The sequence below is a fragment of the Kitasatospora sp. NPDC002551 genome, from assembly GCF_040296005.1.
Classification (GTDB): domain Bacteria; phylum Actinomycetota; class Actinomycetes; order Streptomycetales; family Streptomycetaceae; genus Kitasatospora.
The window spans coordinates 1-54909 of the sequence record NZ_JBEOWI010000031.1 but is presented as its reverse complement, the minus strand read 5'-3'; the positions used below and the strand labels follow the sequence as shown (position 1 = coordinate 54909).

Annotated in this window: 51 protein-coding genes and 4 pseudogenes (1 of these 55 only partly in view); 32 read left to right on the top strand and 23 right to left on the bottom strand. The window is 75.4% G+C overall.

Annotated elements, in window-relative coordinates; genetic code table 11:
• The 3 genes from ABT093_RS24700 to ABT093_RS24690 form a co-directional block, all read left to right on the top strand.
• A protein-coding gene (locus tag ABT093_RS24700; RefSeq protein WP_350568070.1) for an AbeC-like domain-containing protein crosses the window boundary here: on the top strand, positions 1–1651 show its 3' portion. 251 nt of this gene lie to the left of the window's left edge; 1651 of the gene's 1902 nt are visible here — the last part of the coding sequence; its start codon lies off the left edge, out of view; its stop codon occupies positions 1649–1651.
• The gene (locus ABT093_RS24695) at positions 1648–2073 is read left to right on the top strand and encodes a hypothetical protein (RefSeq protein WP_350568067.1); all 426 of its coding nucleotides are present in this window, start codon (positions 1648–1650) and stop codon (positions 2071–2073) included. Before ABT093_RS24700 ends, ABT093_RS24695 begins: the two co-directional genes overlap by 4 nt.
• Before the next feature lie 200 nt (positions 2074–2273).
• A complete protein-coding gene (locus ABT093_RS24690) occupies positions 2274–3050 on the top strand; it encodes an SAM-dependent methyltransferase (protein WP_350568198.1) in 777 nt (258 codons plus the stop codon).
• Here ABT093_RS24690 and ABT093_RS24685 read toward each other — a convergent pair.
• Both ABT093_RS24685 and ABT093_RS24680 read right to left on the bottom strand, forming a co-directional pair.
• On the bottom strand, positions 3040–3756 hold the full coding sequence (locus ABT093_RS24685; RefSeq protein ID WP_350568064.1) for a hypothetical protein: 717 nt from the start codon (positions 3754–3756) through the stop codon (positions 3040–3042). The genes ABT093_RS24690 and ABT093_RS24685 overlap by 11 nt on opposite strands.
• Positions 3757–3822: 66 nt before the next feature.
• Positions 3823–4722, bottom strand: a complete 900-nt coding sequence (locus ABT093_RS24680; RefSeq protein ID WP_350568061.1) for a PaaX family transcriptional regulator C-terminal domain-containing protein — start codon at positions 4720–4722, stop codon at positions 3823–3825.
• Positions 4723–5028: 306 nt separating this feature from the next.
• Here ABT093_RS24680 and ABT093_RS24675 point away from each other — a divergent pair, with 306 nt between their 5' ends.
• The 3 genes from ABT093_RS24675 (at position 5029) to ABT093_RS24665 (ending at position 8675) form a co-directional block, all read left to right on the top strand.
• Positions 5029–6696: a beta-propeller fold lactonase family protein gene (locus ABT093_RS24675; protein WP_350568058.1), complete on the top strand. Its 1668-nt coding sequence runs from the start codon at positions 5029–5031 to the stop codon at positions 6694–6696.
• 109 nt (positions 6697–6805) lie between these two features.
• Positions 6806–7450 (top strand): helix-turn-helix transcriptional regulator, encoded by a 645-nt coding sequence (locus tag ABT093_RS24670; protein ID WP_350568055.1) that lies wholly within the window; start codon positions 6806–6808, stop codon positions 7448–7450.
• Positions 7451–7538: 88 nt separating this feature from the next.
• On the top strand, positions 7539–8675 hold the full coding sequence (locus ABT093_RS24665; protein ID WP_350568052.1) for an aminotransferase class I/II-fold pyridoxal phosphate-dependent enzyme: 1137 nt from the start codon (positions 7539–7541) through the stop codon (positions 8673–8675).
• 48 nt (positions 8676–8723) lie between these two features.
• Here the strand turns inward: ABT093_RS24665 and ABT093_RS24660 are convergent, their stop codons facing one another.
• The 3 genes from ABT093_RS24660 to ABT093_RS24650 form a co-directional block, all read right to left on the bottom strand.
• On the bottom strand, positions 8724–9935 hold the full coding sequence (locus tag ABT093_RS24660) for a GNAT family N-acetyltransferase (protein WP_350568049.1): 1212 nt from the start codon (positions 9933–9935) through the stop codon (positions 8724–8726).
• A 153-nt stretch (positions 9936–10088) separates the two neighbouring features.
• Positions 10089–11102, bottom strand: a complete 1014-nt coding sequence (locus ABT093_RS24655; protein ID WP_350568046.1) for a polysaccharide deacetylase family protein — start codon at positions 11100–11102, stop codon at positions 10089–10091.
• 461 nt (positions 11103–11563) lie between these two features.
• Positions 11564–11983 carry a hypothetical protein gene (locus ABT093_RS24650; RefSeq protein ID WP_350568043.1) on the bottom strand — a complete coding sequence of 140 codons (420 nt, stop codon included), beginning with the start codon at positions 11981–11983 and terminating at the stop codon, positions 11564–11566.
• A 315-nt stretch (positions 11984–12298) separates the two neighbouring features.
• On the opposite strand from ABT093_RS24650, the gene ABT093_RS24645 reads away from it, so the two are divergent.
• The 3 genes from ABT093_RS24645 to ABT093_RS24635 all read left to right on the top strand — a co-directional run bounded on the left by ABT093_RS24645 (position 12299) and on the right by ABT093_RS24635 (position 15900).
• Positions 12299–13096, top strand: a complete 798-nt coding sequence (locus tag ABT093_RS24645) for a serine/threonine protein kinase (protein WP_350568041.1) — start codon at positions 12299–12301, stop codon at positions 13094–13096.
• A 7-nt stretch (positions 13097–13103) separates the two neighbouring features.
• Positions 13104–14726, top strand: coding sequence for a serine/threonine-protein kinase (locus ABT093_RS24640; protein WP_350568038.1), 1623 nt, complete (start codon positions 13104–13106; stop codon positions 14724–14726).
• Between the two features lie 73 nt (positions 14727–14799).
• On the top strand, positions 14800–15900 hold the full coding sequence (locus ABT093_RS24635) for a calcium:cation antiporter (protein WP_350568035.1): 1101 nt from the start codon (positions 14800–14802) through the stop codon (positions 15898–15900).
• Between the two features lie 85 nt (positions 15901–15985).
• Here ABT093_RS24635 and ABT093_RS24630 read toward each other — a convergent pair whose 3' ends face one another.
• The gene (locus tag ABT093_RS24630; RefSeq protein ID WP_350568032.1) at positions 15986–17170 is read right to left on the bottom strand and encodes an LAETG motif-containing sortase-dependent surface protein; all 1185 of its coding nucleotides are present in this window, start codon (positions 17168–17170) and stop codon (positions 15986–15988) included.
• Between the two features lie 349 nt (positions 17171–17519).
• Between ABT093_RS24630 and ABT093_RS24625 the strand changes: the two genes are divergently transcribed.
• The gene (locus ABT093_RS24625) at positions 17520–18917 is read left to right on the top strand and encodes a geranylgeranyl reductase family protein (RefSeq protein ID WP_350568029.1); all 1398 of its coding nucleotides are present in this window, start codon (positions 17520–17522) and stop codon (positions 18915–18917) included.
• A 30-nt stretch (positions 18918–18947) separates the two neighbouring features.
• On the opposite strand, the gene ABT093_RS24620 is transcribed toward ABT093_RS24625, so the two are convergent.
• A complete protein-coding gene (locus tag ABT093_RS24620; RefSeq protein ID WP_350568026.1) occupies positions 18948–19337 on the bottom strand; it encodes a hypothetical protein in 390 nt (129 codons plus the stop codon).
• A 389-nt stretch (positions 19338–19726) separates the two neighbouring features.
• Here ABT093_RS24620 and ABT093_RS24615 point away from each other — a divergent pair, with 389 nt between their 5' ends.
• Complete coding sequence (locus ABT093_RS24615; RefSeq protein WP_350568023.1) at positions 19727–20404, top strand: TNT domain-containing protein; 678 nt, start codon at positions 19727–19729, stop codon at positions 20402–20404.
• Between the two features lie 45 nt (positions 20405–20449).
• On the opposite strand, the gene ABT093_RS24610 is transcribed toward ABT093_RS24615, so the two are convergent.
• On the bottom strand, positions 20450–20992 hold the full coding sequence (locus tag ABT093_RS24610; RefSeq protein ID WP_350568020.1) for a GNAT family N-acetyltransferase: 543 nt from the start codon (positions 20990–20992) through the stop codon (positions 20450–20452).
• 97 nt (positions 20993–21089) lie between these two features.
• Between ABT093_RS24610 and ABT093_RS24605 the strand changes: the two genes are divergently transcribed.
• From ABT093_RS24605 to ABT093_RS24585, 5 genes and pseudogenes are all read left to right on the top strand, one after another.
• Positions 21090–21743 (top strand): GNAT family N-acetyltransferase, encoded by a 654-nt coding sequence (locus tag ABT093_RS24605; protein ID WP_350568017.1) that lies wholly within the window; start codon positions 21090–21092, stop codon positions 21741–21743.
• 126 nt (positions 21744–21869) lie between these two features.
• Complete coding sequence (locus tag ABT093_RS24600; RefSeq protein WP_350568014.1) at positions 21870–22322, top strand: HAD family hydrolase; 453 nt, start codon at positions 21870–21872, stop codon at positions 22320–22322.
• Between the two features lie 68 nt (positions 22323–22390).
• Positions 22391–22933 carry a hypothetical protein gene (locus ABT093_RS24595; RefSeq protein WP_350568012.1) on the top strand — a complete coding sequence of 181 codons (543 nt, stop codon included), beginning with the start codon at positions 22391–22393 and terminating at the stop codon, positions 22931–22933.
• Positions 22933–23334 carry a hypothetical protein gene (locus tag ABT093_RS24590; protein WP_350568009.1) on the top strand — a complete coding sequence of 134 codons (402 nt, stop codon included), beginning with the start codon at positions 22933–22935 and terminating at the stop codon, positions 23332–23334. Before ABT093_RS24595 ends, ABT093_RS24590 begins: the two co-directional genes overlap by 1 nt.
• Before the next feature lie 36 nt (positions 23335–23370).
• A pseudogene (locus ABT093_RS24585) lies at positions 23371–23934 on the top strand (DJ-1/PfpI family protein); the annotation flags it as partial.
• Between the two features lie 103 nt (positions 23935–24037).
• On the opposite strand, the gene ABT093_RS24580 reads toward ABT093_RS24585, so the two are convergent.
• The 8 genes and pseudogenes from ABT093_RS24580 to ABT093_RS24545 form a co-directional block, all read right to left on the bottom strand.
• Positions 24038–25105 carry a cyanobactin maturation protease PatG family protein gene (locus ABT093_RS24580; protein WP_350568006.1) on the bottom strand — a complete coding sequence of 356 codons (1068 nt, stop codon included), beginning with the start codon at positions 25103–25105 and terminating at the stop codon, positions 24038–24040.
• Between the two features lie 34 nt (positions 25106–25139).
• A complete protein-coding gene (locus ABT093_RS24575; protein ID WP_350568196.1) occupies positions 25140–25994 on the bottom strand; it encodes an ATP-dependent DNA ligase in 855 nt (284 codons plus the stop codon).
• A gap of 111 nt (positions 25995–26105) precedes the next feature.
• Positions 26106–26984 (bottom strand): annotated as a pseudogene (gene ligD, locus ABT093_RS24570) (non-homologous end-joining DNA ligase); the annotation flags it as partial.
• Positions 26985–27099: 115 nt separating this feature from the next.
• The gene (locus ABT093_RS24565) at positions 27100–27780 is read right to left on the bottom strand and encodes a TetR/AcrR family transcriptional regulator (RefSeq protein ID WP_350568003.1); all 681 of its coding nucleotides are present in this window, start codon (positions 27778–27780) and stop codon (positions 27100–27102) included.
• A complete protein-coding gene (locus tag ABT093_RS24560; RefSeq protein ID WP_350568000.1) occupies positions 27777–28901 on the bottom strand; it encodes a saccharopine dehydrogenase family protein in 1125 nt (374 codons plus the stop codon). The genes ABT093_RS24565 and ABT093_RS24560 overlap by 4 nt, the downstream gene beginning before the upstream one ends.
• A 24-nt stretch (positions 28902–28925) precedes the next feature.
• Positions 28926–29333: an MmcQ/YjbR family DNA-binding protein gene (locus ABT093_RS24555; RefSeq protein ID WP_350567997.1), complete on the bottom strand. Its 408-nt coding sequence runs from the start codon at positions 29331–29333 to the stop codon at positions 28926–28928.
• A 12-nt stretch (positions 29334–29345) separates the two neighbouring features.
• Positions 29346–29828 (bottom strand): VOC family protein, encoded by a 483-nt coding sequence (locus tag ABT093_RS24550; RefSeq protein ID WP_350567994.1) that lies wholly within the window; start codon positions 29826–29828, stop codon positions 29346–29348.
• A gap of 63 nt (positions 29829–29891) precedes the next feature.
• Positions 29892–30800, bottom strand: coding sequence for an AraC family transcriptional regulator (locus tag ABT093_RS24545; RefSeq protein WP_350567991.1), 909 nt, complete (start codon positions 30798–30800; stop codon positions 29892–29894).
• Between the two features lie 157 nt (positions 30801–30957).
• Here ABT093_RS24545 and ABT093_RS24540 point away from each other — a divergent pair, with 157 nt between their 5' ends.
• Positions 30958–31392 carry a CBS domain-containing protein gene (locus tag ABT093_RS24540; protein WP_350567988.1) on the top strand — a complete coding sequence of 145 codons (435 nt, stop codon included), beginning with the start codon at positions 30958–30960 and terminating at the stop codon, positions 31390–31392.
• Positions 31393–31503: 111 nt separating this feature from the next.
• On the opposite strand, the pseudogene ABT093_RS41020 reads toward ABT093_RS24540, so the two are convergent.
• From ABT093_RS41020 to ABT093_RS24530, 3 genes and pseudogenes are all read right to left on the bottom strand, one after another.
• A pseudogene (locus ABT093_RS41020) lies at positions 31504–31923 on the bottom strand (NPCBM/NEW2 domain-containing protein); the annotation flags it as partial.
• Between the two features lie 33 nt (positions 31924–31956).
• Positions 31957–33567: pseudogene (locus tag ABT093_RS24535) on the bottom strand (NPCBM/NEW2 domain-containing protein); the annotation flags it as partial.
• A 148-nt stretch (positions 33568–33715) separates the two neighbouring features.
• The gene (locus tag ABT093_RS24530) at positions 33716–35833 is read right to left on the bottom strand and encodes an alpha-galactosidase (RefSeq protein ID WP_350567985.1); all 2118 of its coding nucleotides are present in this window, start codon (positions 35831–35833) and stop codon (positions 33716–33718) included.
• Positions 35834–36070: 237 nt separating this feature from the next.
• Between ABT093_RS24530 and ABT093_RS24525 the strand changes: the two genes are divergently transcribed.
• From ABT093_RS24525 to ABT093_RS24515, 3 genes are read left to right on the top strand one after another with little or no spacing between them, the layout of a single operon-like run.
• Positions 36071–37111: a substrate-binding domain-containing protein gene (locus ABT093_RS24525; RefSeq protein WP_350567982.1), complete on the top strand. Its 1041-nt coding sequence runs from the start codon at positions 36071–36073 to the stop codon at positions 37109–37111.
• The gene (locus ABT093_RS24520) at positions 37104–38702 is read left to right on the top strand and encodes a sugar ABC transporter ATP-binding protein (protein ID WP_502884307.1); all 1599 of its coding nucleotides are present in this window, start codon (positions 37104–37106) and stop codon (positions 38700–38702) included. Before ABT093_RS24525 ends, ABT093_RS24520 begins: the two co-directional genes overlap by 8 nt.
• Positions 38699–39760 carry an ABC transporter permease gene (locus ABT093_RS24515; protein ID WP_350567980.1) on the top strand — a complete coding sequence of 354 codons (1062 nt, stop codon included), beginning with the start codon at positions 38699–38701 and terminating at the stop codon, positions 39758–39760. Before ABT093_RS24520 ends, ABT093_RS24515 begins: the two co-directional genes overlap by 4 nt.
• Positions 39761–39875: 115 nt before the next feature.
• Here the strand turns inward: ABT093_RS24515 and ABT093_RS24510 are convergent, their stop codons facing one another.
• Entirely contained in the window at positions 39876–40682 is an 807-nt protein-coding gene (locus ABT093_RS24510) for a DeoR/GlpR family DNA-binding transcription regulator (RefSeq protein ID WP_350567977.1), read from the bottom strand.
• A 164-nt stretch (positions 40683–40846) separates the two neighbouring features.
• On the opposite strand from ABT093_RS24510, the gene ABT093_RS24505 reads away from it, so the two are divergent.
• The gene (locus tag ABT093_RS24505; protein WP_350567974.1) at positions 40847–41470 is read left to right on the top strand and encodes a pyridoxamine 5'-phosphate oxidase family protein; all 624 of its coding nucleotides are present in this window, start codon (positions 40847–40849) and stop codon (positions 41468–41470) included.
• Between the two features lie 111 nt (positions 41471–41581).
• Here the strand turns inward: ABT093_RS24505 and ABT093_RS24500 are convergent, their stop codons facing one another.
• Entirely contained in the window at positions 41582–41974 is a 393-nt protein-coding gene (locus ABT093_RS24500) for a transglycosylase family protein (protein WP_350567971.1), read from the bottom strand.
• A gap of 589 nt (positions 41975–42563) precedes the next feature.
• Here ABT093_RS24500 and ABT093_RS24495 point away from each other — a divergent pair.
• Complete coding sequence (locus ABT093_RS24495; RefSeq protein ID WP_350568188.1) at positions 42564–42977, top strand: universal stress protein; 414 nt, start codon at positions 42564–42566, stop codon at positions 42975–42977.
• Between the two features lie 132 nt (positions 42978–43109).
• On the opposite strand, the gene ABT093_RS24490 is transcribed toward ABT093_RS24495, so the two are convergent.
• A complete protein-coding gene (locus ABT093_RS24490; protein WP_350567968.1) occupies positions 43110–43406 on the bottom strand; it encodes a chaplin family protein in 297 nt (98 codons plus the stop codon).
• Positions 43407–43702: 296 nt separating this feature from the next.
• Here ABT093_RS24490 and ABT093_RS24485 point away from each other — a divergent pair, with 296 nt between their 5' ends.
• From ABT093_RS24485 to yidD, 10 genes are all read left to right on the top strand, one after another.
• Entirely contained in the window at positions 43703–43990 is a 288-nt protein-coding gene (locus ABT093_RS24485; protein WP_350567965.1) for a hypothetical protein, read from the top strand.
• 93 nt (positions 43991–44083) lie between these two features.
• Positions 44084–45643: a MocR-like pyridoxine biosynthesis transcription factor PdxR gene (gene pdxR, locus ABT093_RS24480; RefSeq protein ID WP_350567962.1), complete on the top strand. Its 1560-nt coding sequence runs from the start codon at positions 44084–44086 to the stop codon at positions 45641–45643.
• 195 nt (positions 45644–45838) lie between these two features.
• The gene (locus ABT093_RS24475) at positions 45839–46348 is read left to right on the top strand and encodes a hypothetical protein (RefSeq protein WP_350567959.1); all 510 of its coding nucleotides are present in this window, start codon (positions 45839–45841) and stop codon (positions 46346–46348) included.
• Between the two features lie 125 nt (positions 46349–46473).
• Positions 46474–47283, top strand: a complete 810-nt coding sequence (locus ABT093_RS24470; protein WP_350567956.1) for a DUF1963 domain-containing protein — start codon at positions 46474–46476, stop codon at positions 47281–47283.
• 106 nt (positions 47284–47389) lie between these two features.
• On the top strand, positions 47390–48499 hold the full coding sequence (locus tag ABT093_RS24465) for a hypothetical protein (protein WP_350567954.1): 1110 nt from the start codon (positions 47390–47392) through the stop codon (positions 48497–48499).
• A 70-nt stretch (positions 48500–48569) separates the two neighbouring features.
• The gene (locus tag ABT093_RS24460) at positions 48570–49913 is read left to right on the top strand and encodes a KamA family radical SAM protein (RefSeq protein WP_350567951.1); all 1344 of its coding nucleotides are present in this window, start codon (positions 48570–48572) and stop codon (positions 49911–49913) included.
• 449 nt (positions 49914–50362) lie between these two features.
• The gene (locus tag ABT093_RS24455) at positions 50363–51775 is read left to right on the top strand and encodes a family 2B encapsulin nanocompartment shell protein (RefSeq protein ID WP_350567948.1); all 1413 of its coding nucleotides are present in this window, start codon (positions 50363–50365) and stop codon (positions 51773–51775) included.
• Between the two features lie 193 nt (positions 51776–51968).
• Positions 51969–52949: a hypothetical protein gene (locus ABT093_RS24450; RefSeq protein ID WP_350567946.1), complete on the top strand. Its 981-nt coding sequence runs from the start codon at positions 51969–51971 to the stop codon at positions 52947–52949.
• A gap of 113 nt (positions 52950–53062) precedes the next feature.
• Positions 53063–53836: a bestrophin-like domain gene (locus tag ABT093_RS24445; RefSeq protein WP_350567944.1), complete on the top strand. Its 774-nt coding sequence runs from the start codon at positions 53063–53065 to the stop codon at positions 53834–53836.
• A 110-nt stretch (positions 53837–53946) separates the two neighbouring features.
• Entirely contained in the window at positions 53947–54546 is a 600-nt protein-coding gene (gene yidD, locus ABT093_RS24440; RefSeq protein WP_350567941.1) for a membrane protein insertion efficiency factor YidD, read from the top strand.
• Positions 54547–54682: 136 nt separating this feature from the next.
• Here yidD and ABT093_RS24435 read toward each other — a convergent pair.
• On the bottom strand, positions 54683–54909 hold a 227-nt coding region (locus ABT093_RS24435), incomplete at its 5' end, for a glycosyl hydrolase family 18 protein (RefSeq protein WP_350567938.1).

Genomic DNA, 54909 nt, shown 5'->3' with positions numbered 1-54909 from the left:
GCAGTCCTTCCGCATCCCCGCCCCCTCGCCCGGCACCGACCTGGTCCGGGTCCTGCACGAGGCGCTCACCGCCCGCCGCTGGGAGGCCTGGAGCGGCGCGCTCTGCCTGCTCGTCCTCGTCCTCGGCTCCCCGGTCTTCGGGGTGCCCAGCGCGGTCCTGGCCGTCACGCTGGTCGTCCTGCTGGGGATCTTCCGCGGCGCCGGCACCGATCGGATGGACCACCGCCTCGGGCTGGAGGTCGAGCGGCTGGACGTCGGCCGGCCGGTCGCGCGCGGCAAGCCGTGGACCCCGGCCGCCGGCCTGTTCCGCCGGACCGTGGCGGCGGCCCTCGCGCTGGTGGCCGCCCGCCTGGTCCTCTACGGCTACTACGAGTTCAGGTTCTGGCGCGACTACGGGGAGAACACCCTCCTGTCGGACCTCGACAGCTGGAGCCACTGGCTCCTCGACCCCGAGTTCTTCTGGAGAGTGCTGCGCGAGGAAGCCGCCACCACCGCCCTGGCGCTCGTGCCGCTGTGGCTGGTCCTCGCGGGGCTCCGCTACCGGATCCGCCGCCGCCTGGAGGCCTTCGCCGACCCGGAACCCGGCGCCGTCCCGCCGCCGGAGCCCAGGGGCGCGAAGGCGTCCTGGCTGTACGAGCGGCTGGGCGAGCAGCAGAGCGGACCGGAACTGCTCTACCGGCGGGAGGCGCCGCTGGTCGGCCTCGGCGCGGCCGGACGCACCTGGCGGATGACCTTCGAACTGCGCCCCTCCGCCGACCGGGCCGCCCGGGGCCGCGGCGCCGACCCGATCGACGCCGCCGTCCTCTACCACGCCGTCACCGCCCGGGTGCGCGCGCTCGCGCAGGACCAGGGCTACCCGGAGGACCCCCTGCGCGGACTCACCGTCACCGACCGGGTGTTCCGGCCCAGTCTGCGGCACGACGACCCGCGCGGCTGGCTCGGTGCGATGTCCGGCCGGGCCGGCGGACACGTCCTGCTCGAACCCGCCTGGGCGGACCTGCTGAGCCGTACCGGGCACGAGCGGCTGCGCCACTACCTGGCGATCCGGGTCGGCTCCTGGCACGAGGAGGTGGTGGTCACCGTCCTGGTGCGCATCACCACCCGGGGCGGGCTGCTCTACGTGGAGTGGCTGCCCTACGCGCTGGGGCCGGTGGCGCCGGCCTACCACGTGGTCGACCTGCTCGGTCACCGCACCGACCTCGAACACGGGCTGAACGCGCTCGGCTGGTCCGCGCGCTCCCTGATCGGCGACCTCGGGATCGCGGTGGGCCAGCTCCGCGAGGTCCGGGAGTCGCGCCGCCGCGCCGCCCGGCTCTCCGCCCGCTACCGCCACCTGGTCCGGGCCGGGTACGCGGTCGACTACGCGCCCCGGCTGAGCGTGCGCGAACTCGGGGCGTCGGACGAGTTCCAGAACATCTTCCAGGCGCACGACGTGCAGCGCTTCCTCAACACCGTCACCCAGCGGGTGTTCAGCGCGGTCGGCGACGAACTGCGGACGCGCGGCTACGACAGCGCCGCCTTCGAGAAGCAGGCCCAGAACATCACCAACGTGAACAACGGCGGTGTCCAGGTGATCGGCTCCGACGTGCGCGGACCGGTCGCCGGAGGCGCCGGATCCAACGTCAACCTAGCGGACGGACAGGGGACATGACGCGACAGCCGGACGCGGCGCCGGGCGGCAACCGCAACGAGGGCGGCATCCAGGTGGTCGGCTCCACCGTGCACGGCCCGGTGGCCGGCGGCCAGGGCGCGACGGTGTCGATCGGCGCGGGCGCCGCCGGGGCCGCCGTGCCGGCCGGCCCCGAGGGACTGCGCACGGCGGCCGAGGCGCTGCGCGCCGCGCTCGCCCGGCTGCGCGCCGAACAGCCGGGCGCCGTACCGGAGGAGGACGCCGAGGACGCCGACGCCGCGCTCGCCGGCATCCTCGACGAGACCGCCCTCGACGAACCCCGCGAGGGGCCGCTGCGCCGCCGGGTCCGCACGGTGGCCGACGCGCTGCGCACGGTCGCGGTGCTCACCGCGGCGGTGAGCGGTCTGGAGGCAGCCTTCGCGGCGCTGTTCGGGCAGATCTGAGGCCCCGACCGGCCGTCCCTCCGCGCGCTGTGGTTACCATGCGCACCAAGGCGTTCCGCCCGCGGGGTCGACGCGGGAACGCCGCCGGCGGGGCCTGCACGGAGCGGCGACGGGGAAGCGGGAGGGGCGGGATGGCGCGCACTGACGGGGTACCGGGAGAGCGGCCGGGCGGGGGCGGCCGGACGGGGCTCGAACTGCGGATGGACGTCCCGCACTCGGCGCGGGTGTACGACTACCTCATCGGCGGCAAGACCAACTTCGAGCCGGACCGCACCGCCGCGCACGCCGCGGTGCGGGCCTGGCCCGCCCTGCCGACCTCGATGCGGACCACCCGCGGCTTCATGGAGCGGGTGGTCCGCCACCTCGCCGAGGAGCACGGTGTGCGGCAGTTCCTGGACATCGGCGCGGGCATCCCCTCCTCGCCGAACGTGCACGAGATCGCCCAGGAGGTGGCGCCGCGGTCGCGGGTGGTGTACGTCGACAACGACCCGATCGTGCTGACCCACGCCCGCGCGCTGATGTCCAGCCGGCCCGAGGGCCGCACCTCCTACCTGGAGGCCGACCTGCGCGACGTCGACGCGATCCTGGACGCGCCGCAGCTGCGCGAGGCGCTGGACCTCGCGCGGCCGGTGGCGCTCTCGCTGATCGCGATCGTGCACCTGGTCCTCGACGAGGACGACCCGCAGGGCGTCGTCCGCCGTCTGATGGACCGGCTGGCGCCGGGCAGCTTCCTCGCCCTGACCGTCTTCACCGGCGACACCGACCCGGTCGGCGTCGGCGGCGTGGGCCGTGAGTACAACACCCGCGGCATCCCGCTGCAGATCCGCGACCGGGCCGAGACGCTCGCCTTCTTCGACGGCTACGAGCTGCTGGACCCGGGCGTCACCCTGGTCCACCACTGGCACCCACGGCCCGGCGCGCCGTCGGTCCGCGACCAGGACATCGCGATGTACGGCGGCGTGGCCGTCAAGCGCTGACGGGCGTACGCCGCTTCTTCCAGCGGGCCCGGTGGAAGATCGGGTCGACCGCGACGACGCAGAGCGCGTGCATGGGGTACTCCGTGTACCTGGGCTCGAAGAAGCCGACCAGGTCCCCGACGAGGCTCTCGCCGTGCCGGTGGACGCGGGGGTCCCGTGCGACGGCTTCCCCGGCGGCGGTGAGCGAGTCCCCCATCCGGAACAGGAGTTCGGCGCGGGCGGTGATGACGGTCGTCCCGGCGTGCCGGGCGAAGCGGGCGGGGCGGTGCTCGGCCCGGTGGCGGACCTCGTCGGGCCGGTCGGCGGAGCGCGGCGCGGGGGCGGTCACCGTCAGGGGCGAGGAGGTCCGGCGCATCCCGCGCCGCAGCGCCGGCCAGTCGGAGGGCCGCAGTCCGGTGTCCGTACGGGCCAGCAGCAGGGGCGTCGGCCAGGTGTCGGCACAGCCGCCGGACATCGGCCGGGCCCCCGGTGGGACCGGGATGTGCACCGCGCTGTGCGGGCTCGCGGCGGCGACGCGGAACAGGGCGCCGAGGCGCAGCAGGTCGGCGCGGCTCGCGCGGAGGTGGCCGACCTGCTGATCCGGCGGGTGGAGGAAGGTGTTGCGGAGCATCGGACCGGTGTCCAGGATCCGGCCGAGCCGTGATCCGGCGCGGGCCACCGGATGGCTCGTCACCCGCAGCCGCATTCGCCCGTCGCCGTTCTCCATGGGCCGAGTACAGCACGCGTGCCCGGGGCGGTCCAGCCGCTTTGCCGTGCCGGCCGGGGTGCCGGTTCAGGTTGTGCGGGGCTCGCCGGTGATTTCGGTCATGACCTCGTCGTAGCGCTGGAAGAAGCGGGGGCCCGGTTCGGCGGCGTCGTGGTCGGCGCGGCGCAGCAGGCGCCAGCAGTCGGCGGTGAGCGCCCGGGCCTCGGCGCCGGGCCAGGGGTGGGGGAGGAGCTCGGGCGGCAGCAGCGGGTCCGGCGCGGTGGCGCGGGTGAACTCGGCGGCCAGTTCGACCGCGATCGCGAGCCGCTCGATCCGGGTGGGCGCGGCGCCGGGGGCGGTGGCGGACAGCCGGGCGAGGCGGTCGGCGGCGAGGACGGCGAGGCGGCGGTGGCCCTCGGCGAGGTCGTCCAGCGGCCAGAGCCGGCGGGCCAGGGCGAGCGGGTCGTCCTCGCCGGCGATGCGCAGGTCGGTGCTGGTGAGCAGGGTGACGCAGTCCCGGACGCCGAGGTGGTCGACCTCGGCCCCGACGTAGGGCTCCCAGGCGTTGGCGCTGACGTAGAGCCCGCCCTGGAGGGCCGCGCCGCCGAGCCGGACCAGGGCTTCGCGCAGGGCGTCGCGGGCGGCGCGGGCGGATTCGGGGACGGCGAAGGCGACGAGGTGCCAGCGGCCGTCCCAGGGCGCGAGCCCGGCGTCCTGGGCGTACATGTGGCGGACGAACCCGACCTCGGGCTCGGCGGAGCGGCGGGCCCGGTCGGTCTCGCGCAGCACGGCGCGCCGGCCGCGGCCCTCCTGGACGAGCAGGCCGTCGGCGGCCATCCGCTTGACGCACAGACGCACCTGCTGGTCGGTCATGCCGAGGGCGCCCGCGACCCCGTACAGCTCACCGGCGTCGACGGTGCCGTCCGCCCGGACCATGCCCTCGACCAGGGTCCGGGTGGGCACCTCGGCCCGCGCCTCCTCGGCCATCGCCGCCGCTCCTCACACCCCGTGCGTGCCACCCGCCGCGTCGCGGATCTCCTCCCGATGAGTGTAGTACGGGCAGAACTATCGATGTATCGACGATCGTTTCACACGTGAATGCCGATGTCCGGAAGGTTCGAACAGGGACCAACTGACCGGAATTGAACGCTTGGCAACAATCCCGCTCATCTCCTGACGCTTCGTCAATCCTGCTTCTACGCTTCGGGCGATCCGGCGGTCCCCCGGCTCGCACCGCGGGGACCGAGCGCCGCCCGGTGAACCGACCGACGAACCGACGAGTCTGGAGATCCCGTGACCACACGCCCCTCCCCGCGCCGCTCCTGGACGGCCGTGGCCGCCGTCGGCGCGGCCACCGCCGTTCTGCTCGCGCACCCCGGAACGGCGGCCGCCGGCGCCGCGGGCGCGAACGCGGCGCCGCCGCCCGCGGTGGCGGCCACCGTCGCCGTCGCCCCCCACCCGGCCGGCGTCGCGCTCGCGCCGGACGGCACCCGGGCCTATGTGACCAGCCAGAGCAGCGGCACGGTGACCGTGCTGTCCACCGCCACCGGCACGGTCGCCGGCACCTTCACCGCGGGCACCGGCTCGTACGCGGTCGCCCTCGCCCCGAACGGCGCCCGCGCCTACCTCACCCACCACCTGACCGGCACGGTCAGCGTGGTGGACACCGCGACCAACGCCGTCACCGCCACCGTCCCGGTCGGCCGCGGCGCCTTCGGCGTGGCGCTCGCCCCCGACGGCGCCCGCGCGTACGTGACCAACGCGGCCGCCGGCACCGTCAGCGTGCTCGACACCGCGACCGACACCGTGACCGCCACCGTCCCGGTCGGCGCCGAGCCGCACGGGGTGGCGGTCGCGCCCGACGGCGCCCATGTGTACGTCGCCGCCTCCGGCGCCCAGCGGGTCGACGTGATCGACACCGCCACCGCCGCGGTGAGTTCCTCGATAGCCGTCGGCCACGGCGTGTTCGGCCTCGCCCTGACCCCCGACGGCTCCGAACTGTGGACCGGCAACGGCGGTGACTCCACGGTCAGCGCGCTGGACCTCGCGACCGGCACCGTCGCCGACACCGTCGAGGTCGGCGCCAACCCGTACGCCGTCGCCGTCGCCCCCGACGGCCGGTCCGTCTACGCCGGGAACTACGCCGACAACACGCTCAGCGTGCTCGACGCCGCGAGCGGCACCGTCACCGCCACCGTCCCGGTCGGCACGAGCCCGTTCACCCTGGCCGTCGCCCCCGACGGCCGGCGCGGCTACCTGGCGGACTTCGACGCCGCCGCGGTCAGCGTCCTCGACTTCCCGCTGCCGGTGCCGGTGGTCACCGGGATCAGCCCGGCGAGCGGCCCGCAGGCCGGCGGCACGGTCGTCACCGTCACCGGCACCGACCTGGCCGGTGCGACCGCGGTGAGCTTCGGCGCCGCCGGGAACGCCACCTCCTTCTCCTGCACCGCGACCGCCTGCATCGCCACCGCGCCGGCCGCGGCCGCCGCCGGCCCGGTCGACGTACGGGTCACCGCGCCCGGCGGCACCAGCGCCGTCGTGGCCGCCGACCGGTTCGGCTACGAGGCGCCCACCGCCGACCTCGCGCTCGCGCTCGCCGCCTCCCCGGTGTCCGGTCTGTTCGGCGGACGGGTCGACTACACCCTCACCGTCACCAACCAGGGCCCCGGCGAGGCGACCGCCGCCACCGTGGCGGCCGCCCTGCCGGCCGGCCTCGCCGCGAGCAGCACGGACTGCACCGTCGCCGCCGGACGCCTGACCTGCGCGCTCACCGCCCCGCTGGCCGCCGGCACGAGCACCACCCGCCACCTCACCCTGCAGGTGGGCCTGCTGCTCAACCTCGGCCGGACGTTCACCGTCACCGCGGCCCGCACGGCCGGCGCCCCGGCCGACCCGGTGGCCGCCGACGACACGGCGAGTCGCACCTGCCGGGTCGCACTGCTGGCGATCACCTGCGACTGAACCGGTCCGGACACGGCGGGGCCGCGCCCGGGGCGGACGAACCCCGGGCGCGGGCCCGCCGCGCCTCGACCTCTGGACGAAACGTCCAGGCTGGACGTACAGTCCAGAAGTGACCACCGAGACCCCCGACCCGCGGTTGCGCGCCTGGGCCCCCGCCTGCCAGGCCGTGGCCCTGCTGCTCGGCCCCTACGCCGAGGTGGTGCTGCACGACGCCGTCCGCGACGAGGTGCTCGCCGTCTGGAACCCGATGGGAGACCGCGCGCCGGGCGACCCCTCGCTGCTCGGCGAACTCGACGCGCTCGACCAGGCCGCGCCCGACGTCTACGGCCCGTACCCGAAGCTGCTGCCGGACGGCCGGCGGCTCTCCTCGGTCAGCGCCGTGCTCCGCGACGAGGACGGCCGGCCCGCCGCCGTGCTGTGCGTCAACCTCGACCGAGGACCGCTGGAGCACGCCTCCGCGCTGCTCGCCGCCTTCGCCGCGCCGACCGCCCCGCGCCCGGAACCGCTCTTCGAGCAGGACTGGACCGAGCGGATGAACGAGGTGATCGGCGGCTACGTCCGCGCCCACGGACGCCCGCTGGAGCGGCTCGGCCGCGAGGACCGGCTCGCCGTGCTCCGCGAACTCGACCGGGCCGGGGTGCTCGCCGTCCGCCGCGCCGTCCCGGCCGTCGCGACGGCGCTCAAGGTGTCCCGCTCCACCGTCTACACCCTGCTCGCCGAACTGCGCGGCACGCCCGGACCCGCGCAGCCGTAGGACCGACCCGACCCGCTGACCGTACCGAGCGCACCGAGCACATCGAGCACATCGAGCGCACCGAGCGCACCGAGAAACGAGAACCGCCATGACCCGGCTCCCCGACTTCCGGCTGGAGACGTACTTCTCCCGCTGGGAGTTCACCGCCCGCCACCACCTCACCGCCTCCGACGCGCAGACCATGGCGATGTCCGAGCTGCTCGCCCTGGCGGACGCCGAGGACCGGCAGGCCTGGGACACCCTCGCCCTCGGCTACACCGAGACCTTCGGCGACCCCGGACTGCGCGAGGCGATCGCCGGCATGTACGAACAGGCCGGCCCCGAGGACGTGATCTGCTTCGGCGGCGCCCAGGAGGGCCTCAACCTGGCCATGCAGGTGCTGCTCGGCCCGGACGACCACGCCGTCGTCCTCACCCCCAACTACCAGTCCGCCGAAACCGTCCCGCTCTCGCTCTGCGAGGTCACCGGCGTCGCCCTCGACCCCGACCGGGACTGGGCGCTCGACCTCGACGAGCTCACCGCCGCGCTGCGCCCCAACACCCGGGTGGTCTCGGTCAACTTCCCCAACAACCCCACCGGGAAGGTGATCGACGCCGCCGACTTCGCCCGGCTGGCCGAACTCTGCGACGAGCGCGGCATCCACCTGTTCAGCGACGAGGTCTACCGCGGCCTGGAGCGTGACCCGGCGCGCGCCCTGCCGCGCGCGGCGGACCTCTCCGAGCGCGCCCTCTCGCTGGACGTCACCTCCAAGTCGCTCGGCCTGCCCGGTCTGCGGATCGGCTGGATCGTCTGCCGCGACCGGGAGTTGCGCAGCCGCCTGGAGCGCGCCAAGCACTACACCACGATCTGCAACGCCGCGCCCAGCGAGCTGCTCGCCCGGATCGCGATCAAGGCCCGCGAGCCGATCCTGGCCCGCAACCGGGCGCTGATCGCGGCCAACCTGCCGCTCTTCGACGAGTTCTTCGCCCGCCACGCGGACCTCTTCGAGTGGCGCGCCCCGGACGGCGGCTGCGTCGCCTACCCGCGCTACCTCGGCGCGGACGGGGTCGAGGCGTTCTGCACCGGGCTGGTCGAGGAGGCCGGCGTGCTGCTGCTGCCGGCCTCGGTGTTCCGCTCGGAGCTGACCCCGGCGCCCGCCGACCGGTTCCGGATCGGCGTCGGCCGCCGCGACCCGGCGCCCGCCCTGGAGGCCTTCGGCTCCTGGCTGGAGGGCCGCCGCCGCTGAGCCGGTGAGCCGCGCGGTCACCGGGCCCGCGGGCCGGCTTGAGGGGTGTCAGTCCCCGGCCGGCCCGGCCTCCGGCGCCCGGCGGGCCGCCTTGGCCCGGTACTTGAGCCCGAGCAGCGCCCCCGGCACCCCGCGCGGAACCAGCCAGGAGACGTCCTCGCGGTCCACCGCGTCGAAGCGGTACTTGTACGGCTCGGTGCCGCGCAGGAAGTCGAAGGTGGTGAGCCCCTGTCCGGCGGACGCCCGGATCGCCTCGGCGATCACCGCGGTGCCGAGCCGCAGCGGCGCCCAGGCCATGTCCCAGCCGATCTGGTAGTAGGCGAAGGTGTCCCGCCACTGGAAGCCGTAGAGCACCCCGACCACCTCACCGGCCCGCTGCGCGACCAGGAAGGCCGGGCCCTCGCCGCGACCGGTGTCGGCGGCCCGCTCGATCACCCGCAGGTGCAGCGGCGCGCGGGCCTCGTCGAAGGTGGTCGGCCGGCCGAGCGCGGCCCGGCGCAGCCGGTGCAGCCGGACGGCGGTGTGCAACAGCTCGAAGCGCTCCGGGAGTTCGGACACCGCCAGGGCGGGCGGCACCCAGCGGAAGGTGATCCCCTCGGCGGCCAGCTTGCGGCCGTAGCGGCGCAGGTTCGCCCGGAACTGCCGGGAGCCCAGCGCGTCCGGCCCGGCCGTCAGATCGGCGCGCGGGCACGGGGTGCGGCCGATCTCCACCGCGCCGGGCGGCAGCAGCCCGGCCTGCTCCGGGTCGAGGTCGGCGAGCAGCAGGGTGGCCCGCCGCCCGCGCCGGGCCAGCCAGTCGGCGACCTCGGCGCGGCGGTGCGGGGCGACGGCGAAGCCGCAGTGGTCGGCGGCGCCGGGCCCGGAACCGAGCACGGTCAGGCAGGGCACGGGCAGCGGCGCGCGCGGATGCAGGCGCTGGACGGTGCGCAGCAGCGGGACGACGGCCTCGACCCGCCCGTCCCCGTCCCGCCAGACCACGATCTCGCCGTCCTTGGCGGACGAGGGCGAGGCCGCGGACGAGGACGCGGACGAGGACGATGACGAGGACGATGACGAGGACGATGACGAGGACGATGACGAGGCCGCCCCCAGCGTCTCCCACCAGGCGAGCGCCCACTCGGGCGTGGTGAACCAGGAGCCGCCCGGCTCGCCCGCCGCCAGCTCGCGCCAGCCGTCGACCACCTCCGCCGGTAGCGCGGCCGTCCGGTACCGGACCGGTACGGTGCGCGAAACCGCCGACTCCGGATGCGCCGTTCCCACGTCTGCAGCCCCCCAGGCCTCTCCCGTCCCCGGTGCGCCGCCGGTCGGCGGCCGGTCGCGGGCCGGTCGGTATTCTCCCGGATCCCGGCCCGCGGGAGGCGGGCTTCCGTTCAAACCGTCCGGGCCGACCCGCGTTCGTCCTTCGCCGTTCGGTCAGGCCCCGCCGCGCAGGTGGTGCACGGCGGGGTGCAGGCCGGAGAGGATGGTGTCGAACCGGTCCCGGCCGGTGGTCGAGTTGACCCGCAGCCGGCTGATCCGCAGCGGGTGCGGCGGCAGCAGCCGGTCGTGCCGGTGGTCGAAGAGGAAGCCCACCCGGTAGTCCAGGCGGCGCAGTTCGGCCTCGGCGCGCTGGTCGAGGTTGCCGTTGGGGTAGGCGAAGGCGGTGGGCGCCTCGCCGTCGAGCCAGCCGGTGAGCGCCTGGTGCGCGGCGCCGATCTCGTTCCGGACGGTGTCGCCGTCGCACCGGTCGAGACACGGGTGGCCGGCGGTGTGGTTGCCGATCGCGACGCCGCCGCGGGCGAGCGCCGCTAGGTCGGCGGGGGTGAGCTGCTCCTGCCGGGGGGCGGGGCTCCGGGCGCTGTCCCGCAGCTCGGCCAGGGCGTCGCGGCGGTCCCGGTCGGAGAGCGTTTTCATCGTGCGGACCGCACCGCCGGGCGGGCAGTCGGCCAGGGCGCGGGCGGTGCCGCCGTGCGCGGCGAGGAAGGCCGCCTCGCGCCACCAGAACGGCTGGTCGCCGCCGATGAGGTCGGTGACCACGAAGGCGGCGGCGGGAATGCGGAGCCGGGTCAGCACGGGCAGGCCCTCGGTGAGCACCGTGCGGTCGCCGTCGTCGAAGGTGACCAGCACGCTGCGGGGCGGCAGCGGTCGGCCGGTCCGCACCGCCTGTTCGACGGCGGCGAGCGACACCGGGCGGGCGTACCGCACCAGGCGCTCCATCTGCGCGGCGAACACCCGGGGGGCGTCCACCCCGTGGTAGGCGAGCACGGCCAGCCGCCGGGTGGCGGCGAGCCGGAACAGCGGCTGGAGCGGCGAGTTGCGCAGGACGGCGTCGACGGTTGCCCGCCGTCCGGCGAGCCGGGTGCGCGGCGGCGCGGTCCCCGGGCGGTCGGCGACGGCTTGCGCGGTGCCGGTCGGTGCGGTGCCGGTCTGGGCGACGGTGGTCGTCATGGTCGTGGTCGTGCTGGCTCCGGTGGCCGTTCCGGTGCTCGGGCCGTCTGCGGCCCCGGTCGAATGCGCGGTCCCTTCGGGCATGGACGCGCTCCCCCCTTCCTCCCCGTGCGATGGTGCCGGCGGGGATGGAGCACCCTGCACCGGCAGGCCCGGCCGCTCGGCGCACGCCTGCTGGGTGGGCGGCCCGCCCCGCTCCACGAATTCCCAAGATAGTGCAAAAAGCCATGCTCCGAACCGGGTTGAGCGTCCGGGAACGGGTTGCGGCGGGAGGTTGGCGCATTGCCGACGGCCCGGTGACCTGAGCGACGGCTGTGAGCATCCTGAGTGATTGCTGGTGGGAGCGGTGACGGAAGGGCCGGGCGGGAACGGCGCCGGCCACCGGTTGCGGACCCGGTGGCCGGCCCGGGCCGGTGCGCGCGAGGCACCGGCCCGTCAGATCCCCGTCGTCGGACGGGGCATCAGAACGGGCTGGTACAGGTGGTCACCTGCTGCGCCACATCCTGGGCGGGGCCCGCGGTGGCGCAGACTATCCTCAGGTCCTCGGTGACCACGCGGGGTGTCACGGCCTTGGCGAAGCCCTGGGCGTAGGTGGTGGCCGAGGCGGCCGTCACCCACGGGCTGCCCCAGGCGTGCTGGGTGCGCACCTCGACCTTGACGACCGTCAACTGGCTGGGACTGGCGGAGACCTGGGCGACGCCGACGATGCCCGCCCCGTCGGTCTCGTGCCAGACACACGGCTGGTTCAGCACCGTCGTGCACGCGACGGTGCCGGTCTCGGGCGTGGAACCGGCCGCGGTCGTCACGGCCGTCGCCGGAAGGGCCGTGGCCGCCGTGATTCCTGCCGCCGCCGCCATCAGAGCTACGATCCGAGCGCGCATGATGTCAACCTCCTTGGAATGAAAGGGATTTTGCCGTGCGGAAGGAGTCTTGCACAGAAATTTAAGGTTCCCCATGTGTGTTGCATCACACTCATGGTGACCGTTCAACTACGTATCGCAATCGCGCCAGTGACGCCACGGTTACGTTCAGGTGTCAGCGGACCGACGTGCCGGTGCGGGCGGCCGGCGGCCCGATCGACACCGCGTCAGCCGGCAACTCGGGGGCGGCGGCACGTCGTTCACTCGTCCGGGTGGCTTGCGGTTGCCGGGTGGTTCGGACGGCTACGATCGGGCCGACCCCCGGAGGTGAGCTGGATGACCACGGTCATCGTGCAGTTGCCCGATCCCCGCCCGCCGGCCCCGTCCGACCGACGCTTCGCCCGCCTGTCGCGCCCGCCCCGCACCGCCCCGCCCACCCGTCCGGCCCTGCTGCACCTCGGGCCGGGCGACACCGCGGCGTTCGGGCGCGGCGAGCCCGGGCGCGCGCCCGCCGTCCCGATCCCCGACCCGGGCGTTTCGCGTCGCGCCGGCGAGATCACCGCCGCCGAGGACTACTGGCGGCTCTCCAACTTCAGCGCCACCGCCACCTACGTCGTCGAGAACCTCGAAGGCGCCGGCGAGCACGTCAAGGTCGCCCCCGGGCGGCTCGGCGCGCCCGTTCCGTTCGAGATCTCCCGGGTCCTGCTGCCCGCCCACGGCGAACCGGCGGTGTTCAAGGTCTTCGCGCCGCAACACGCCTACCTGGAAGCCGAGTCGGCCGAGACGGGCGGCGAGCGCACGGTCAGCCCGTTCGCCCTGGACCCGACCGCCAAGTACTTCCTGGTCCTGCTGGCGCTCTGCGAGCCGCGGCTGCGCTCGCCGTCCGCCGCGGCCGTCCCCGGTGCCACCGAGGTGGTGGCGCGGCTGCGCGAGCTGCCGTCCTGCCGGGACCTCAGCCGCTCGGCGGTCAACTACCACATCGACTACCTGGTCGGCAGCAAGCTCCGGCTGCGCGACCCGGTGGAGCCGGCCGACCCGGGCGGCAAGCGGGAGGAACTCGTCGCGCTCGCCCTGCGGTTCGACCTCGTGCGGGAGGATCACCTGGCGCTGCTCCCGCCCCGGCGCGGCGGGTGACCCGGCGGTGGCACCACGCGCGGCGCGGCCGCACCCGGCCGGGGCGCCGGACGGCGAGCGCGGGTTCGAGGTGCCGCCCGGCTACCGGGTGGCGGGGTACCGGGTGGGCGAACGGATCGGCGCCGGCGGCTGGGGCAGTGTCCACGCCGCCCGCCGCGACCCGCCCGGACCGCGGGGCGGCGCACCCGCGGACGGCCCGGCCGAGGTGGCCGTCAAGTTCCTCCACCCGGGGCGGCTCAGCCCCGGCCAGCGCGACACCATGCTCCAACTCGCCCGCAGCGAACTGCGGTTCAGCCGAAGCGCCGACCACCCCCACCTGATCCGGACGTTCGCCGCGGTCACCCTCGCCGATCCCGCCCACCCCGAACTGGACGGCGCGCTCGCCCTGGTGATGGAGCGCGCCGCGCGCAGCCTCCAGGACGTCCTGGCCGGCACCCGCCCGCCGGGCCCCGTCCCGGACGCCGGCCGGATCCTCGCCGAGGTCGCCGCCGGGCTGCGCCACATGCACACCGCCGGCTGGGTGCACGGCGACCTCAAGCCCGCCAACGTCCTGCTGATGCCCGACGGCACCGCCAAGCTCGCCGACTTCGGCCTGACCGCCGAGCTCGACGGCACCCACGCCTACGCCCCGCCACTCGGCTCGCCCGACCACGTGCCGCCCGAGTGGTGGTCCCAGCGGACCGGCCCGCACGGTGTGGCGCTGCGCCCGAGCGCCGACGTGTGGGCCTTCGGCGTCCTCGCCCACCAGCTGCTCACCGGCGGCCTGCACCCGTTCCTCGGCGCCACCGCCCGCGCCCGCTCGCTCGCCGCGCTGGCGTACGCGCGCGGCGCCGCACCGCTGCGGCTGGACGCCGCCCTGCCCGAGCGGTGGCGGCCGCTGGTCACCGCCTGCCTGGCCGCCGACCGGCGCCGACGGGCGGACGTCGACCTGGTGGCGCTGCTCGCGGACGCCGTCGGTACCGGCACCGGCGCGCCGCCGACCGGTCCCGTCCGTGCCGCCGTCCGGACGCGGCCGGGCCGCCGCCTCGCCGCCGCGGCGGCGCTGCTCACCGGGGCCGGCGTCCTGCTGGTGCTCACCGGCGCGCCGGAGCCTTCCGCCCCTACCGCGTCGGCCGGGGCGCCGCCGCCGGTGTCCGCCGCGGCGCGGTCCGGCGCGCTCCCGCCCGGCGCCGACGTCCCCGCCGCGCTGCGCGGCCCGATCGAGGACGCGGCCCGCCGCTGCCCCGAGACCGAGGTCACCCCGGCGCTGCTGGCCGCGATGCTCAAGGCGGAGTCCGGCTTCGACCCGGCCGCCGCCCGCCCCGCCACCGGGGAGTACGGCGTGGCGATGTGGACGCCCTCCGTCTTCAACGCCTGGGCGCAGGACGCCGACCACGACGGCGTCAAGAGCTACCTGGACCCGGACGACGCGATCGCCGCGATGGGCGGTTACGTCTGCTGGCTCGCCCAGCGCTTCAAGCAGCGCGGCTACGCCTCGGCCGAGCTGCCCGCCCTGGTGACGGCCGGCTACCGGACGAGCGACAAGACCGTCGCCGACACCGGTGGTGTCCCCGATCGGGTGAAACCGCACGTCACCGAGGTCCTCGGGTACCTCGCGGAGTACGACGGGAGTACGGTGGCCGGGTCATGAGGTCGGCCACATCTGCGGCCCCTCCGGTGGCGCCGCCACGGAACCTGTGCTTCCGGATGGGATGCTCGGCGGCATGTTCACCAAGCTCCGTCCAGTCGTCGCGCAGTGGACCGTCGTCGTGCCGCTGCTGGCCTTCGCCGTCCTTGCCCTGACCTGGCACCGCGAACTCCCCGGGTGGGTGGTGGGCGTGGTGTCGCTGTTCCTGGCGGGCGCCGTGCTCGCCGCCGTGCACCACGCGGAGGTGATCGCCCACAAGGTGGGCGAGCCGTTCGGCTCGCTGGTCCTCGCGGTCGCGGTGACGGTGATCGAGGTCGCGCTGATCGTCACCCTGATGCTGGACGGCGGCGACAAGGCGGCGACACTCGCCCGGGACACCGTGTTCGCCGCGGTGATGATCACCTGCAACGGCATCCTCGGCCTGTCCATCGTGGTGGCCGCCAGCAAGTACCGGGTGGCGGTCTTCAACGCGGAGGGGACGGGCGCGGCGCTGGCCTGCATCGGCACCCTCGCCACGCTGAGCCTCGTCCTGCCGACCTTCACCACCAGCTCGCCCGGGCCGCAGTTCTCGCCCGCCCAGCTGGCCTTCGCGGCCACCGCCTCGCTGGTGCTCTACGGGCTGTTCGTGTCCACCCTGGCCTTCCGCCACCGGGAGTACTTCCTGCCGGTCACCCCGGAGGGCAAGGTCGTCGAGGAGGACGACCACGCCGAGCCGCCGACCCGGCGGGCCACCGTCGTCAGTCTGGCCCTGCTCGGCGTGGCCCTGGTGTCGGTGGTCGGCCTGGCCAAGGGCGTGTCGCCGACCATCGAGTCGGCGGTCGAGTCGGCCGGGCTGCCGAACTCGGTGGTCGGTGTGGTCATCGCGCTGCTCGTGCTGCTGCCGGAGACCATCGCCGCCCTGCGCGCGGCCAAGCGCAACCGGGTGCAGACCAGCCTCAACCTGGCGCTGGGCTCGGCGCTGGCGAGCATCGGCCTCACCATCCCGGCCGTGGCCGTCGCCTCGTACTGGCTCTCCGGGCCGCTGGTGCTCGGCCTGGACTCCTCCCACCTGGTGCTGCTCACGCTGACCATCGTGGTCGGCACGCTGACGGTCATCCCGCGCCGGGCGACGCCGCTCCAGGGCGCGGTGCACCTGGCGATCCTGGCGGCCTACGTGGAGCTGGCGATCACGCCCTGAGCCGTTCACGCCCACGCGAACGGGCCGGTGACCATCGAGGTCACCGGCCCGTTCGTCCGTCCGGGTGCGCGCCCGGGCGCGGGCGTCAGGCGCCGGCGCCGGAGCCGCGGCGGCGGCGGGTGTAGACGACGGCGCCGGCGCCGCCGAGCAGCAGGACGGTGCCCGCGCCGGCCATCAGCAGGGTGCCGTCGCTGCTGCCGGTGGAGGCGAGGTCCTTGCCGGCCGGGGCGGCGCCGGCGATCGGGGTGGGCACGCTGACCTGGGCCGGCATGATCAGCGGATTGTCGGGGTTGACGACGGTTCCGGCCGGCGCGGTGTGCACCGGGACGGTCGCGGTCGGCCTGGGCGCCGGGCCGCTCGGGGTCGGCTCGGGCTCCTGACCGCCCCGGGTGGCGGTCGGCGACGGGCTCGCCGAACCGGTGGCGCCGGGCGTGGCCGACGGCGTCGCGGACGGGGCGGTGGACGGTGTCGTGGAAGGAGCCGCCGACGGGGTGACGGACGGCGCGGTGGTCGGCGTGGCCGGCGGGGTCACCGACGGGGTGGCGCTCGGCGTGGCCGACGGGCTCGGCGGCGTCGTGGTCGGGGCCGGCGTCTGCGTCGGCGTGGCGCTCGGGGTCACGGTGGGCGTGGCGCTCGGCGTCACCGTCGGCGTGACGGTCGGCGTGCCGCTGGGCGTCGTGCTGGGCGTGGGGCTCGGCGGGACCGGCGCCGGCTTGGTGGGCGTCGGCGTCGCGCTCGTGGTCGCGCTCGGGGTGGTGGACGGCTTGCCGGTCGGGCTCGGCGTCGCGGTCGGCGTGGGGGTGCGCCCGCCGCAGTCCACCTTGAACACCTTGTGCTTGGGGTTGTTGAGCTTCGGCGGCGTGGCCGGCAGCTTGCCGTGGTCCAGCTCCACCGACGCCCAGTACAGCTTGTACTGGCCGTCCGGCAGGTTGATGTCCTCGGTCCGGACGTGGCCCTTGCCGTCCACCGGGATGTCGCCGTACACGACGGCGGTCTCGCCGCCGCCACCGCCGGAGTGCATCCGGGCGATCAGCCAGACGATGTCCTGGCCCGCGTCGAAGCCGAACGAGTCCAGGTAGAGGGTGCAGACCTTGGGCTCGTTGTTCCTGAGCTCCTCGCCCGTCACCGAGTCGTGGATCTTGACCGTGCCGTTGTTGCCCTTCGCCGCCTGGCCGCCCGCGGTGGCCTCGGCGGCGGGAGCGGCGAGCAGGAGGGCGGCGACGGTGGGGACGGCGACGAGGGATCTCGCCGCGGTGGAGCGGATGCGCATGGCTGAGTCCAACGGGATCGGCGGGCCCGGTGGGACCGCGCGGGGAGTGGGAGCCCCTCGGTCGACGGAGGTCGGCGAGCGAGAGGCATCAAGGTGCCGCAGTGGCTTCCCGGCCTGCAAGGAGGGTTTGGCCGAATTGCGGCCAAGGGAGGCTGATTGTCCGACAAGTCCACCGCAACAATCCGGTCACTCCGATGTGAGAGACCCGTGTGCCGGATCGGCCGGGTGGGGCCGGGCGGGGCGGCCGGTACCCGCGTGTCGGGTTCGACGGGGCGTTCGCGGTCCATATCGTCTGTGTCCGCCGAATCCGCTGAGTCCGCCGCAGGACCGACACCCGTGGGAGCGCCGCATGCCCGGCCCAGCACAGCAGTCGTCCACCCGTCCCGACCAGCCGGACCCCGCCGGCCCGTCCGGCAGCGCCCGGCCGGTGGGCGGCGCGGAGCCGTCCACCGCCGCCGCCGAGCCCGGCAACGGCGTGGACACGGCCGATGTGATCGTGGTCGGCGCGGGTCCGGCCGGGTCCACCGCCGCCTACCACCTGGCCCGCACCGGCCTGGACGTCCTCCTGCTGGAGAAGTCCGCCTTCCCCCGCGAGAAGGTCTGCGGCGACGGCCTGACGCCGCGCGCCGTCAAGCAGCTGATCGACCTCGGCATCGACGTCTCGGAGTCCGCCGGCTGGCTGCACAACCGCGGTCTGCGAATCGTCGCGGGCGGTCGCCGGATCGAACTCGACTGGCCGGAACTGTCCGCCTTCCCGGGCTTCGGACTGGTCCGCCGCCGCGCGGATTTCGACGAACTGCTCGCCCGCCGGGCCGCCGCGGCCGGCGCCCGCCTGGTCGAACGGGCCAACGTCGCGGGCCCGGTGCTCGACGAACGGACCGGCCGGATCACCGGGGTCACCGCCCGGCTCGGCGAGGAGCGCCGGCCCGTCACCTACCGCGCGCCCCTGGTGGTCGCCGCCGACGGCAACTCCACCCGGCTCTCCCTGGCGATGCGCCGCTACCGCCGCACCGACCGCGCGATGGGCGTCGCCTACCGCACCTACTTCACCACCCCGCGCCACGAGGACCGCTACCTGGAGGCCTGGCTCGACCTGCGCGACCCCGGCGACCCGGCCCGCCGTCTGCTGCCCGGCTACGCCTGGGTGTTCGGCATGGGCGACGGCACCGCCAACGTCGGCCTCGGCGTCGTCGACACCGGCGCGGTGCCCCGCGAGGTGGACTGGCGCCAGCTGCTCCGCCACTGGTGCGAGGACCTCCCCGCCGACTACGGCTACCACCCCGACGCCGTCACCGAACCGATCCGTGGCTCCGCCCTCCCGATGGGCCTCAACCGCCGGCCCCACTACGCCGACGGCCTGCTGCTGGTCGGCGACGCCGGAGGCACCGTCAGCCCGGCCACCGGCGAGGGCATCGCCTACGCGATGGAGTCCGGCCGCTACGCCGCCGAGGCGATCGTCCAGGCCCTCGCCCGGCGCACCGACCGAGGCCGCGACCTGGCCCTGCGCGCCTACCCGCAGGCGCTGCGCGCCGCCTACGACGGCTACTTCGCGCTCGGCCGGCTGACCGCCGCGGCGCTGAGCCGCCCGCGCCTGGTGGGCGCCGCCGGGGCGGCCGGCCTGGGCAACCCGGCGCTGCTGCGGGCGGCGTTCCGGCTGATGGTCAACCTGACCGAGCCCAACTCCCGCGACGCCCTGGACCGCCTCCTCCACCTGCTCGGCCGCCTGGCTCCCGGCAGTCGCGGCTGAGGCCCCTCGGTGCCCGGCCGGCGGGCGCGACTACTCGGTGAACCAGGCGCGCCCGTCGGCGGAGAGGAAGGCGCGCAGGACGAACGCGCCGAGGGCGATGCCGGTCAGCGCGGCGAAGGAGCCGGTCACCACCAGGAGCACGCCCGCGGCGACGGACAGCCCCTCGATGACGGCCACCGTCGTCCTGGTCCAGCCCGCCCGGCGCGGGGCGAGGCCGGCGCAGGTGCCGAGCAGCAGGCCGACCAGCACGGAGGTCATCGCGACGAAGCGCACCAGGGCCACCTCGTCGCCCTGGTTGCGGCCGAGGGCCCCGAGCAGCAGGAGGCCCGAGCAGCCGCTGAGCGCGGCGTGGATCCACACGCAGGCGACCGCCCGCCGGACCGACGTCGGCATCCGCCGCGCCGCGCACTGGTCCGTCATCGCTGACCACCCCCGGTCGTCGGGCGGCCGTGGCCGGTGGCCGGGCCGTACCGGCGAGGATCCGGCCGGTCCGGCGAGCTGTCAATGGAACTGGTGCGTGCCGTGGCGCCGCCGCCGCGGTCCGCCGCTGGTTGCGGCGGCTGCGCAGGGTTCCAGGCTGGGGGCGCGACCTTCCAGTGTGCGCGCCCCCGGTGTCCCACGTGCGCGGGTTGGCCGAAACCGGGGGATCCGGATCCGTTGCGGGGCCCGGTGGTTGACGCGGGGTCAGCCGATCCGCTTGCCTGGGTGCCGAACCGGACACGGAGGGTCACCGGCCGCACTCCGGTCCGCCGGCCCCACCGTGCCGTCACCACCGCCATCACCGCCATCACCTCACGACGGAGACCAACGTGCGCCTTCGCCTGTTCGCCGTGCCGCTCGCCGCGGTCGTCGCCCTGCTCGCCCCGAGCACCCCGGCCCTCGCCGCCGCCGGGGCGGCCCCGGCCACCGCCGCCACCTCGGTCGCCACCGCGTCCGACGAGTGCTCCACGGCGGACTTCCAGGGCGATCCCCGCCTCGGCCCCGCCGACCTGCCGACCACCGGCCCGGTCGGCCGCGAGCTGATCGGCTACCGGCGCACCGGGGGCCTGAGCGAGGAGAAGTTCCTCGCCACCTACTACAGCCCCACCGCCAACAACGGCAGCCCGGGTTGGATCTACCCGCCCGCCAACGGCTACGTCACCCTGCCCGACGGCACCCCGGTCGAGTTCGAGATCACCCTCTACCCGAACCAGCGGATCGACCGCTACGGCAGCGAGTACGGCGCCTTCCTCGCCCCCGAGGGCCTGCCCTACGCCAGCCGCTCGATCCCGCCGCAGAGCCTCGACAGCAACCCGGCCGCGGGCTGCAACTACCACGACTACCGCGTGCTGAAGCCGTTCAAGGTGCACGCCGGGCCGATCGCGCCGTGGTTCGGCCAGCCCGGTTACGGCCTGCAGTACCAGCTCGACGCCGCGCTCGTCCCGAACGGCCCGGCCCGGCTGAACGTGCTCTGGCTGGTCGACAACGGCTACCTCGCCCGGATCTGACGCCCCGGCGCGACGGCGCACGTCCTCCGGTGGCCGGCTCCCCGGCTACCAGAGGTCGCCGTCGCGCCAGTCGCACACCGGCCGTCCGCCGAGGTCCAGCGCGCTGCCGGCCGCCAGCGCGCCCGGCAGCACGAACACCCCGCCCTCGTCGTCCGGTGTCGGCTCCGGGCCGTGCGGGGTCAGCGCGCCGAGCGGCCCGCGCCACGGCTGCCAGCCGCGCGCCGCGTAGAACGCCGCCGCGTCGTCCGCCGCGCAGAGCGCCCCGAGTTCGTAGCCACCGCGGACCACCTTCTCCAGGGCCTCCATCAGCGCCGCACCGTGGCCGCGCCCGCGCCGGTCGGCGCGCACCACGACGTTCTCCACGTACCCCGTGCGCAGCGCCCGCCCGGCGTGCAGCAGTCGCCGCTGGACCACCGCCGCGTGCCCGGCGAGCACGCCCTCCTCCAGGACCAGGGCGTGCACGCCGCCGAGGCCGTGCTCCCAGTCCTCCTCGGCCATGTCGTCGAACTCCTCGAACAGCAGGGCGCGGACGGCCTCCCGGGTGGCGTGGTCCAGGGCGCAGGTGTGGGCGGTGACGAGTTCGGCCATGGCCCGATCGTGGCACGCCCGGGCGGCGGCGCCGAGCGGATGTCGCCGGGCCGAAAATCCGTTGCCCGGCGGCGGGGCCCGGAGATAGGAAGGGGGGATGAGCACCGCACCGCCCACCGCCCCCGCACCGCCCACCGCCCCCGCGCAGTCCGCGGCCCCCGACCGCCGGGGGTTCGTCCCGGCCACGCTCGACCTGGGCGACGTCGTCCTGCGCCCGTGGCGGCCAGGGCTGGAGGTCCGGGGCGGTGCCGAGGCGAGCCTGACGGCGGCCGCCGCCGATCCGGACATCGCCCTCTGGAACCCGCTGCGCGCCGTCGACCTGGTGCAGGCGCGGGCCTGCCTCGAACGCTGGGCCGCCGGCTGGGAGAGCGGCGACCTCGCCTACTTCGCGATCCTGGACGCCGCCGGCGCCGACCTGCTCGGCACCATCGCCCTGCGGTGGACCGACCGCGCCGACGGGCTCGCCATGGTCGGCTACTGGCTGCTGCCGGCCGGCCGCGGCCGGGGCGTGGTCACCCGGGCCACCCGGGCGATCACCCGCTGGGGCTTCGCCACCGCCGGCGCCCGGCGGATCGAACTCGCGCACGCGGTCGACAACCCCGCCTCCTGCCGGGTCGCCGAGCGCTGCGACTTCCCGCTGGAGGGCACCCTGCGGGCCTCCTACCGCTTCGGCGACGGCCTCTACCACGACGAGCACCTGCACGCCCGCCTGGCCACCGACCCCGACGCCGGGGCCGGCGAGGGCGCCTGAGACCGCTCCCGTCACCGCCCCCGTCACCGCCCCCGTCCGCCGCACCGGGCGGGGGGCGGGGCACGGGCGGCGGGCCTAACCTGGAAGGGCGCGCCGGTACGCGGTGCGGAACGGGAACGGTGGGCCATGACGGTCGTCTCGGCGGCACTCTTCGGGGCCGATTGGCGTGCGACGCCACGCGGTCTCGCCGAGCTTCCGCGCGAGTGCGCCGCCCGCGGCTGGACGGTCGTGCTGACCGCCCCGGGCCCGGCCGGAACCCCCGCGCTCACCGTGACCGACCCCGGCCGCGATCCGGTCGGAGCCGCACTCGACCTGGTGGACGGCGAGCCCGCGCACGCGGTGTTCGTCGCCGGGAGCGTGCCCGAGGTACGGGCCGCGCGCCGGGCCGGGGTGGCGTGCGTCGCCCTGCTCGGCGCCGGTGCCACCGCGCCCGAGCTGCGGGCCGCGGGCGCCGCCGAGGTGCACCGCGACGCCGCGGCCCTGCTGCGCGTGCTGGACGACAGCCTGCTCGCCCGTCCCCGGGCGTTCCGTGACCGCCGTCCGGCCGCCGCGGCCGCGCCCGCCGGCCGGAGCGGTTAGCTCGCGCCCCGCCGGGAATTCGCCCGGCCGGGAGGACGACGTCACCGGAAGTGCCGGAGGTGACCGAGATGGACGGACCCGCGTTGAGCGGGCGGGAGCTGCGGCTCCTGGCCGAGATCGAGGAAGAGTTGTGCCGGGACAGCCGCCTCGACCGGCGGTTGAGCACGATGGGTGCCAAACGGCCGAGCCGGTTCCGGAGCGCGGTGGGCGGTCTCGGCCGCCGGGTTCCGTCCGGTGTGCTGATGACGGCACTGGTGATGTCGGCGGTCTGCCTCAGCGTCGCGGTGCGCAAGCCCACCGCGGCGGTGGCGGTCGCCACGGCCGCGGTCTGGATCGGCAGCGTCGTGCTGGCGGCCGGGATCTCGGCCCTGCTGCAGCGCCGCGGGCGCGCCCGGGCGCGGACGGCGGACGATCTGCTGGACGGGTACCGGGAGCCGCGGGCCCGCGCCTGGCCGGGGGAGCCCACGGACCACGGCGGCCGCCGGGCGGAGCGGCGCGAGCGCCGTGAGCGCCGTGAGCGCGGCGACCGTCCGGACCGCCGGGAACGTCCGGACCGCCGCGAGGGCCCCGAGGGCCCCGAGCGCCGTCCCTGGGACCATCCGGAGCTGTGATGACCACCGAGCTGTGGGAGTACCGCCCGGGCTCCCACCACGCCGCCGACCTGTCGCTGGTCGGCTACGAGGTCGAGGCGACCGACGGCCCGCTGGGCCGGGTCGAGCTGGACGCCGGGGACCACCTGCTGGTGGACACCCGGCCCTGGGTGCCGGGCGCCCCGGTCCTGGTCCCGGTCGGACTGGTCGCCCGGATCGACCACCTGGAGCTGGTCGTCCACCTCGACTGCCCGCGCGCCCGGGTGCGTTCGGCGCCGCCGCCCGCCGCCGTCGACCGGGCGGCCCCCGGGCCGGCCGGGCACGGCCTGTCACCGGCGGGCCGGGCCGTCCTGGACGCGCACTACGCGCGCCCGGCGGCCGCCCGCGGGCCCGCCGGAACCGGTGCGCGCCGTGCCGGCTGAACCGGTGCGGACCGGCCGCCGGACGGGGCGCGCGCGATGAGCGCGGTGCAGCACTTCGTCGTCCTCACCGGCCGCACGGTCGCCTTCCTGGTCGCGCCCGCGGGTGCCGAGCAGGTCGAGCTGACCGCCTGCTGGCAGGCCGTCGCCGAGGCGGGCGGCACCCCGCGGCTGGTGTCCACCCGGCCCGGACGCGTCCAGGCGTTCCGGCACCTGGACCGGGCGGACACCTTCCCCGTCGACGACGTGGTCGGCGTGGTGGCGGCGGCCGACTACGACGCGCTGGTCCTGCCGGGCGGCGTCGCCAACCCCGACGCCCTGCGGCTGCACCGCGCCGCCGTCTCCTTCGTGCACGAGCTGTCCGCCGCCGGGCGGCCGGTCGCGGTGATCTGCCACGGCGCGTGGACGCTCATCGAGGCGGACGCGGTGCGCGGCCGCACCCTCACCTCCTGGCCGAGCATCCGCACCGACCTGGTCAACGCCGGCGCCTACTGGGTGGACGAGCCGGTGCACGTCTGCCGGGACGGGCCCGGCGTGCTGGTCTCCGGCCGCAGGCCGGCCGACCTGCCGGCCTTCACCGAGGCACTGGTGACCGAGTTCGCGCACACCCACCCGGCCAAGGGCCCGCACCCGCCCTGGCCGCTCGCCCACGAGGCCGCCCCCTCCCGCCACACGGCGGCGGGGGAGCACCCGGCGCCGGGGGAGGTCAGCCCAGGAAGCGGTGGACCGGTGCCAGGCTGACCGGCAGCTCGTCGCCGACGTCCACGGTGAAGACGTAGGTGACGGCGGCACGCCGTGCGTCGGCCGGGTCGGTGAACCGCACCAGCACGTCCTGGCAGTCGGAGCCCGGCCGGCAGTGCGGGCTCGCGGCGACGGTGATCGTGTCCAGCGCGTAGAGACCGGGCGGGCCGGGACGGTCCTGAGGCCCGCGGGGCACCAGCGCGCCGCAGAGCGGGCCGTCGGCGAGCAGCCCGCCGGTGAGGAAGGCCTCCGTGGCGGCGTGGTTGAGCGCCCGTTCGGCGGCGCCGCGGCCCGCGTTGCGGAACTGGACGTACACCTTGTCGAGCAGCGCGCGGAGCCGCTCGGCCACCCGGTCGCGGTTGAGCTCGCGCGCCCGGCCGACGGCGTCCACGGCGGCCGCGAGCAGCGGGGTCTCCGCCCAGCGGGCCAGTCCGACGGCGCCCACCCGGACGACCGGCACCACCTGGCCGGAGAACAGCCGCGCCGAACGGCCGGTCAGCCGCCCGGGCACGGTGAGCCGGCCGATCCGGCCCGGGTCGTCCGCGGGGAGCGACTGGCCGAGCAGCGTGTCGCGCAGCGCCCGGTGCACGGGGTGCACCGGCGGGGCGGCGGCGATCCGGCGCAGCAGCGCGAGCCGTTCCCGCTCGCTGCCGTCCGGTCCGGCGTCGGGGACCGGGCCGCCCCAGTCCATCGCGACGGCGGGTTCGGCCTCCAGGGCGTAGATCGGGGTGCCGCCGGTGGAGAGCGTCCAGGTCAGCCGGGAGGAGGCCCACGGGTGGCGGACGAGGTGGTCGTGCAGCTGCCGGGCGTCCCCGGGGTCCGGGGGCGGCCCGCCGGGGGCCGCCCCGCCCAGCTGCCGGCGGAAGCCGTCGAGGCGGGCCTCGGAGCGGAAGTCGACGCCGACCCGGCCGACCGCGAACACGGGCGCGCCGTCGCCGTCGCCGTCGCAGGGGTCGGTGAAGGCGGGCCCGCGCGCGACGGGTCCGGTGGAGGCGGGGTCGGTGGACGAAGGGTCGGTCGTGGTGCGGTCCATGATGCCGGGCTCCCTCGACGGTGCGGATCAGGGCTCAGTCGCCGCGCAGCCGGACGAAGCGCGCCGCCGGCGGCCGCCCGGTCACGGTCACCTCGGCGCGCAGCGGGGCGGTGAGCGGCCGGACGGAGCCGTACTGCGGGTCGTGCCCGGGCGCGCCGAGCCGCCCGGCCGCCGCCTCCGCGACCTGCCGGGACTGCGGCGGGGACAGCGGCGGCGAGGAGAGCAGCACCCGGCCGTCGTCCAGCTCCAGCACCACCGCCCTCGGCCGGGCGGGCGGCCCGGTGACCGCGCGCACGGTCGCGTCCACGGTGTCGCCGCGCCGGTACTTCACCCAGACCCGCCCGGCGCCGCGGGCCCGGTACGGCGAGCCGGCCGCCTTGCAGACCAGCCCCTCCACCCCGGTGTCGGCGAGCCGTTCCATCCAGGTCAGCGCCTCGGCCCGGTCGGTGGTCGCCAGGACCGTCTGGACCGGCGGCGGGACGTCCGCCAGCGCGGCCAGCAGCAGGCGCCGCCGGTCGGCCAGCGGCAGCCCCCGGACGTCGCGGCCGGGCAGGGCCAGCACGTCGAAGGCGACCAGCCCGAGCGCCACCTCCTCGCCGGCCCGGGCCCGGCGGGTGCGCAGCAGCTCCTCGAAGGAGAACCGCCCGCCGCGCCAGGCGACCAGCTCCGCGTCGAGCACCAGCCCGGCCGGGAGCCGGGCGACCGCGGCGGCGATCGGCGGGAACTCGGCGCCGAGGTCCCGCCCGGAGCGGGACTGCAGGAACGGCGGGCGGTCCGGCCCGCGGGCGAAGGCCACGCAGCGGAAGCCGTCCAGCTTCAGCTCGTACACCACCCCGGACCCGCCGAGCCCGTCCGCCGGCGGGACGGCGGGCACCGCGGCCGGGCGCATCACCTCCACCGGGGGCTCCAGCACCACCGGGTCGCGGGCGGCGGGTCCGGCGGCCGGGCCGGGCGGGGGTGCCTGGGGGGCCTCGCGGGGCGGACGGCTCGCACCGGCGGCGGGCAGCGGGCGGGCGCGCGCCGGGTCGAGGAGGGGCGCGAGCAGGTCGCCGTGCGCCGCCAGCCGTTCCGGGACCTCGGCGATCGTGAAGACCAGCTCCTCCGCCGACCCGGCGCCGTCCAGCTCCGCCCAGGACAGCGGCGCCGACACCGTCGGCCGCTGCTGTGCCCGCACGGTGTACGGGGCGGCGGTGGTCTTCTTCGCGGCGTTCTGCGACCAGTCGACCAGCACCCGGCCGGTACGGCGGGCCTTCGCCATGGTGTGCACCACCAGGTCCGGGTGGGCCGCCTCCAGCTCGGCGGCGAGTTCCTTGGCGTAGGCGGAGACCCGGGCGCTGGGCGTCGGCTCCAGCGGCACCAGCAGGTGCAGGCCCTTGCCGCCGGAGGTCTTCACCCAGGCCTCCAGGCCGTCCGCCGCCAGCCGCTCGCGCAGCATGCCGGCCACCGTGCGGCAGGTGAGCACGCCCGCCCCCGCGCCCGGGTCGAGGTCCAGCACCAGCCGGTCCGCCAGCCCGGGCGCGGCGGTGTGCCACTGCGGCACGTGCAGCTCCAGACAGCCCAGGTTCACCAGCGACAGCAGGGCGGCGCCGCTCGCCAGCACCACCTGGCGCAGCTCGCCGCTGTTGCTCGGCACCTCGGCCGTGCGCACCCAGCGGGGCGTCCCGGGCGGCGGGTTCTTGGCGACGAACACCTCGGCCGCCACGCCGTCCGGGGTGCGCAGGAAGGACACCGGACGGTCGTGCAGGTGGGGCAGCAGCGCGGTGTGCACGGCGGCGTAGTAGCGCAGCACCTCGCCCTTGAGGGTGCCGGTCTGCGGGTAGTACACCTTGTCCAGGTGCGAGAGGGCGAGCGTGCGCCCGTCGACCACCATCTGCGGCATCGCCGCCTCCGAGGCTGCGCGCGTTCCGGCGCGGCCCGGTCCGTCACAGCCGGGTCCGTCACGGCCAGTCTGCTCCCGGTGAAGGCGTGGCGCGAGCCGCCCCGGGCCGCGCGGGTCACGGCCCGAGCAGTTCCAGCGCGGTGCGGACCAGCGCCTCGTCGGTGTCCGGCGCCCGCGTGCCCGCCACTCCGGAGCGGAACAGCGAGGCGCCCTCGACCAGCATCACGAACACCCCGGCCCTGGCCTGCCGCTCGGCCTGCGGCAGCCCGGGCCGGAGCCGGGCGAGGAACGCGGCCACGTGCTCCCGGTAGTCGTCGTAGAACCCGCGGACGGCGCCCGCCACGGCGGCGTCCCGGGCGGCCAGCGCCCACACCTCGGCGAACAGCCGCACCAGCCGTGCGTCCTCCTGGTCGGCCAGCAGCGCCGCCACCAGCGCGGCGGGGTCGGCGGCGGCGTCCGGGGCGAGCAGCGGGGCGAGCCGCTCGGCCGACCGCCGCAGCACCCGCTCCAGCACGGCCGCCACCAGTTCGGCGTGCGTGGGGAAGTAGTACTGGAGGTGGCCCAGCCGCACCCCGGCCGCCGCCGCCACGGCCCGCATCGTCAGCTCCGGCCCGCCCTCGGCGACCAGGACCCCCTCCGCCGCGTCCAGCAGCGCCTCCCGCCGCTCCGCCCCCTTCCGGCCGGGGGGCCGCCGCGCGGGCTTGCCGGTCGGGTGGTCGGGCGGGCCGGTCGGGTGGTCGGCGGGGAAGGGCTCGGGGGTCTCGGGGCCGGGTCCGGTGCCCGCTGCGGTGCTCATGCGGCAGCATCCAAGCCCGTGGCGGAGCGGATGTCGACCGTGACGCCGAGGGCGGCGAGCGCGGGCAGCACCTCGGTCGGGTCGGGGGCCTGTTCCGGGAAGCAGAGGCCGGCCGGGGCCGGGGCCGAACCGTCCGTGCCGAGGGCGCGGCGCAGTGCGAGCAGGGCGCCGACCGCGGTGAGGTGGGCCTGGCCGGCGCGGTCCTCGACGAGGGCGGCGAGGCCCTGGCCACCGTGCGTGACGTCGACCCGCAGGAGTGCGGTGCCGCCCTCACCGGGGGAGTACAGCAGGGCCCGGCGGGCGGACTGCCAGCGCTCGCCCCGGCCCCAGCGGAAGAAGCCGGTGTGCTTGGCGGCCAGCAGGGCCCGGGTGCTCAGGGCGGAGCTGAAGCCGATCCGGGTGGTGGCGGTGCGGGTGCCGAGGGTGAGCGGCAGGGTGAACTGCTCGGGCGTGTCGATCCGGGCGACCCGGGTCGGATGGTCGCCGATCCGGACGGTGCCCGTGCCGCTCAGCGGGGTGACCGTGCGGCGGTGGCCCTCGCGGACCACCTCGTAGTCCAGCCCCAGGCGGTCCATGAACTCGACCGAGTCCGCGCCGGCCCGGTCGGCGAGGTCCCAGCGGACGGCGGTCTCGACCCGGTCCGCCCCGCCGAGCCGCTCCGCGAGCGCGGCGGCGACCAGGCTGACGACGCCGCCCATCCAGGCGGAGGAGAGCAGCACCGGAGCGGTGGGCCGCAGCAGGGCGGCCACGGTGGCGGCGCGCTGGAGCCGGGCGGTCCAGCGGGTGACGTCGGCGTACGGCACGCCGGCGGCGGCCGCGGCCCGCAGCACCCGGTCGTCCGGGTCGTTGACCACACCCACGACGGCGCGGACCGCCGCCGGGAACGGCGCCGGGTCGGCGAGGTCCCAGCGGCGGACCTCGGCGTGCGGGGCGCCGCCGAGCTCGCGGACGAGTGCCGCCGCGCGCTCCGGCGCCCGGCCGGTGAGCAGCACGGGGTGTTCGGCCGCCACCAGCCGGGCGAGTTCGGCGCCGACCGTCCCGTAGCCGCCGACCAGCAGGACCGGCCCCTGCGGGTCGTGGGTGAGCGGATCGGGGGCGGGGAGCTTCGTTGCTGTGGTCATGCGATGAAAAGTAGGTCATCCGACCTAAAAATCACGTGAGGGCCTTCGGCCGGTCACCAGGGCGTGGGCGTCGGCGACCAGGTCCTCGATCCGCTCCCAGTCGGGCGGCGCCACGTCGAGCCGCACGCCGATCCAGCCGCGGTGCCCGACGTAGGGCGGGCGGAAGAACCGGTCCGGCTCCCCGGCGACCAGGAACTCCTGCGCGCCGGCGGGCGCCGGGCACCAGAACGCGAGGCGGTCGTCGTGGTGGTGGTCGGCGAGCATCACGAACACCCGCGCCCGGCGGCCCGCGCCGGCGAACCAGGTCGGTTCACCGTGGCTGACCCGCTCGTCCACCTCGGGCAGCGCCAGGCAGACGGCCCGCAGCCGCTCCACGGCCGGCGGCCCACCGGCCGGGGCGTCACCGGCGGGGGCGTCACCGGCGCGGTCCACGGGGCGCACGGCTCAGGCCGCCGGCCGGCGCGGGGCGCCCGGGTAGCTGCCGAAGTACCAGCGGTTGCCCTCCGGGTCGGCGGCGGCGAAGTCGCGGGAACCGTAGTCCGTGTCGTACGGAGCGGTGGTGATCCGCGCCCCGGCGGCCACGGCCCGGGCGTGCAGGGCGTCCGGGTCCGCCGTGACCACGTACGCGGTGAACGTCCCCGGGCCGCCCGGCCAGGGCTCGCCGCCTTCGGGCGTCGGCCGGTCGGAGCCCAGCATCACCCCGCCGCCCTCCGGCCAGGCCAGCTCCGCGTGCGCCACGAACGCACCCTCGCCGTACGCGACGACCTCCTCGAAGCCGAACGCCTCCACCAGGAAGCGGATCAGCGCCCGGGCGTCACGGGCGCGCAGGCTCGGCCAGACCTGCGGAGCGGGCGTCGCGCCGCCGGGGGCCTCGGTGTCCGTGCCGCCGACGTCCGTGCCGCCGGTGTCCGTACGGTCGGTGTCCATCGCGGGTACCTCCTCGGGGTCGGGGCGACCGGCCCCGGGAACGGGCACCGGGCCGGACCGCCGTCATGCCTCCCACTCTGGCGCGGGCCCGGTGGTCCCGCCTTGGACGTTTCGGAACTTCTCCGCCCGCGGCCCTTCCTCGGCCAGCCAGGTGCTCGGCGCGCACCCGGCCAGTGCCCGGAACTCCCGGGCCAGGTGGGCCTGGTCGGCGTAGCCGCAGCGCGCCGCGAGCTCCGCCAGCCGGGGTGCCGGGCCGGGCAGGGCCAGCAGCCGGCGGGCCCGGTCGAACCGGATCACCCGGGCGGCGGCCTTCGGGCTGAGCCCGGTCTCCCGGCGGAACCGGTCCAGCAGGTGCCGCTCGCTCCACCCGGTCTCCCGGGCGAGTTCGGCCACCGGCAGGGCCCCGCCGCTGCGCCGCAGCACGGCCCAGGCCCGGACGACCTCCGGCGGTACCCGGCCGGACGGGCGCGCGAGCCGCAGCAGCGCGCCGTCCAGTGCCGCGAACCGCTCCGGCCAGCCGGGGGCCTCCCGCACCGCCTCCTGGAGCCGGGCGGCCACCGCCCCGAGCACCGCCTCGGCCGGTACGTCCAGCCCCGACAGCTCCCCGGCCGGCAGGCCGAACAGGGCCCGCGCCGCGAGCGGGTGGACGGCGAGCTGGATGCCGGACTGCCGGCCGTCGTGGCTGATCAGCGCCGGGGCGGTGTGCAGGCCGCCGAGCAGCGTGCGGTAGCGGTCGGGCGGCTGTGCCGGATCCGGGTGCCCGGCCAGGACGAGCGGTTCGTCCAGGGTCAGGATGAAGGTCAGGTACGGGGAGGGCAGACCGCGGTGCAGGGCGGGCGGCAGGCCGCGCTGCCGGTAGCCCGCGTACCAGGCCACGTGCGGCCGCAGCGCCGTCGCGGGCCGCACCCGGACCGCCTCGTCCACCGCCTCGTCGAGCGTCTCGCCGATCGCCCCGGCGAACTCCTCCGTCACGCCCCCAGTATCGGCCCGCCCGGGCGTGCCCCGCACCGGCCGGCGGTGACCGCGGGTGGCCCCGGCACGACGGGCTCGCGGACCGTCGGCGGCGTGCATAGGGTGGGCGCACCGGAGTTTTCCGGTGCTCGGGGGAAGACCCGGAGGAGGGATCCCCGTGACCACTGCCCGAGACATCATGCACCCCGGCGCCCAGTGCGTCGGCGCCGACCAGAGCCTCGCCGACGCCGCCCGGATGATGCGCGACATGGGCGTCGGCGCCCTGCCGATCTGCGGCGCCGACCAGAAGCTCAAGGGCATCATCACCGACCGCGACATCGTCGTGCGATGTATCGCGGAGGGACACGACCCGGCCACCGCCAAGGCCATGGACCTGGCCGGCCACCTGCACTGCGTCCGGGCCGAGGACGGCATCGACACCGTGCTGCGGAAGATGGAGCAGCACCAGATCCGCCGCATCCCGGTGATCGACGGCGACCGGCTGGTCGGCATGATCAGCGAGGCCGACCTGGCGACGGGGCACCGCGAGGGCCAGCGTCTGACGGACCAGCAGATCGTCGACTTCATGGACAGCGTCTACATGAAGCGGTGACGGCGGCCCGTTCCGCGCCCGCCGGGAGCGGGACGGGCGGACGCGGTGCCGAGAAGCGCTCGGCACCGCGTCCGCCCGGGTCGGCGGCTGGTCAGCGGCCGGTCGGCGGCGTCAGCAGGTGAGCACCGGCGCCGCCCAGTCGGCGTGGTCGCTGTTGGTGCCGTCGCCGCCGTCGGTCACCACGAGCCGCAGCTCGTTGGCCCCGGCCAGCGCCGCGGTGAGGTGCTTCACCCCGGAGGCGGCGGTCATCCGCCCGCTGTCGGCGACCTTGGTGTCGTCGGCGAAGACCTGGAAGGAGACCGAGCCCCGGCCCTGCGCCTCGGCGTCCACGCCCACGTCGGTGCTCAGCGCGGAGCAGGAGCCGCCGAGGTAGTAGACGATCTCGCTGAACGCGTTGACGCCCAGGCCCTTCTGGTAGGTGGCGGTCCCGATGGTGATCGTCCCGCCGTCCCGGGCCTGGTTGCCGCCGTTGCTCATGTCCCGCTCGACCGGGCCCCAGCTGTTGCCCGCGGCGGACCAGGCGAGGTCGGAGAGCTGGTAGGTGCCGGCGGCCGGGCCGCTGCCGCAGGCGATCCGGACGTTCGCCCAGTCGGCGTGGTCCCAACTGGTGCCGTCACCGCCGTCGGTGACCACCAGTCGCAGTTCCTGGGCCCCGGTCAGGTCGGCGGTGAGCCGCTTCGCCGCGTCCCGGCCGGTGACCGGACCGCTGTCGGCGGCCTTCACGCCGTCCTTGAACACCTGGAACACCACCGAGCCGTTGCCGTAGGCGTCGTCGTCGATCCCCACGTCGGTGACCAGGTTGCGGCAGGTGCCGCCCAGGTGGAAGCCGATCTCGCTGGGGGCGTGCACGCCCAGGCCGTAGGGGTACGGGACGCCGCGCACGGTGATGGTCCGCCCGTCGCCGGCCTGGTGGTCGCCGTTGCTGCGGTCGCGCTCCACCGGGCCCCAGTAGTTGGCGGCGGAGGTGAACGGCAGGTCGCTCAGCCGGGTCACCCCGGTGGGCGGGGCGACCGGCGAGCTCGGGGTGACCCGGAACATCGCCGTGCCGTGGCCGGGCACCACCGCGCCGATCGCGCCGGTGCTGGTGGTGCTCTGCTTGGACCACAGGTCCTTGACCGTGTACGAGGCGGCGCCGCCGATGCCGACGGCCTGCGCGGTGGTGCTGATGGTGGCGTCGTAGGAGCCCTCGTTGGTGAGGGTCACCGAACGGCTGCCGTCCGCCAGCGGCTTGCTCATCACCACCAGCCCGTTCTCCCGGGAGACCACCGAGCCCTGCCGGCCGAGCGGGTCCTGGTCGACCGCGATGACGTCCCGGTTGGTGAGGATCTCCAGGGTCTCCGGCTCGGCGCTGCGCAGGTCGGTGCCGATCATCAGCGGGGCGGCCATCTGCGCCCAGAGGCTGAAGTGGGTGCGGTACTCGGTGCCGGTCATGCCGCCGTTGCCGACCTCCAGCATGTCCGGGTCGTTGTAGGCGCCGGGCTTGGCGTAGTTGGCCAGGCCCTGGTTGGCCTGCGCGATGGAGATCATGCTCTGCCAGTTGTCGCTGATGTCACCGGTGGTGCGCCAGGAGTTGCCCACCGGCTGCGCCCAGTTCCACGGCCCGGTGCTGCCCCACTCGCAGATGCTGTAGAGGATCGGCCGGCCGGTGCGCTTCAGCGCCTCGCCCATGGTCCGGTACCGGGTCTGCGCGTCGAGGCCCTGGTTGTGGCAGTTGTCGTACTTGAGGTAGTCGACGCCCCAGGAGGCCCAGAGGTCGGCGTCCTGCTGCTCGTGGCCGAGGCCGCCGGGGAAGCCCTTGACGTCGCAGGTGTGGTCGCCGGCGCTGGAGTAGATGCCGAACTTCAGCCCCTTGCCGTGGACGTAGTCGGCGAGCGCCTTGATGCCGTGCGGGAAGCGGACCGGGTCGGGCACCAGGTTGCCGGCCGCGTCGCGCTGGGGCAGCGCCCAGCAGTCGTCGAGGTTGACGTACTGGTAGCCGGCGGCCTTGAGGCCCTTCTCGACGAAGATGTCGGCGATGCCCTTGATCATCGCCTCGTTGAACTGGTCCCCGCAGTAGGTGGAGTTCCAGTTGTTGAAACCCATCTGCGGGGTGAGGTTGAGGCCGTTGTCGAGGGCCGCGGCCGGTGGCGCCGTCGCGAGCTGGAGCCCGACGGTGAGGGCGCCGCCGCCGGTCATCAGGGTGAGCGCGGTCAGTGCGGCCGCGAAGCGGCGGCGTGGTCGGACATCGGGGGTGCGCAACAATCCTCCAGGTGAGGGAACAGGAACGGGCGGACGGGCCAGGGGAGTTGGCCTGAGATCGATGGACGCGGGCCGGAGCGGCCGGTCAGTTGAGCAGGGTCCAGGACTGGCCCGGGGCCGCCGGGTTCGGCGGGTCGAGGACGACCGCGGAGGTCGGCGCACTCTGCGGGGCCTCCAGGGCGAGCCCGGTGGCGACGTTGGTGATGGTCAGTGCCCCGGTGGTGGTGTTCTGCAGCACCCGCCACTTCTGGTGGGGGCTGTTCGGATCCCAGCGGTTGAGCACCCAGGCCGCCGTGCCGGCCCCGTTGCCGCCGGTGAGGGTGCCGTGCACCTGGGTGGACGTGGAGCAGTTGTCGGTGATGTGCACGGTGCCGTCGGGGTTCGGGGTGAACTTCCACTGCTCCGAGGTGTGCCAGTCCCACCAGGTGTTGATGTCGGTGGTCGAGCCGTCCGGCGCGGAGCACGTGCCCCGGACCTCCAGGGCCTGGCCGCCGGTGCCGCCCGCGCTGATGCCGTGGTAGCGGCCGTCGCCGACGACCGCGGCCGGGACGGTGACGGGCAGCGGCTTGAGGCGGTACAGCGCGACGCCGTGCGCCGGCACCCAGGAGCCGACGGCGTTGGTGAAGGTGCCGGTGGCACCGGTCCAGAGGTCCTTGACCGTGTAGCCGGGGCCGCCCAGGCCGAGCTCGGCGAGCGTCTTGCTGATGTACTGCCAGCCGGCCGGGTCCTGGTTGACCAGCAGCACGGCGGTGTCGCCGTCGGCCAGTTGGCGCTTGAGCACGACCGGCGCGGTGGGGCCGTTGGGCGGGGCGCCGACCAGGGTGGCGGGCTTGGCCAGGCGGTCCTGGTCCAGCGCGATGACGTCGGTGTTCTTGTAGACCGCCAGCGCCGTGTCGCTGATGCCGGTGGTCCAGCTGATGCCGTGGTCGCTGTGGCGGGAGTCTGCCGCGGTGCGCAGATCGGCGCCGGCGATGAGCGGGGCGGCCAGCATCGCGAGGATGGACATCTCGCTGCGCGCCTCGTCGTCGGTCATCGGCTTGTGGCACAGACAGGTGTCGGTGGTGCCGTAGACGCCGTAGGGGGACAGCCAGCCACCGAACATCATGTCCAGGTCGTTCCAGCTGCCCGGCCGGACGTTGCCGGGGTAGTCCAGCGCGGTCCGCATCTGGCCGTTGTAGAGCACGCCCTCCAGGTCGGGGCCGCGGTCGCCGCCGATCCGGCACAGGTTGGCGACCTGCCCGCACCACTTCCCGGTCGGCGCGTAGCCGGGCGCCTCGCGCTCGGGGGTGCCGGCGGCGATGATCACCGGGTCGGTGCGGGCCGGGTCGTCGGCGGCCAGCAGGTACGGCACGCCGGTGTGCACCGGCTGGGCGGAGATGCTCAGGGTGACCCGGGGCCGGTTCGCGGCGGCGGTGGCCGCGTCCAGCGCCCGGCGGAAGTCCTGGGCACGGGCGTAGAGCGAGCGGGTGAGCTCCCGGCCGATGCCCTGGGTGTAGTAGTTGTGGCCGTCCGGTCCGACGATCTGCGGCCCGTAGGGGCAGTCGTCGTACTTCACGTAGTCGACGCCCCAGGCCACGAAGTCGGCGGCGTCGGTGCTCTCGTGGCCCAGGCTGCCGGGGCGGCCCTGGCAGGTGGTGTACGTGGTGGTGGCGTAGAGGCCGAACTTCATGCCCTTGCCGTGCGCGTACCAGGAGAGGTACTCGATGCCGTTGAGGGTGCGGCCGTCGACGGTGTGCGAGGGGAAGCGCGTGGGGTCGGGCACCAGGTGTCCGCTGGTGACGTCGCGACCGGTGCCGTCGGTGCCGCTGACCGGGTTGCCGCCGGCGTCGTAGAGCTGCATCGCCCCTTCGGCGGTCTTGGCGAAGTCGGCGCTCTGGCCGTCGCGGTGGCCCAGCGACCACCCGTCGTCGACGGTGACGGTGTCGTAGCCCGCCGCGACCAGCCCGCGGGCGGCCATGAAGTCGATGGTCTGGAGGACCTGCTCCTGGGTGACGGCGGTGCCGAAGATGTTCCAGGAGTTCCAGCCCATGGGCGGGGTGAGGGCCTGGCCGTTCTCGACGGTCACGGCCGTGGGGGCGGCCGCGGTGTCGGCGGCCGGGGCGGGGGTGGTCGCCGGGCCGAGGGCGAGCGTGCCGAGACCGGAGGCGGCGAGGGTCAGCGCCAGCAGGGCTCGGGACGCGAATCGGGGCGCGGATCTGCGCATGGGCGCTCCAGGGTGCGCGGGTGGGGGGCGCATGAGGTTCGCTGGTGAAGGGGAGTAGCGCTGATGCTTTCTGTCTCTTTTTCAAACAGAAAGCAACGCAGCATAGCCATGGCTGGAGCCGACACTCAAGAGTGCCGTTCTGTTGCAAGGGTCTTGACGGCTCATCAGGCACGGGTGTGATATTTCACCCCGCGTTGAAATCTGTTTGGTTCTGCTTGATGAGGAGCGGTCCCCGCCATGACCAGAAGCACCCGCCGCCGCGCCGCGGCCGGCTCCCTCCTGCTGGCCCTCGGCCTGACCGCCGCGTGTTCCGACGGACAGGAGACGACCACCGGCAACGCGTCGGTGGCGCCCGTCGAGGGGAAGATCTCGATCACCTACCTGCAGAAGCAGGGGGACCAGGAGTACTTCATCGGCGAGGCCGCCGGGGCGAAGGCCAAGGCCGCCGAACTCGGCATCGACCTCAAGGTGGTGAACCTCGGCAGCGACGCCAACAAGACGGTCAGCGAGGTCCAGGCGGCCGTCGCCCGCAAGACCAACGGCGTGATCGTCGTCGTCCCCGACCCGGCCGTCGGACCGCAGGTCGTGCGCACCGTCCGGGACGCCGGGATCGCCCTGCTCACCTCCGACGACCAGGTCTGCGCCACCGGCCCAGACCCGGCGGCCTGCGCCAAGGCCGACCTGGTGCCGCGGATCGGCTTCAGCGGTGCCCAGATGGGCGCCGAGGTCGGCAAGCGCGCCGCCGAGGAGTACACCAAGGCCGGCTGGACGGCGGCCGACACCCGGGTCATCGCCGCCTGGAAACAGGACGTCACCGTCTGCGGGGACCGCGTCAAGGCGGCGAAGGAGGCCTTCGACGCGGCCGTCCCCGGCGTGCGGACCATCGAGGTCGCCACCGACAACACCCCCACCGGCGCCCAGGACAAGGTCGCCGCGACCGTCACCGCCAACGCGGGCGTCAAGCACTGGGTGGTGTGGGGCTGCAACGACGAGAACGTGCACGGCGGCGTCACCGCGCTGCAGAACGCCGGCGTCGGCGCGAACGACGTGATCGGCATCGGCCTCGGCGCCTACCTCGCCTGCAAGGACTGGGGCTCGGGCAAGCCGACCGGCATGCGCGCCGCGCTGTTCATCAACGGCAAGGAGGTCGGCGCGCTCGCCGTCCAGACCATGTACGACAAGCTCAAGAACGGTAAGGAACTTCCGGCGGAGCTGCTCGCGCGCACCACCATGGTCGACGCCGCCACCTGGCAGAGCGCGGGAGTCACCTGTGGCTGACCGGGCCACCGGGCGGCCGGCCGCCGTGGAGCCGGCCGGGGCACCGCCCCCGCCCGGCGGCACCGGCGTGGTGGCCGTCACCAAGGCCTTCGGCGCCGTCCGGGCCCTGAGCGGCGTCACCCTCGACTTCCCCCGCGGCGCGGTCACCGCGCTGATGGGCGAGAACGGCGCCGGCAAGTCCACCCTGCTGAAGATCCTCACCGGCGACCACCGGCCCACCGAGGGCCACGTCCTGCTCGACGGCCGCCCCGTCGAACTGCGCTCCCCGGCGCAGGCCCGCGCCCTCGGCATCCGCATCGTCCCGCAGGAACCCGAGATCGTCCCGCACGTCTCGGTCGCCGAGAACGTCTACGCCGGCGCCCTGCCCACCGGCCGGGGCCGCCGGCTGGACCGCGCCGCGCTGCGCCGCCGGATCACCGCGGACCTGGAGCGGCTCGGCTTCGCGGGCGTCCTCGACCCCGACCTCCCCGGCTCCCGGCTCACCGCCGCCCAGCGCCAACTGGTCGAGATCATGCGCGCGCTGACCGGCGAGGCCAAGCTGATCGCCTTCGACGAGCCCACCTCCTCGCTGTCCGAGCACGAGGCCGACACCCTCTTCGCGCTCATCGGCCGGCTGCGCGCCCAGGGCATCGCGGTGGTCTACGTCTCGCACCGGATGCGGGAGATCTTCCGGCTCGCCGACCGGATCGCCGTCCTGCGCGACGGCGAGCTGGCCGGCGTCCAGGACGCCCGCGGCACCACCGAGGGCGACCTCGTGCGGCAGATGGTCGGCCGCGACCTGTCCGCCGTGTTCGTCCGCGGCGACGTGGCCACCGACCGCGTGGTGCTGCGAGCCCGCGGCCTCACCACCGACCACGTCCGCGACGTCGACCTGACCGTCCGCGCCGGGGAGGTCGTCGGCCTGGCCGGACTGATCGGCGCCGGGCGCTCGGAGCTCGCCCTGGCGCTCGCCGGGGACCTTCCGGTGCGCTCCGGCACCGTGACCCTGGACGGGCAGCCGCTGCCCGTCGGCAGCCCCGGCCGGGTGATCCGCGCCGGCCTGGGCCTCGCCCCCGAGGAGCGCAAGGCCCAGGCCCTCTTCCTGCACCGCTCGATCCGCGACAACACCTCGGTCGCCGTCCTGGAACGGCTGCGCCGCTGGCGCTTCGTGCGGCGCGGCGCCGAACGCGACCTGGCCCGCGCGTACACCGACCGGCTGCGGGTGCGCGCCCCCTCGATCGAGCACGAGGTCCGCAAGCTCTCCGGCGGCAACCAGCAGAAGGTGGTGCTCGCCCGCTGGCTGGCCCGCCGGCCCAAGCTGCTGATCCTCGACGAACCGACCCGCGGCATCGACGTCGGCGCCAAGGCCGAGATCCACCGGATCGTCGCCGACCTGGCCGAGGAGGGCGTCGCGCTGCTGGTGATCTCCTCCGAGCTGCCCGAACTCCTGGGCCTGGCCGACCGGATCGTCGTGCTGCAGAACGGACGGGTCACCGGCGAACTCGACCGCGCCGAGGCCACCGAGGAGGCCGTCCTGCAGCTCGCCATGGCCGACGACATCACCGCGGCCGGCGCGCCCGCCGGCCCGACCTCCCCGGGAGCACCCACATGACCAGCGCCACCACCCCGCCCGCCGTCGGCCGGCCCGGTCCCGGCGGCCCGGGGTCCGGCTCCGGCCGCGCCCGCAGGGGCGGCCGCCCGCTCGCCCTGCTCGCCGGCATCGGCGGCCAGAACCTCAGCCTGCTCGGCGCCCTCGCGCTGGTCCTCACCGTCTTCGGCCTGCTGGACGACAACTACCTCGGCTGGACCAACCTCCAGGTGATCGCCGAGGCCGCGACCATCACCGGCCTGCTCGCCGTCGTCCAGACGGTCGTGATCATCTGCGGCGGCCTGGACATCTCGGTCGGCTCGCAGGCCGGCCTGGCGTCGGTGGTCAGCGCCATGGCCTTCACCTCGGCCGGCTCCAGCGCGATCGCCGGAACGGCCGCCGCGGTGGCCGTCGGCATCCTGGTCGGCATCGTCAACGGCCTGGTCATCGTGCGCGGCCGGGTCAACGCCACCATCGCCACCCTGGCCGGCCTCGCCGCCTACAAGGGCATCGCCCAGCTCGTCTCGGACGGGCGGGCGCAGGGCTACGTCCTCGGCGACCCGGTGTTCGTCTTCCTCGGCCGGGGCCGGATCGCCGGACTGCCGGTGATGGTCTGGATCCTGATCATCGTCGCGCTCGCCGTGCACGTCCTGCTCACCTACACCGACATCGGCCGCAACCTCTACGCGATCGGCGGCAACGACACCGCCGCCCGGCTGGCCGGCATCGCGATCAACAAGTACCTGGTCGCCGTCTACGCCCTGATCGGCGCGGTCGCCGCGCTCGCCGGCATCCTGCTCACCGCCCGCACCGGCTCCGGCCAGCCGGTCTCCGGCAGCGAGGGCCTGGAGCTCAAGGCGATCACCGCCGCCGCGCTCGGCGGCTGCGCCCTCAAGGGCGGCCGGGGCGGCATCGGCGGCACCCTGCTGGCCGTCGCCCTGCTCGGGGCGCTGGAGAACGGGCTCACCGTCCAGGGCATCAACGCCTTCTGGCAGAACGTCGCCCAGGGCTCCCTCCTGGTGGTGGCCGTGGTCGTCCAGCAGTCCCGCTCCGGCGACCGCGCGGTCGGCCTACCGGGGTGAGCGGGCGCCGGCCGGCCCGGCGCCCGACCACCGCTCCGGCGCGCCGAGCCGGGAGGGGGCCGAGAGCGGGACCTCGACGCTCCGGGGCCGTGCCCCGCGTCAGCCCCGCCCCGCGTCAGTCCGCGGCCGGCGCGACGACCAGCTCCCCGACGGTCTCCGACAGGACGGTGCGGGCCGGGGCGCCCAGCCCGGAGTCGGTGACGAACACGTCGATCTCGTCGAGCGCGGCGAACCCGCTGAGGGCCACCACGTCCCACTTGGTGTGGTCGGCCACCACGGCGACCCGGCGCGCGGAGGTGATGAGCGCCCGGTTGGTCTGCGCCTCGGCGAGGTTGGGCGTGGTCAGGCCGGCCTTCTCGCTGACCCCGTGGGCCCCGAGGAACAGCAGGTCGACGTGGAGCGAGCGGATCGCCTGGTCGGCCAGCGGGCCGACCAGCGCCGCCGACGGCGTGGGCGAGCCGCCGGTCAGCAGCAGCGTGGGCGCGCCCGCCCCCGGCTCGTCGCCGGTCGAGCGGATCAGGTCCGCGACCGGCAGCGAGTTGGTGACGACGGTGAGCCGCGGTACGTGCAGCAGCCGGGCGGCGACCGCGTACGCGGTGGTGCCCGCCGCGACGGCGACCACGCTGCCCGGCTCGACCAGGGTGGCGGCGGCCTCGGCCACGGCGGCCTTGGCGGCCGACTCCAGGGCCGACTTCGCCTCGAACCCCGGCTCGTCGATGGCGGTGCCCGAGGCCGCGACGGCCCCGCCGTGCACCTTCTTCACCACACCCGCGCGCTCCAGGGCGTCGAGGTCGCGGCGCACGGTCATGTCGGAGACGCCCAGTTGCTCGACCAGGTCGGCGACGCGCACGGCCCCGCTGCGGCGCACCGTCTCGGCGATCATCGCCTGCCGCTGATGGGCCAGCAGTCCGTTGTCCGCCACCGCCCCGCTCCCCTCACATGCCGCCGCGCCGCCCAGGACCGGACGGTCCGCGAGTCCGTCAAGGATACTGGCCGGCTCCGCCGGGCCGGCCGCCGCGGCAGGGCGGGCGTCCCGGATGCCGGAAGCCGATCTCTCCGCGGGCCGTGCGGGGGCAGAATCGCCCCATGGGAAAGACCTACGAGAAGATCGACGACCGCCTGCGCGCGTTCATCGAGGCCCAGCCCGTCTTCTTCGTGGCGACCGCGCCGCTCGCCGCCGACGGGCACGTCAACGTCTCGCCCAAGGGCCGTTCCGGGACGCTCGCCGTGCTCGACGAACGCACCCTGGCCTACCTCGACTTCGGCGGCTCGGGGGCGGAGACGGTGGCCCATGTGCGGGAGAACGGGCGGATCACCCTGATGTGGTGCGCGTTCGAGGGCCCGCCGAAGATCGTGCGGGTGCACGGCCGGGGCGAGGCGGTGTTCCGCGACGACCCGCGCTTCGCCGGGCTGCTGGCGCGCTTCGACCCGGCGGCGGACGGGCCCTCGCTGCGCGCGATCGTCCTGGTGACGGCCGTGCGGGTCGGCGACTCCTGCGGCTTCGCCGTCCCGCTGATGGACTACCGGGAGGACCGGGACCTGCACGCGCAGTACTTCGGCCGCCAGACGGACCAGGAGTTCAGCGGCTACTGCGAGCGCAAGCCGCACGTGGCCACCAGCCTCGACGGCCTGCCGGCGATCCCGCTGCCGCTGCCCGCCCGCCCCGGACCCGCCCGCCCCGGACCCGCCCGCCCCGGACCCGTCGGCTGAGGAGCCGCGCGGAAAACGCACGACGCCGCTGGACGCCGACCGGCCCTTCGTGGGCCCGGCCGGGTGCAGCGGCGTTGTCGTGGTGCCCCGGGGGGTGGGGGCGGAGGGGTCCTACTTGCTCAGACCGGCCTTGACGGAGCACACCGGCCAGGCGCCGGGGCCCTGCGCGGCCAGGACCTTCTCGCCGACGGCGATCTGCTGCGCCTTGGTGGCCTGGTGGGCCTGCGGGGCGTAGGCGGTGCCACCGAAGGCGGCCCAGGTGCTGGAGGTGAACTGCAGACCGCCGTAGAAGCCGTTGCCGGAGTTGATGGCCCAGTTCCCGGTCGCCTCGCACTGGGCGACCTTGTCCCACACGGAGACCGGCGCGGCGGAGGCGCCGTTCGCCGCGACGAGGCCGGCCACGGGCAGGGCGGTGAGCGCCCCGGCCATCAGAGCCATCCGGACGCGGTTGCGACGCTTGGTGGCGGTGGTGGTGGCAGCGGCGGTCTCGTTACGGAAGGTCATGGGTTTCCTTTCGGAGAGGGTCTGCGAGCGCGCGGAACCAGGCCCTCGGAAGGCCGTCGGTTTCGGGGACACGTCACTCGCGTGGTCCGGCACCGTGCACGCTCCGGGGCGGTGGCCCTCGTGAGCGGCTTGCTCGGTGCAACGACTTCGAAGTTACGGGGGCTCTGGGGGCGTTTCAAGGAATCGCAGGTTTAGCCACGTCAGAGCGGGGTTACCGGTCGTAAGGATCAAGAAAATGGGTGGATTTGAAGGCAAATGTCCCGATTTTCAAGATCAAACCTCTGGGGAAAGTGGCCCGCGCCACTTCCGGGGCCCTGTGAGGCCGCGCACACGGTCGACGGCGAGTGACGGGCGCTCGGCGCGCCGTGCACGAATCGGCCCCTCCGGCGGCCCGGCGCCGGCGCTCCGGGTGGCCCCGGCCACAGCCGTCACCCGCCGTGCCGAGGGCCGTCACCGGCCGTGTCCGTCATAGCCTCGGGCCATGACGAACGAGAGTGATGCGGAGCGGGACGAGGCGGCCTCCGAGGGCGGGGAACCGGGCGCGGCGGTCGCTCCGGCCGGGTTCGAGCTGGGCACCGACGGCCCCCGGATGATCCTGGCGGGGCTGGACGGCTCGGACTCCTCCTGGCGCGCCACCGCCTACGCGGCGGGCCTGGCCCGCCGGCAGAACGCCACCCTGGCGGTCGCCTACATCCAGCCGATACTGGGCGCGGCCACGGCACTGGCCGGCGCGGCCGTCCAGGAGACCACCCAGGAGATCGCCGAGGAACTGCTCACCGCGCTCCGCGAGGCCGAGCACCGGCTGCGCGACGTCTGGCGGGTGGACTGGCGGTTCCTGACCGTGCGCGGCGACCCGTACACGGGGCTGGCGCGGCTGGCGGACGAGCTGCGGGCCGACGGCGTGGTGGTCGGTGCCTCGGAGCAGGCCGGGCACCGGGTGATCGGCTCGGTCGCGGTCCGGCTGGTCAAGGCGGGCCGCTGGCCGGTCACGGTGGTCCCGTAGACGCCCCGAGGGGAGAGGGGGAGCCGGAGGGGAAAAGGAGAGAGGGCTGCGGCCCGGGGGAGACCCGGAACCGCAGCCCTCGGCGGTACGGAGGGAGCGCCGGCACGGGGCCCGCGCGCGGACGGCCGTCGGTCAGAGGATGGACAGGCTGTTGCCGCAGACGTTGATCGGGATGCTGATCGGGATCTGGATCTGGTTGCCGGAGAGCACGCCCGGCGAACCGGTCACCACGCCGTTCGCGTAGGCGCCGCCCTCGTTGATACAGGTGGTGCCGCCGCCACCTCCGTAGGAGGGGGCCGTGGGGGCGTGGTGCGCGGGCTCCTGGTGTCCGTACTCCTCGCAGTCGCCCGCGAAGGCGGGGCCGGCGGAGAGGACCGCCAGCGCGGCGCTGAGACCGGCGGCGAGCAGGTACTTCCTGGTGTTGGTCATGCCGAAGGAATAGCCAGCCGACACGCTGAGGACGACATAATCCGACCATCGGATCACCCGATCGCAGTCCTAAGCGCACACCGATGCAGGAGCGCCGTCACCCGCCCGGCCCACCCCCGTGGCGGGCCGGCTCGGCGGGTGACCGCGTGTCCCGGGCGCGAACCGGGCCGGAACGGGACCCCGGCCCCGTGCGCCCGGGACCGCCGCTCCCCGACCCTCGATGCACGGCGACGGCCCGGACCGAGCGGCCCCGGCCGTCCCGCCGCCCCCCGCCACGGCACGAACGGGAGACCCGCATGTACGTACACTGGGGCACCTTCACCAAGAACGACACCCTCGCCGACTGCCTCGGCCTGGCCCAGACCGCGCTGCTGCGCCAGGGCTTCCAGGTCTGGGACCTCGCGGGCGACGGCGACTACCAGGTCATCGGCGGCACCTCGGACGTCATCTGCACGATCGTCTGCGTCCCGCAGTCCGGCAACATCTGGCTGTCCGTCAGCGCCTACTCCACCGACTCGGCGCTCGCCGAACGGACCCGCAACGACGTGCGCACGTACATCGTCGACTCGGTCCGCATCGACTGAGCAGGTGAACGGCCGTGACCCACGGACCGAAGGCCCCGGGGCGGCAGGCCCGGCCCCGGGGCCCGCACGGGCCCGGCGATAGGGTGCACGACCATGACGGACACCTCGGTCGATCCGCCCCGGACACCCCGCCGCCGCCCCGCAGGAACGGGCGAGGGGACGAGACCCGCCGCCCGGCCGGCCCACCGGCCCGGCCGCCGGACGGACGACGTGAACGCCGCCGCCGCCACCCGCTCCGACGCGGGCCCGTCCGGCGCCGACCTGCACCTCGACCTGCCCGCCACCGGCAGCCGCCGCGCCGCCCTGATGGCCGCCCTGCGCGAGGCGATCCGCAGCGGCCGGCTCGCCCCCGGCACCCGGCTGCCGCCCTACCGCACACTCGCCGCCGACCTCGGCATCGCCCGCAACACCGCCGCCGACGCCTACGCCGAACTCGTCGCCGAGGGCTGGCTCACCGCGCGCCAGGGCTCGGGCACCGCCGTCGCCGAACGGGCCGACCCCGTAGCCGCCAACCGCGCCCGCCGCTCCTCGCGCCCACCGCGCCCCGCCCACGACCTGCGCCAGGGACAGCCCGACGCCGCCGCCTTCCCGCGCACCGCCTGGCTCGCCGCCGGGCGCCGGGCGCTCACCGCCGCGCCCAACGAGGCGTTCGGGCCCGGCGACCCGCAGGGCCGGCGCGAACTGCGCGAGGTGCTCGCCGACTACCTCGCCCGGGCCCGCGGGGTGCGGACCGACCCGGACCGGATCGTGGTCTGCTCCGGCTTCGCCCACGCGCTGCGCCTGCTGTTCGACGGCCCGCGCGCGGCGCTCCCGGCGCCCGGCCCGCTCGCCGTCGAGGGCTACGGACTGGCCTTCCACCGGGGCCTGCTGGCCGCCGCCGGGGTCGCCGCCGTCCCGCTCCCGCTCGACGAGCACGGCGCGCGGGTGGGCGCCCTGGCGCACCACCCCGAGGTCCGGACGGCGCTGCTCACCCCCGCCCACCAGTTCCCGACCGGGGGACCGCTGCACGCCGGCCGCCGGGCGGCCGTGGTCGACTGGGCGCGCCGTCGCGGCGGGCTCCTCCTCGAGGACGACTACGACGGCGAGTTCCGCTACGACCGGCAGCCGGTCGGCGCGGTCCAGGGCCTGGACCCGGAGCGGGTGGTCTACCTCGGTACGGCCAGCAAGAGCCTCAGCCCTGCCCTACGGCTCGGCTGGATGGTGCTGCCCGACCACCTGGTGGACCGGGTGCTCGCGGCCAAGGGGGAGCGCGAGGGCTGGGCGAGCGCGCTGGACCAGCTGACCCTGGCGGAGTTCGTCGACTCGGGCGGCTACGACCGGCACGTGCGGCGGATGCGCCGCCGCTACCGCGAACGCCGGGACCGGCTGGTCGCCGCCCTGGCCGAGCGGGCCCCGCACATCGAGGTCACCGGGATCGCGGCCGGACTGCACGCGGTGCTCCGGCTCGCACCCGGCACCGAGCGCTCGGTGCTCAAGGCCGCCGCCTACCGGGGGCTGGCCCTGGACGGGCTGGCGGACTTCCGGCACCCGCTGCTCGCGCCGGAGACGATGCCGGCGGTGGACGGCCTGGTGGTCGGATACGCGACCCCGCCCGACCACGCCTACCCGGCGGCGCTGGAGGCGCTCTGCGAGATCCTGCCGGCACCGCTCTGAGGGGCGGCTCCGGGAGCCCGCCGTCCGGCGCCGGACGGCCGCGGCCGGGCGGGGCGGAGGGTAGGGCTCCGGCCGCCCCGCCGCGCGGGGAACCGGAAGGTAATGGCCCCGGCGTCCGCTCGGCTGTCATATGCCGGTACGGACCGCAGCGGAGCCCGCCACCGGCGCACCGGCGGCGGCCTACGCTCACTGGTCATGCGCACTTCATTCCTGAGCCGTTTCGGCCTGCCCGCGATCCTCGCCTTCCTCGTCGCCCTGCTGCTGTCGGCGACCCCCGCCCACGCCGGCACCCCGCTGCTGTCCGTCTCGGTCGACAAGACGACCGCGACCCCGGGCTCCGACGTCACCCTGACGCTCACCCTGACCAACCCGCACGACACCGCCGCCCAGTTCGTCTACGAGTCCATCCAGCCGACCTACGGCACCACCCTGAACACCGGCCTGAAGTACGGCTTCTCCTCCTGCGGCGGCAACGTCACCGCCTGTGACACCGGCGCCACCAGCGGCCTGGTCCACCACTCCGTGCCGGTCGCCGCCGGCGCCACCACCACGGTCACGCTGACCTACACCATCGGCACCGACTCGGTCTGCGGCAACGGCGCGCGGATCGACTTCTACACGTACCTCTACTACGAGTACGCGAACGGCACCGCCAACGACTCCGGCATCTTCAACGTCGCCGGCAACGAGGTCGTCTGCTCCTGACGATCCGCACCCCCGTCCCGTCCGCCGCCCCCCCGTCAGGTGCCGGCCGCCCCCGCGGCGGCACCTGACGGGGCCTTCGCCGCTGCGGCCCGGCCGTTGTCGGACCCTCGTGACAGGCTGGGCGCATGGCCGAACCCGTGACCACCGACACCCCCGTGACCGCCCCCGGCGAGGGCGTACCGCCGATACCCGGCGAGGTCGCGGAGCTGATCCGCGCCCGGGCGGGCGCGCGGCTGGCACCCCTGGTCCACCGTCTGTTCCGCTCCTCCCTCGTCCTCGACCCCGTGCCGGATCCGCTCCCGGACGGCGAGGCCGTCGGACGGCTCGGCGGGCTGCCCGCGCTGCCGGCGGACGCCGCCTGGCCGGAGTTCGCCGGCCGCCCGATGCAACTGCTCGCCCAGCTCGACTGCGCCGCCCTCGCCGCGGCCTTCCGGGCCGACGGGCCGGACGGCGGCGGCTGGCCGCTGCCCGCCGACGGACTGCTGCTCTTCTTCCACGACGAGTGGCTCTCCGACTTCACCGGCCGCGGCTGCCGCGTCCTGCACCTGCCCGCCGGCGCGCCGCCGCGGCCCGCGCCGGCCGCCGAGCGGGGCACACCCGCCCTCCCGGCCGTCCCGGTCCGGGCCGCCCGGGCCCTGTCCGCGCCCTCCTACCAGGACCGCGAGCTGGAGCGGGTCTTCCCCGACGACTTCCTGATCGCCCTCGACCTGTCCCAGGACCTCGCCGAGCAGCTGCCCCACCCCGCCGTCCGGGTGCTCGGCTGGTGCGACACCGACACCGGCCGCCCCGAGGGCCACCGCCCGCTGCTCCAGGTCGAGAGCGGCGTGCTGGACGCCGACTGGGGCGAATGCGTCAACGTCTCCTTCTGGATCACCCACGAGGACCTCGCCGCCGGCCGCTTCGACCAGGTCCGGCACGGCTTCGCGATCGCCTGACAGGCGGGACCGGGAAGGCGGGTCCTACGCTGGGAGGAGGCCCGGGCGAGTCGTCGGCCGCCGGCCCGGGCGAGGCCGGAGCGAGCGGCGGAGCGGTGGGACGGACGTGGCCCCAACGACAGAGCCGGACCCCGGGAAAGAGCCGGACCCCGGGACGGACGCCGGGACGGACCCGGAACCCGGGCATTCGGAGCAGCCCGGGCAGCCGGGGGACGTCGACGGTGCCCCGGTCGCCGAGCTGATGCGCTCGATGCGCGCCCACCCGGCCCGGATGCCGGAGCTGCTCGCCGTCTTCGCCGTGCGCCACCGCGGTCCGCGCGCCGCCCGCAGGGTCGAGGCGCTGCGGGCGGCCCACCCGGAAGCCGCCGATCGCGACCTGGCCCGGCAGGTCGTCGACCGCGCCCGCCGGGTCAGCCAGAACGAGGGTGCCTTCGTCGGCGGCCCCTTCCTCTGGATGGCCCCGTTCGCCTTCTGCGTCGCGCTGCTGGCCCAGGGGCAACTGCTGCTGGAGCTCGCCGCCATCGCCGGCAAGGACCCCACCGACCGGGCCCGCGCCCCCGAGCTGCTCGTCCTCCAGGGGGCCCACCCCGACCTCGGCAGCGCCGAGCGGGCCATCGCGGCCGGCCCGCCGCCCACCGACCGCAGCGGCCGCCTCGGCCGGTTCCGGGGGTTCGGCGCACTGGTCTGGCGGATGGCCCGCCTGCTCGGGCTGACCAGCGAGGGCGTCGTCCCGCCGCCCTCCCGGTGGCGGACGGCGGGGGAGTGGGGGCTGCTCGCCCTCGCGCTCCTGGTGGGCACCGTCGCCCCGCTGATCTGGCTCCCCTACATGGCGTTCTCCTACAACCGGGCCACCGACCGGCTGGCCGCCCGCGCGCTCGCCCACCACTTCGGCGGGCACCCGACCGACTGGCCCGGCCGCCGCCGGGAGCGGGGCGACGCCGGGATGGCGGCCGCCATCGGCCGGGTCCTGTTCGCGCTGCTGATCCCGGTCGCGGGGGTGGTGGTGCTGCTGGTCGCCGACGTGCGGCTGGCCGACAGCCGCTGGCCGGCGCTGGCCCTGGTGCTGGCCGGCCTCTCGGTCGTGGTGAGCACGATCTGGTGGATCGCCCGCCGGCGCTCCCCGCACCCGCACCGGGAGCGGTCCCCGGAGGGGGGCAATGGTTCAACCACCGCCTCCCCGAAGCCCCCTGACGTGCAGTCACGGCACGAAGGTTAGGCTGCGCACAGGGCCGCGGGGAGCGGCCGGGAGAAGGGTGACACGGGTGCGAACCGTACAAGACCAGGGCGTGAACGACGACCCCGCGGGCGGCCGCCGGCCGAAGCTGCGCGCGATCCCCGGCCACCGTCTGGCCGGGCTGCCGCAGCTCGCCGGGGCGGACGAACGGCTGCGGCACGAGATCGCGGTGGTCGCGTCCGTCCTGCCGTTCAAGGTGAACAACCACGTGCTGGACGAGCTGATCGACTGGGAGCGCGTCCCCGACGATCCGATGTACCGCCTGACCTTCCCGCACCGGGACATGCTCCCGCCGGAGATCTTCGACGGGATCTCCGCGCTGCTCGCCGCGGGCGCCCCGCGCGAGCGGCTGGCGGAGGCGGTCGCCGCCGCCCGGCGGGCGCTCAACCCGCACCCGGGCGGGCAGTTGGAGGAGAACATCCCCCAGCTCCACGGCCGCCCGGTCCCGGGGCTGCAGCACAAGTACCGGGAGACGGTGCTGCTCTTCCCCGCGCAGGGGCAGAGCTGCCACGCCTACTGCGGCTACTGCTTCCGCTGGGCGCAGTTCGTCGGCGAGCCGGACCTGCGGCAGAGCCTGCCGGGCCCGGCGACCGCGCTGGACTACCTGCGCGCCCACCACGAGGTCTCCGACGTGCTGATCACCGGCGGCGATCCGCTGATCATGTCCACCGCCCGGCTGGCCGGCTACGTCGAGCCGCTGCTCGGCCCCGGTACCGAGCATCTGCGCACGATCCGGCTGGGCACCAAGGCGCTGGCCTGGTGGCCGCACCGCTTCACCACCGACGCCGACGCCGACGACCTGCTGCGGCTGTTCGAACGCGCGGTCGCCGCCGGCCGGCAGGTGGCGGTGATGGCGCACCTCAGCCATCCGCGCGAACTGGCCGGGGAGGCGGTGCGGGCGGCTGTCGCGCGCATCCGGTCGACCGGCGCGGTGATCCGGGCGCAGGCGCCGCTGATCCGGCACGTCAACGACGATCCGGCGGTGTGGGCGGGGCTCTGGCGGGACATGGTCGGCCTGGGCATCGTGCCGTACTACCTGTTCGTCGAGCGGGACACCGGGGCCAGCTCCTACTTCGAGGTGCCGCTGGCGCGGGCGGTGGGGATCTACCGGGACGCGGTGCGCCAGGTGTCGGGCCTGGAGCGGACGGCGCGCGGGCCGGTGATGTCGGCCGGCCCGGGGAAGGTCTGCGTGGACGGGGTGGCCGAGATCGCCGGCGAGCGGGTCTTCGTCTGCCGCTTCCTGCAGGCCCGTGAGGCGGACCGGGTGGGTCTGCCGTTCTTCGCCCGGTACGACGAACGGGCCACCTGGTTCGACCAGTTGAGGCCGGCCTCGTTCGAGCGGCGACCCTGGTTCGGCGCCGGGCTGCGGTTCGCCGGGGAGCCGGCCCTGGTCTGATCCGGACGCCGGTCGGGGCCCGGTCGAGGCTCGGTCGGGGCCCCGATCGAACTGTGTTCGAAGCTCGAACGGATGTTTGACGAGCCGGTGCCCCGCCGGTCGGGGCGCGGGCTTTCGCGGTCCTCTGTTCGGATGGGGTGCATCGTTCCCACGTCCGGGCGATGTGTGTACGCATAAATGAGCGGTCCTGGTGAGCCGTGATCCTCGGATTCAAACCTTCCGCTCGGAGAGATTCACCCTATCGGGGGGCGCTCGGCTGCCGTGCGAGGCCGCCGGGGCCTTGGTGATCTAGGGTTTCGATGGATCGCCCGAGCGGACCGCACCGCATCGCAGAGGCCTCCAACACTCCCATCGATACGCGTATCTGATGATCCGTCGAAACCGAGCTCCCGGCTGCCGCCGGCCGCACGACGGGTCGGCGTGACCCGAACACGAAGGAGACCCTGCCGATGTCCGTGGAGACGACGAGCCCGGAGACACCGCAGGTGGCCCCGCAGTCCAGCCTGACGACGGCCGCTGCCCGCAACCTTGCCACGACCACCAAGTCCGCACCGCAGATGCAGGAGATCACCTCCCGCTGGCTGCTCAAGGTGCTGCCCTGGGTGCAGGCCGCCGGTGGCGCCTACCGGGTCAACCGCCGGCTGACCTACACCGTCGGCGACGGCCGGATCGAGTTCATCAAGACCGGTTCCGAGGTCCGGGTCATCCCCCAGGAGCTCGGCGAACTGGCGCTGCTGCGGGGCTTCGAGGACGACGAGGTGCTCGCCGCGCTGGCCGACCGCTGCGAGCAGCGGGACTTCGGCCCGGGCGAGGTACTGGCCGAGCGCGGCGCGCCCGCCGACCGGATCTACCTGATCGCGCACGGCAAGATCAACCAGATCGGCACCGGCAAGTACGGTGACGAGACGGTGGTCAGCGTGCTCGGCGACGGCGACCGCTTCGGCGAGCAGTCGGTGCTCGACCCGGACGCCGTCTGGGAGTTCACCGCCAAGACGGTGACCGCCGGTACCGTGCTGTCGCTGCCCCGCCGGGACTTCGAGCGGATCCGCGACAACTCGCCCGCGCTGCGCGAGCACCTGGACGCCTTCCTCGAACTGCCGCTCCAGGCGCAGAACGAGCGCGGCGAGGCCGAGATCGCGATGTCGGCCGGCCACCACGGCGAGTACCAGCTCCCCGGTGCCTTCGTGGACTACGAGCTCAAGCCGCGCGAGTACGAGCTGAGCGTCGCCCAGACGATCCTCAAGGTGCACACCCGGGTCGCCGACCTCTACAACCAGCCGATGAACCAGATCGAGCACCAGCTGCGGCTGACCATCGAGGCCCTGCGCGAGCGCCAGGAGCACGAGCTGGTCAACAACCCGGAGTTCGGCCTGCTCAACAACGCCGACTTCGACCAGCGGATCCAGACCCACTCCGGCCCGCCCACCCCGGACGACCTGGACGAGCTGCTCAACCGCCGCCGCGACCCCGACTACCTGCTCGCCCACCCCCGGACCATCGCGGCGATCGGCCGTGAGCTGAACGCGCGCGGGCTCTACCCGCACCACGTCGACCTCGGCGGGCAGCAGGTGCCGGCGTGGCGCGGCGTTCCGATCCTGCCGTGCAACAAGATCCCGATCAGCAAGGAGAACACCAGCTCGATCCTGGTGATCCGGACCGGCGAGGACAACCAGGGCGTCATCGGCCTGCACCAGACCGGAATTCCGGACGAATACCAGCCGAGCCTCTCGGTCCGCTTCATGGGCATCGACGAGAAGGCGATCATCTCCTACCTTGTGAGTGCCTACTACTCGGCCGCGATCCTGGTGCCGGACGCGGTGGGTGTGCTGGAGAACGTCGAGATCGCGCACGGGCGCCGCTGAGGCGCAGCTCGGGCCGGGCGTAACCGGTCCACCGCATGATCGTTTCACCGGATACCGGACGGCCCGCCCCTGCGGCGGGCCGTCCGGGTGTCGGCCCCCTTCCCGGCGCGGCCGACCTCCTGACGACACGAGAGGTGCACGGAGCCATGCCGCAGCCCCAGCCGCCCCGGCGGATACCGACGGACGGGTCGCCGTGACGGCGGACCGGCGCCCGGCGCCCGTCGCCGCCGGGCCCGGTGTCCCCGGCGGTCGCCGCGCGCGGCGGATCCGGCTGGCCGGCGCGGCCGCCGGGGTGGCCGCGCTCTGCGCGCTGGTGAGCGGCTCGGCCGCGGCCCGCTCGGCGGGAGCCCACGGTGGCGGGCGGCCGCACGGGCCGGTGGTCCACACCTGCGTCTCCGCCCGGGCGGACGTCGCGGTCGGGGCCGGCGGGGGCGGGGTGGACGTCGAGGTGGAGGCGGACGTGCAGGTCGGGGTGGACGTCGACGTCTCCGGGATCCTGCACCACCCGCATCCGCACCCGCATTCTCCCAGGCCGACGCCGACGCACCACCACCCCTGTCCGTCGCCGACTCCGAGCCCGACGCCGACTCCGACCCCCACCCGGACGCCGACGCCGAGCCCCACGCCGACCCCCACCCCCACGCCGACCCCCACCCCCACGCCGACCCCCACCCCCACGCCGACACCGACCGTCACGCCCAGCCCGACCCCGGTGCCCACCCCGGCACCGACCCCGCCGCCGAGCCCGGCTCCGCTGCCGCCCGCCCCGCCGACGCCGACGCCGCGGCCGACCCCGCCGCCCGCGTCGCCCCGCCCGCCGGCCCCCGCGCCCACGCCGAAGGCGGTGACCCCGCCGCCCGCGCCGGTGGTCCCCGCGCCCCCGGTGCCCGCGCCCGAGCCGCCCGCGCCCCCGGCGCCCGCGCCGAGTCCGAGCCCGACCCCCAGCCCGGTGCGGCCGGCCCCGACCCTGCGGCCCGTCCCGCCGGCCCAGCCCGTCCAGGCTCCGGAGCGCCACCACGGCAGCTCGCCGACCCGGACGATGCTGGTCGTCACCGTGCCCGCCGTGCTCGCGGCGGCGGCCCTGCGCCCACGCGGCCGGGCCGGCCGGGGTGGCGGCGGTGGTTCCCGTGGCTCGGGCGGCGCCGGCGGTTCCGGTGGCTCCAGCGGCTCCTGACGCCGCCTCCCCTGCCCCTCCCCTTTCCGTTCGTCGGACCGCATCCGGCCCGACGAACGGTCTCGACTGTTTCCGATCGACCCTGTCGATCCCCGCCCGAGAAAGGAGTTCCCATGTCCGAGTGGTTGGCGCTGGCCATCGCCATGCTGGCGGCCTGCGCCGTCGTGGTGGCGGTGGTGCTGCTGAGGCACCGCCGCGCCGGTGCGGACGAGGACACCGACGAGACGCCCGACGTCATCGAGTACATGACGATGATGATCGGCGTGGTCTACGCGATCGTGCTCGGCCTCGCCATCGCCGGCGTCTGGGAGGCGCGCGGCGTGGCCCAGGACGACGTCTTCCGCGAGGCGCAGTCGCTGCACGAGGTGAGCGAACGGGCGCAGGTCTACCCGGTGGAGTTCCGGGACAAGGTCCGCGCCGACGTCGACGCCTACGTCTCCTACGTGGTGGACGTGGAGTGGACGTACATGCGCGAGCACGGCGAGATCTCCGAGCGCGGCACCGAGCTGCTGGAGAAGCTGCGCACCGACGTGGCGACCCGCACCCCCGCCTCCGACCTGGAGGCCCAGGCCTACCAGCCGATCATGGACCGGATCAGCATCGCCGACGACGCCCGCAACGCGCGCGGGCAGAACGCCGGCCCGACCATGCCGGGCGTGGTCTGGTTCGGCCTGATCGTGGGCGCCGTGGTGACCGTCGGCATGGTGTTCGCCCTGCAGATCCGGCGCTCCGTGCGGGAGCTGCTGCTGGCCGGCGCGTTCAGCGCGCTGATCGCCTTCCTGCTGTTCCTGATCTGGGACTTCGACGACCCCTTCGGCCGCAGCGTCTCGGTCACCACCCAGACGTTCACCGACCTGTTCCCCACCCTGGGCGGGGGGAGCGGCTGAGCACCCGCCCCGTCCTCCTGCCGGCCGGCCCCCCGGTCCGCGGCCTTCGATAGTCTGATCGAGCCGTTGGGGGCCGGCCCCGGCGTGCGCGCCGAGAGGAATCGTCAGCGTTGTCCCACCACGAGCCCGCCCAGGGCGAACAGTTCCCGACGACCCAGGACCCTGGACGCGCCTGGTGGTGGCTGCCGGCCGAGGAACGGCGCAGGCGCAAGCGCCGCCAGCAGGAGTGGAAGGCCTACCTGCGCCGCCACGGGCAGCAGAAGAAGAAGGACAACGACCCGGAGGACTGCCTCCCCACCGGCTGCAGCGGCGGCGGTGGCGGGGGCACCGGCTGCGGAGGCGGCGGTGGCGGGTGCGACGGCCCCTGCCTGATCGCGATGTTCCCGGTGATGCTGGCCGCCGGCCTCAGGTTCGCCCTCACCGGCGGCCGGACGCGGCGCGCGGCGCACGGCAGCGACCCGGCCGCGCCCCCGCCGCGCGGTCTGGCCGCCGGGGTGCTGTACGGGGCGGTGCGGCACTACCGCGCCGAGATCAGCCCGAAGCGCCCGGCCTGCTGCCCCTACACCCCGACCTGCTCGACCTACGCCGTCCAGGCGCTGCACCGGCACGGGGCCCTGCGCGGCGCCCGCCTGACGGCGGGCCGGCTGTTGCGCTGCCGCCCGGGCGCGGCCCGTCGCGGCGGCGGCGTCGACCCGGTGCCGGAGCGCTGAGCCGCCGGGCCGCGAACGCCGGAGGCCGGCCGGTGCGGGACCGGCCGGCCCCCGGGGACCGTTGACGCTGGACGCCGACGGGCGGCGTCGGCGAGCGAACGTCAGTACGTGACGTCGGCGGGCGACGCCGGTGACGTCACTTCAGGCTGCCGCTCATCGCGTTGAGCATGGTGCCGGAGGCGTCGTCGTTCTCCAGGGAGAAGGCGAACATCCCGGCCAGACCCTTGCTCTTGACGTACGCGCCGCGGGCCTGGACGGCCTGCGGGGTGTCACCGGTCCAGAAGTTGGTGCCGTCGTACACCCAGGAGGACTCGGTCACCGGGTCCCAGTGGGTGTTGGCGGCGGTCGGGTTGAGCTCCTTCC

What these genes read in the sequence shown, in the direction of transcription:
- ABT093_RS24560 (WP_350568000.1), bottom strand. Translation starts at nt 28,901, where the DNA reads ATGACCACAGCAACGAAGCTCCCCGCCCCCGATCCGCTCACCCACGAC.
- ABT093_RS24525 (WP_350567982.1), top strand. Translation starts at nt 36,071, where the DNA reads ATGACCAGAAGCACCCGCCGCCGCGCCGCGGCCGGCTCCCTCCTGCTG.
- ABT093_RS24500 (WP_350567971.1), bottom strand. Translation starts at nt 41,974, where the DNA reads ATGACCTTCCGTAACGAGACCGCCGCTGCCACCACCACCGCCACCAAG.
- ABT093_RS24650 (WP_350568043.1), bottom strand. Translation starts at nt 11,983, where the DNA reads ATGCGCGCTCGGATCGTAGCTCTGATGGCGGCGGCGGCAGGAATCACG.
- ABT093_RS24445 (WP_350567944.1), top strand. Translation starts at nt 53,063, where the DNA reads ATGTCCGAGTGGTTGGCGCTGGCCATCGCCATGCTGGCGGCCTGCGCC.
- ABT093_RS24665 (WP_350568052.1), top strand. Translation starts at nt 7,539, where the DNA reads ATGACCCGGCTCCCCGACTTCCGGCTGGAGACGTACTTCTCCCGCTGG.
- ABT093_RS24455 (WP_350567948.1), top strand. Translation starts at nt 50,363, where the DNA reads ATGTCCGTGGAGACGACGAGCCCGGAGACACCGCAGGTGGCCCCGCAG.
- ABT093_RS24610 (WP_350568020.1), bottom strand. Translation starts at nt 20,992, where the DNA reads ATGGCCGAACTCGTCACCGCCCACACCTGCGCCCTGGACCACGCCACC.
- ABT093_RS24690 (WP_350568198.1), top strand. Translation starts at nt 2,274, where the DNA reads ATGGACGTCCCGCACTCGGCGCGGGTGTACGACTACCTCATCGGCGGC.
- ABT093_RS24695 (WP_350568067.1), top strand. Translation starts at nt 1,648, where the DNA reads ATGACGCGACAGCCGGACGCGGCGCCGGGCGGCAACCGCAACGAGGGC.
- ABT093_RS24575 (WP_350568196.1), bottom strand. Translation starts at nt 25,994, where the DNA reads ATGCGCCCGGCCGCGGTGCCCGCCGTCCCGCCGGCGGACGGGCTCGGC.
- ABT093_RS24530 (WP_350567985.1), bottom strand. Translation starts at nt 35,833, where the DNA reads ATGCGCAGATCCGCGCCCCGATTCGCGTCCCGAGCCCTGCTGGCGCTG.
- ABT093_RS24580 (WP_350568006.1), bottom strand. Translation starts at nt 25,105, where the DNA reads ATGGACCGCACCACGACCGACCCTTCGTCCACCGACCCCGCCTCCACC.
- pdxR (WP_350567962.1), top strand. Translation starts at nt 44,084, where the DNA reads ATGACGGACACCTCGGTCGATCCGCCCCGGACACCCCGCCGCCGCCCC.
- ABT093_RS24505 (WP_350567974.1), top strand. Translation starts at nt 40,847, where the DNA reads ATGGGAAAGACCTACGAGAAGATCGACGACCGCCTGCGCGCGTTCATC.
- ABT093_RS24625 (WP_350568029.1), top strand. Translation starts at nt 17,520, where the DNA reads ATGCCCGGCCCAGCACAGCAGTCGTCCACCCGTCCCGACCAGCCGGAC.
- ABT093_RS24495 (WP_350568188.1), top strand. Translation starts at nt 42,564, where the DNA reads ATGATCCTGGCGGGGCTGGACGGCTCGGACTCCTCCTGGCGCGCCACC.
- ABT093_RS24630 (WP_350568032.1), bottom strand. Translation starts at nt 17,170, where the DNA reads ATGCGCATCCGCTCCACCGCGGCGAGATCCCTCGTCGCCGTCCCCACC.
- ABT093_RS24680 (WP_350568061.1), bottom strand. Translation starts at nt 4,722, where the DNA reads ATGGCCGAGGAGGCGCGGGCCGAGGTGCCCACCCGGACCCTGGTCGAG.
- ABT093_RS24550 (WP_350567994.1), bottom strand. Translation starts at nt 29,828, where the DNA reads ATGGACACCGACCGTACGGACACCGGCGGCACGGACGTCGGCGGCACG.
- ABT093_RS24470 (WP_350567956.1), top strand. Translation starts at nt 46,474, where the DNA reads ATGGCCGAACCCGTGACCACCGACACCCCCGTGACCGCCCCCGGCGAG.
- ABT093_RS24475 (WP_350567959.1), top strand. Translation starts at nt 45,839, where the DNA reads ATGCGCACTTCATTCCTGAGCCGTTTCGGCCTGCCCGCGATCCTCGCC.
- ABT093_RS24685 (WP_350568064.1), bottom strand. Translation starts at nt 3,756, where the DNA reads ATGGAGAACGGCGACGGGCGAATGCGGCTGCGGGTGACGAGCCATCCG.
- ABT093_RS24655 (WP_350568046.1), bottom strand. Translation starts at nt 11,102, where the DNA reads ATGACGACCACCGTCGCCCAGACCGGCACCGCACCGACCGGCACCGCG.
- ABT093_RS24490 (WP_350567968.1), bottom strand. Translation starts at nt 43,406, where the DNA reads ATGACCAACACCAGGAAGTACCTGCTCGCCGCCGGTCTCAGCGCCGCG.
- ABT093_RS24600 (WP_350568014.1), top strand. Translation starts at nt 21,870, where the DNA reads ATGACGGTCGTCTCGGCGGCACTCTTCGGGGCCGATTGGCGTGCGACG.
- ABT093_RS24595 (WP_350568012.1), top strand. Translation starts at nt 22,391, where the DNA reads ATGGACGGACCCGCGTTGAGCGGGCGGGAGCTGCGGCTCCTGGCCGAG.
- ABT093_RS24565 (WP_350568003.1), bottom strand. Translation starts at nt 27,780, where the DNA reads ATGAGCACCGCAGCGGGCACCGGACCCGGCCCCGAGACCCCCGAGCCC.
- ABT093_RS24485 (WP_350567965.1), top strand. Translation starts at nt 43,703, where the DNA reads ATGTACGTACACTGGGGCACCTTCACCAAGAACGACACCCTCGCCGAC.
- ABT093_RS24590 (WP_350568009.1), top strand. Translation starts at nt 22,933, where the DNA reads ATGACCACCGAGCTGTGGGAGTACCGCCCGGGCTCCCACCACGCCGCC.
- ABT093_RS24605 (WP_350568017.1), top strand. Translation starts at nt 21,090, where the DNA reads ATGAGCACCGCACCGCCCACCGCCCCCGCACCGCCCACCGCCCCCGCG.
- ABT093_RS24515 (WP_350567980.1), top strand. Translation starts at nt 38,699, where the DNA reads ATGACCAGCGCCACCACCCCGCCCGCCGTCGGCCGGCCCGGTCCCGGC.
- ABT093_RS24635 (WP_350568035.1), top strand. Translation starts at nt 14,800, where the DNA reads ATGTTCACCAAGCTCCGTCCAGTCGTCGCGCAGTGGACCGTCGTCGTG.
- ABT093_RS24620 (WP_350568026.1), bottom strand. Translation starts at nt 19,337, where the DNA reads ATGACGGACCAGTGCGCGGCGCGGCGGATGCCGACGTCGGTCCGGCGG.
- ABT093_RS24645 (WP_350568041.1), top strand. Translation starts at nt 12,299, where the DNA reads ATGACCACGGTCATCGTGCAGTTGCCCGATCCCCGCCCGCCGGCCCCG.